Raw genomic sequence first — 56125 nt, 5'->3', positions numbered from 1 at the left:
GCGGGCCCGCAGCGGCGCCGCCGGGAGTACTTCGTAATAGCGCACCTCCAGCGCGCTCAACGGTGCCGGGCTGTCCAGCGGCAGCAAGGCGTTGCGCCGGTATAGCAGCGATTGCAGAAAGCGCTGCAACGGCTTCAGCAGGCTTTGCTCGTCGCGAAACGGCATGCTCTGCCGCCACAGCGCGTTGTGTTCGTCGAGCAGGGTCAGTTCGGCCTGACCACTGTTTTCGTGGCGCCGGTAGAACACCTGGATGCACTCGGGGCGGCCGAGCGGCAGGATCAAGGCCAGGTCATCACCTTCCAGCGCGTTGCGGTCGAGGTGCAGCAGGCTATAACCCGGCTGCTCCTTGCCGAGGTGCTCGAGCAGCGCCGGCATGCCTGTGAGTGCCGTGTGGCTGACTTGCCCAGGGATCAGTTCGAGCAGGTGGTATTGCTGCTTGATTTGCAGCAGGTAACGGTTGTGCTGGGTGCCCGCGAAGTTATCCAGGGTGTCGCGAAACAGCTCCTCGACCCGCTCGGCGATGGTCGTGGCGCGGTTGCGGCAGAAGCAGCGCACCTGCAGGTTGGGTTTGCTGTCGCTGGCCGGCAGGCTGTTGAGAAAATCGCGCAGGCAGTCGAGCAGTGCATGGGGGCCGTCATAGCGGCTGACCAGCAGTTCGTTCCAGCTGTTCAGGCTGACCTGATCGATGGTCAGAATCAGGTTCTCGCGCACCCCGGAATAGCCTAAGGCATCGGTCCGCTCGGTGGTCATGTGCACATTCATCTGGCTGTGCTGCTTGAGCGGATCGATGCCGACATTGACCAGCAGCAGCACTGCGCCGGGTACGCGGGCGCGCAGCAACGCGCTTTCTTCGATTGCTGGCAGCGGCAGCGGCACAGTCTGCTGCAGGCTGGTGAGCAGATTGGACAGCTCGAACTCGCTCAGGTCGCTGTCGCCAGGGTGCAGCGACAGTCGCGTGCTGCTGTCGATCACGCCATTGCGGTGGCACCAGGCGAGCAATTCAACCAGTTCGCGGGCGCGCTTGAGCGGGGCGAAGTCCGCGCACTCCTGGGCGCCGAGGCTACCGCCAAACAGGGCCCACTGCTTGCCCTCGCTGGCCTCGGTTCTTGGCACCTGCATCAGGGTCAGGGTGTCTTCGCCCAAGTCCGGGGCGATGCCCGGGTTGATGAATTCGATCTTGCCGGCCTTGCGCTCGAAGGCGGCATACAGGCGCCGACCCAGCACGCCGAGGTCGCGGCTGTTGAGTGAGCTGCCAGCCTGGGCGTCGCGGGCGAACTGGGAGAGGAAGCGGTAGCTGTAGGTCAGTTCGTTGACCAGCGCGCGGCGCTCGGCGCTGACCTGGCGCACCTTCCACTGGCTGCGGCTGTCGAGCATCGCCAGTTGCCGGCTGTCCCAGTTCCAGTCGCTGGTCAGGCGCTCGAGTAGCAGGCGTTGCCAACTTTTGTGGCGGTCGCGCGGCGGCCGGCTGAGTTTTTTATTGATCTTCAGGTACAGGCAGCGACGGATCAGCTCCAACCGCTCGATTTCGCCGCGCCCGCTGAGGTATTCCTCCAGGCGGCGGTAAACCACGATGTAAGGGTCGAGTTCGTCGAGGTCGAGTCGATTGCAGAAGACCGCTTGCTTGAAGCGCAGCGCCAGGCATTGCACCTTGGGGTGTTCGCTGGCGTAAACCTCGGTGAGCAGCAGCTTGAGCACCGACTTGTACGGCGACTCGATGCCTTTGGACAGCTGCCACATGCCCGCGCCGATGAATTCGCTCGGTGGAATCTGCGCCAGGTGACCAAGGTCGAGCACTTCCTCGGCGCGGATGAAGCGCTTGCTCAGCAGGATGCCGATGTAGTCGTGGTAGCGCTGCTCCTCATACACCGGCACCAGCCACCAGAGCGGGGTGCGCCCGGCCAGCCAGATCGCCGTGCGGTAGAACTCGTCGAGTAACAGGTAGTGCTGAGTGGTGCCGCAGTCGTCCGAGGTCAGTTGCGCCTCGCGGTCGCCGACGGTAAAGCGCACCGGGTCGATCAGGAAGAAATGCGCTTCGGCGCCCTGGGTCGCGGCCCAGGCTTCCAGTTGCTCGCACTTCTTGCGCAGTTCGGCGATTTCCTGGGCGCTGAGGTCGGGCGCGTGACAGACCCACAGGTCCATGTCGCTTTGCTCGGCCTGGGCCACGGTGCCCAGGCTGCCCATCAGGAACAGCCCGTGGAGTGGCAGTGCGCTGTTGCCGCGGCGTGCCTTGTAGGCGAAGGAGCGGGTCAGTCTTTGCGCTTCGGCGAGCAGATCGTCGTCAGGCTCGAAGCCGCTCAGTCCGGCCGGTGTCAGTCCGGACACATAGCCCGGCAGCAACGGATGATTGACGTGAAACAACAGCGGCAGCAACTTCAGGACCAGCTGCTGGCGGGTCGACAGTGCCTGCATGGCGCGCTGCAGGCGGCCGTCATTAACCTTGAGAAAGCGTGCACGCAGTTGAGCCAGCACCTTGCGGTCGATACCGTCATCGATATCCGGGCGAATTTCCTGGGTACGGCTCATGCGCGGGCTCGGCGGGCAATGTGCCACGACGGCCAGTCAGTCGTGGCGAGGTGCAGATAGGAGCGCCATAGCGCCCACGCCATTGCCCGCTTGCGCAGGCCGCGTGGGCCGTGCCGGCGGGTCAGGCGGTTTCTTTTACATTGAGAATGGTCAGCAAGACTTGTGCGTGTTCGGCCGCCTCCAGCCCCAGGCTGGTCAGGTAACCGCCATCGTCCTGGGTGACCAGGCCTTTGGTGTGCAGGCGTTTGGCCGCAGCAATCGCTTGCGGGGCGGCAACATGGTGAACCTTGAGGCCTTCCTGGGTGTTGCCCAGGTTAAACAGGGCGAGAAGATCCAGTTCGGCAACCAGCTCAGGGGTAAAGGACATAAGTGCTCCAGGCTCTTGTAAACAGGGGCCGGGCACTGCTGGTGCCCGGCTGGTTGAGTCCCGCGTGAATGAAGCGAGGCGCGGGTGTGTGCAGTGTAGCGAGACGCGAGATTGTCCGCAGGACTAAGCGACTAGCGTCAGGACGTTTCGTTCGGTAATTGCGGCAGTACACGCAGGGCTTGCTCGTAAGCCGCGCCATCGAATGGCCGATCCTCGTCGAGCATGGCCTTGATCTCATGGGCCAGCACCATCGCCATCAGTTGCAGGATTTCCCCACGCTCGTAGCCGACCAGGCTCAGCTTGTTCAAGGTTGCCAAGGCGGCAGGCGGTTCTGCGGCCTCGATCTGATTCTCGATGGCCTGGATCAGCGCTTCTTCGGCAAAGGCCTCGTCTTCGTTTTCGTCGTGTTCGCTCATGCTTGGCTTATCCGTGGACTGAGCGTGCAGTGTGCCAGCGTGACAGCGCCTACGCCATTCACTGACTCGATTCGGCTGGCTGGCTGGCGTACCCGGGGTTATAACTTTAGCTATCCATCCGCTGGCCTGGAGCCTGTCACTATGTTCAAACTATACGGATTTGCCGTTAGCAATTACTTCAATATGGTCAAGCTGGCCTTGCTGGAGAAGGGGCTGGAGTTCGAGGTCGTGACCCTTTACGGCAACCAGAGCGACGAATTTCTCAGTATCAGTCCGCGTGGCAAGGTGCCGGTGCTGGGGGTCGAGCAGGGCTTCATCAACGAGACCAGTGCGATCCTCGAGTATCTGGAAGATGGCGCTGCAGGCAAGGCGTTGCTGCCCCGCGAGCCATTCGCCCGTGCCCAGGTGCGCACGCTGATGAAGGAGATCGAGCTGTATATCGAGTTGCCCGCGCGGATTGGTTACCCAGAAGCCTTCTTCGGTGCGGAGATTTCCTCTGTTTTAAAAAACAAGTGCAAGGCCGAGCTGTTGGCCGGTATCGACACGCTCAAGCGTCACGCCAGCTTTACCCCATATGTGGCGGGCGACAGCTTCAGCCTCGCCGACATCTACTTCCTCTACAGCATCGACCTGGCGTGTGGGGTGGCGAAGAAACTGTTTGGTATCGATCTGCTGGCCGACTTCGCAGAGGCCCACGAGCTGCTCGTGCTGCTCAACCAGAACCCGCACGTCAAACGCATCGCCGCGGATAAAGAGGCGGGGATGGCGGGGTTTATTGCGATGGCTCAGGCCAAGGCCAAAGGCTGAATGTACGCGCAACCTGCAATTGCCGACCCACTGCGCTGAATTGACGCAGTGACTGGCGCGCCCTCCTGCATTTAGGAGGGCTTCTGCACTTTCCCCTCCGCCCTGGGATTGTTGCTAGGGCGAATCCAGGTGGGTCACAGTCGCGTGCTAATGGCTAAAACTGTGGGGCGTGACGCGGTCAGCGACAGCTTTCGCCACTCGCACAATCAGAGTTTCAACTACAGCCTGCCTTACGGGTGGTGGAGCTTTACCTACAGCTACAGCCAGAGTTACTACCGCACCCTAAGTCAGGACAATGGCTTCGCCTTCGACCTGGGCGGTGACAGCAAGAGCCACGGCCTGCGCGCCGCGACAGCCTGAGAAAAACCGCGGTCAACTTCGGCGTCAGCCATCTGCGCGCGCGATTTTATCCTCGGCGATCTGATCGACGTCTCCAGCCAGCGCTTGTCCGAGGCGCAACTGGGCTTCAACCACGGCCGGCGTATTGGCAGCGCCTTCGACGCGCAGCGCAGTGGTGATCCGCACGGCGGCGAGCCGGTCGCCCACTACAACAAGTACAGCCTGACCCTGAGTTACCTGCAGCCCTTCCCGCTATGGGGCGAGTCGCTGAGTTTCGTCAGCCTGCTCGGCGGCCAGAGGAGCGAGAGCGGGCGGGGTTAGGTCTTGTCTTTTGCTTTTTCCAGGAAGACCTGACCCCTGTGTCTTCGTTCATGGCTGGCTTATCCGTGGACCGAGTGTGCAGTGTGCCAGCGCCTAGTCGGCATGCAGCGGTTCTGCTGCCATCGCTTTGCGCAAACGCCGCGCAAACGCCGCGCCCGCGCCGCTCGGGCAGCTGTGTCGGGCGCTCAGAACCTTCCCGGCCAGGTTCGGTTTGCTCTACGCAGTGGCAGGCCGGGCGATAACGACGAGCGTGACGTGAGGCGCAGTATTGATCGGTGTCAATATGCCACTACACGATGTGCGGTATTGGTAAGACCGCTAGGACCACCCTCCAGCTAATTAGGATTTATGGCTATGGCCGTGCATGGCCTGTTCCCTTGTGGCCTGAAGAATCGTGAAAAAGTCCTCGACTACGGCGGCCGTCTCCAGGTGCCAGTCGCCGACGTTGTGCCATGTCCAAAATGGAGCCATTTGGCTCACTAAACTCCCCCTGGTTTGTGTGGCTCCCGTTCACAGCCTTTGAGCGCCATTTGCGGCGAGACGCAAAAAAGGAGAACTGTTGACCCTGACGTTAGAACGTTTTTATGGAGGGAGTCGCCATGCCAACTGAAGTGGCCGAGGTACGCCCGAAACGAGCATCGCAGAGCCGTTGGCCACGGTTCAATGTCAACCAAAAAATGGTGATCAATTTTTTGGTGATATTGCTGGTCGCTGTCGCCAATGTGATCGTGGTGCAAACGATGCTGCGCGACCTCAAAGGGGTGGCGGAGACGGTTGGTCAAGCCGGCAAATTACGCGTGCTGAGTCAGAAAATCGCCTTTGAAACCAGCCTGGTGTTACGCCTGGAAGGGCACAGGCAAGAGCAGGCCGTCGCTACTATTGACGCCTTCGAAATGCATTTGAGTGGCCTGGAGCTGGGCGGCAACGTATTTGGCCATAACGCCATGACCTTATCGACACAGATAACCCCGTTGGTGGCGTCGGTCCGGCCGAAGTGGCACTCCTATCGCAGTCACATCGAATCTCTTCTCGAAATGCGTACCCCCCCTGGAGAGGTGACCGCCGAGCTGGCTCGCGTCCACACCGAGGCGGGGCAACTGCTGAAAATTGCAGAGGCGATTGTTCAGGCGTTGACCATTGAGGCGCAGCAAACACAAGAACGCGGCCTGCAGGTGGTCTACGCGCTGGTGGTGGTGGATGTATTGGTGCTGTTTGGCATTTTCCTGCTTGCCCGCAAGCAGGTTGTCCACCCGCTGCGCGACTTGACCAGGTGCAGCCGGAGGTTCGGTGCGGGGGATTACGGCGTGCGCTCGAATTTTCGCGGCACTGACGAAATAGGTGAGTTGGCCGCTGTCTTCAATTTCAGTGCGCTGCAGATTGAAGAATTGGTTACCAGTATCGACCTCGATCGGCAACGCTTACAGCGGGCAGAGTCGATCTTTCGGGGGCTCGCGGAAAACTCGGTGGTGGGCGTGTACATCGTCCAGGAGCACAGGTTTCAATATGTCAATTTGAAAATGGCCGAGATGTTTTCCTATACCCAAGGCGAGATGATCGCGTCGCTGGGCGTTCTCGACATCGCCAGCGATGCCGATCGCAACCTGGTTGAATCGAATATTCAGAAACGCCTGTTCGGCGAAGCCCGTGCGGTTAACTACGAAATGCAAGGCCGGAAAAAGGATGGCGCAACCTTCGATGTAGAGGTGTTTGGCTCAAAGATGGACGTCGACGGTAAGACCGCCACGATCGGCATCATGCTCGATATTACCGAGCGCAAGCGGGACGAGCGCGCGTTGAAGGTGTTAAGCGCTTGCAATCAGGCGCTGATTCGCGCCACCGATGAGTCTGCGTTACTGACCGAAATTTGCGGCATTGTGCAGCAGCTAAGCGGGCATCCCTTTGTCTGGGTCGGTTATGCCGATGATGAGGCGAGCAAGTTGGTGCGACCCGCGGCCAAAAGGGAGGCGGTGGACGGGGCGCTGCCCTTCACGGCCGGTGAGTTAAGTTGGGATGATTCGGCGCGTGGCAGTGGCGTTACCGGAACCGCCATCAGGACGGGGCGCACCGCCGTTATAAAATATGGGCAAAGCAATATGCAGTATCCGCCGTGGCGTGATTTTTTGATCAAGCATGGCATCCAGTCGGGCATGGCGTTGCCGCTCATAACAGAACGTAAAGTTATTGGTGCACTGACCATCTATGCGCAGGATGCTGCGGCCTTTACCGCCAGTGAAATCAGGATAGTGGAGGAGCTGGCCGGCAGTTTGGCTTACGGCATTACCGCGTTGCGGGCTAATTGCGCACGCCAGGGCTATGCGCAACAACTCATGCATCAGGCCACTCACGACGTGCTGACTGGCTTGGCCAACAGGAGCTTGCTGAGTGACCGTATCAAGCAGGCAATCGCCTCGGCAGAGCGTAGCGGGCGGGCGGCAGCCTTGTTGTTGCTCGACCTCGATGGTTTCAAAGTGATTAACGACAGCCTGGGTCATCCGGCCGGTGATGCATTGTTGCAGGCAGTCGCCGAGCGGCTGTGTTCCCTGGTGCGCAAAGCCGACACGGTGGCGCGTATGGGCGGCGACGAGTTTGTCATCGTGCTTCCCGGTCTGGTGAAAGTGGCGGATGCCAGTCTTGTCGCGGGAAAAATTCTGAGTGCGCTTGCCAGCCCCTTTGTGATCGACCGCCAGGAGTTGCATATCGGGGTCAGCATCGGTATCAGCCTCTATCCTCAGGACGGTACGCGCGAGGAGGTGTTGCTTAAAAATGTCGACTTGGCCATGTACCGGGCCAAGTTTGAAGGACGCAATCAGTTCCACTTCTATACGGAAGAACTAAATATCCATAGCCGGGAACGGCTAGCGCTGGCGTCCGACCTGCGTTTTGCTCTGGAGCGTGATGAGCTGCTGTTGCATTACCAGCCGCAAGTGGATCTGCCCAGTGGTGAAATCGTTGGCGTCGAGGCCCTGCTGCGCTGGCAACACCCCGCGCGGGGGCTTCTTTCGCCCGCGCAGTTCATCCCCATCGCCGAGGAGAGTGGACTCATTATTCCCATTGGCGCCTGGGTGATTAAGGCCGCCTGCGCCCAGCAGCAGGCCTGGCGGGTGGCAGGATTACCCCCGGTCAAGGTCGCGGTGAATATTTCCGCGCATCAGTTCCGCCGCCACGATCTGCTCGCCGTGGTGACAGAGGCGTTGCAAGAAACCGCTATGGAAGCCCGTTATCTGGAGTTGGAACTCACCGAAACCGCGATCATGCAGGAGCCGGAAAAGGCCATCCCCGTGCTCTTGGAGTTAAAGGCGCTGGGCCTGCACCTCGCCCTGGATGATTTCGGCATGGGTTATTCCTCGCTCAACTACCTGCGCCAGTTTCCGCTGGACAATCTGAAAATCGATCGATCGTTCGTCAGTGATCTGACGTCGAGTTCGCACGGCGTGACCATTGTCAAAACCATTATCTCGTTGGCCCACAGCCTGAATCTGAAGGTCATTGCCGAAGGCGCGGAGACCAAGGCGCAGTTGGATCTGTTGCACGCATACGGCTGCGACGAAGTGCAGGGTTTCTATTTCAGCAAGCCTCTGCCAGCCGATGAGCTGGCGTGCTTGTTCGGTTCATGGGGCCATGCTTGAGCCCAGGCCGGCAGGGAAATAAATAATAACGCCGCAACAGGGCTCGGAGTCTGAGGTTTTCCCTCAAATCCTCTCGAGATCCTGGGCCTGCTGATGCACCTCTCGACGCAGGGCGCGCTCTATCTCGCTGAGGCAGGCGGGTTCTTCTTCCTGTCCATAGCGGTGCAAATATTCCACGCCTGATTGCCAAAGCGATAGCGCGTTTGCGCTCAATGCTGTTGCTTTGACAGCGTTGTTCATAGCCTGCCAGTCGGGCCTTTAAACCAAGCAAAAAACAGGTGGTTAGCCAGGGCGGCAATCAATAAAAGGATTCCGATACGCTTGGCGCAGCGACTACAGTGCAGATTTAGGCCAAAGCCTAAATGCTCACTTTTGACGTCTCGGAAGCCTTCTTCGATTTGCATGCGGCGCTTGTAAACGGCGACGACTTTTGCCGCAGCCCATTGCTCCGCAGGTAGGTTGCTGGCCGGCAGCCTGGGTTCGCGCTCACGATGCGGCATTCTGCCGACTGCGCTTATCTTCAGCGATTTTCCCGGTAATGCGTCGGTATTTGCGGCCTAGAGCCGGTTCGCGGAGCAGGTAGAGCTGCGTGAAAGATGGCGCATTGCGCGTCATCTGGTAAGTACCAAGGCTCTTGGGCGAGGCACTGGCCTGTTCGTACAAGGTCTTGATCGGCTGCCAGGGTTGTTCATCAAAGCGGCACAAGTCGCGATTACCAACCCGGCCGACGTAGTACCAGCCTTGCGCTTCAACCGCCTTGAACCAGGGCCGCCGAAAACCTGAGTCAGCCACCAGAATAAGGACGCAGTCAGGGGGCAACATCAGCGCCAAGGCGTCGAGCAATTACCCCTGATATTTCGGGCAGCTCTCGCGCTCATGCCCGCGCTCGTAAATGACGAAGGAGCGTCCGGCCAGAGGCACCGCAGCCCGCAACAAGAAGAAGCAACCGGGAGCGTCCACCGGCGACCAATCAATCAGCACCAAGAGATGCTTCAGCGTGCCGAGCAAGGCACGCAGCATCATCAGGTAGAACAGTGGCTTCTCCGCGTGCAGATGCGGGTTCGCCAAGAGTCGATCAGCACGCTTGATCGCGTGTCGAGGCTGACCATTGCCAGGCATAAAACGTCCCACTGCGGTCAAGGTTAAGCGCCGGCCTGCGAGCAGTGCGCTTACGGCGCACATCAGCGCATTTAAACGTTTGGCGTGAACACTCGGCAGCGCTCGCGCGAAGGCTTTATGTGAAATCGGACAGCTTGCATGGGGGCTTGGGTCTTTGTTTTGTTTGGCGACAACCAAGGTGCCCACCCATGCAAGCCAAATAAAGCACTAACCGTTTGAAATTTATAGAAACTTTGAGGGGAAGCCTCAGGCTCTGTCCCCTATTTCTGCCCCGTCGGCGAAACCACCAACGACATCGAGTTCGGCCATGCCTTCACGCGCAGTGGTTCGTGTCCGCTCAGCGTGCTGGACGAAAATGATCAGATCTCACGCCTGGAGTTCACCGTGAATGACTAGAACTGTGAGGTGGGTCACTTAATGAGCGACTGATGGCTAGAGGCCATATGTTTTAATTTGCGCCGGATTTCCTGGCGGCGCTTATGTACGCCAAGGAAATACTCACTCTCAGTTGCTTAGGCATGACGATCGGGTCGGCCTCATCCCATAAGGAGATTCATCAATGAAGGGAATTCGCTGCGCTTTAATGAGCCTGCCGTTGCTCGCACTACTTCTGATGACCGGTTGTGCATCAGTGCAGCCGCCGGTACCTATGGACTCGGCGTTCTGGAGTGAAAACCAGGAGAGCATTGGCGTGATGGTGGCCGAGCTGCCAGTACCTACCGTTGTCTTATCTGGTAATCAGGGGTTGCTGGACTACGCAATCAATAGCGGGATGGCGACAGGGTTGCGCAATAAGGTCGAGACTTGGGATGCCAGTGCGCTGAATGAATTGTCGCCTCTGGTGGTCGAGCAGTTGAGCAGCAGAGGTTATAAGGTAAAGCTGATTCAGGCATCGATTGATACCGGTGAAATGATTCAACTGAAAGGGGGTAAGTTGGGCTTCTCTCCAGTTGACCTGCGTCCGCTGAAAGAACAGTACAAGGTGGACAAACTGGTGCTGTTTATCGTCACTGCAACGGGCACCGTACGGACCTATTACAGTGTGGTGCCGACCAGCGACCCTATCGTTCAAGTTGGAGTGAATAGCTATGTCGTCGATTTGGATGACAATCGTTTGCTCTTCTATCAGGGGCACTTGACCACTCGTGCTACTGAGGGGCATTGGGATGAAGGCCCTGAGTATCCAACCCTGACCAATACCTTCTATCAAGCACTGGATGCTGCGCAGCAAACCGTGCTGGTCCCATTCACTAGTCAACAAGTTTCGGTTAAACAGCCTTGAAGTTTCGCTGTTTTTGGCTGTTGATTCTGCCGTGTATTGCCGCTTGTACTGCTAATACCCTACACCCGCAAATAGAGGGTGATATAGCCAAACGCCTCCAGGCCGATGGGTATTCGCTTAGTGTGCTTGAGGGAGATAAGCGCCTGTTGCGTGGCGAGAGCTCACGTGACGGTGGCGTTTTTATTAAGAATGGCCAGCAAACGGGGCTAGCTCTTTACAGCGCATCGCAGGGGGCGGGAGCCGTCGGTTCGGGAGCTGCGTCGGCGGGGATCATAATTGGTTCGTTGGTAGCCTCGCAGCTCACTAAGTCGAATGCCGAGAGTGAACAGCAAGATGAGGCGGAGCAGCGCGTTGCGCCGTTGCGCCAAGCGCTTAATGCTCAGCCAATTCAGCACTGGTATGCAGACGCTTATCAGCACGCTTTACATAAGGGGGGCGCCGCTGCCCGTGAGACTGGGGTGATGGCCTTGAGTCTGGCTCCGCAGGCCTTGCTGGCCCAAGACCTACAGAGTGTGCGGTTGATCACCGAAGCGCGTCTGACACTAGGGCGGGCGACTGTCTATCAGGGGCGAATTGAAGTGATTAGCAGGCCGCTGGTCTGTACAGACGACTGCCTAGATATTTGGAGTCATGCTGACGGTCAAAGGTACAAAGCGGCCCTAAAAAGCAATATAGAGGAAACCACTCGCGTGCTTTTGCTCGACTGGCAGAGCCAGCACTTCGCAGAAACGAATACCACAGAGCAGACTTTACGCTATCAGATTGGACAGAGTCGTTATGTGGAACGCGGAAGGTTAGTCGACACCTCGGGTGATCGACATGTGTTTCTCGGCCTGCGAGGTTGGCTCAAATCGGTGCCGTTAACGGAGTATCACTAGCCGGCTCAAAACTACGAAGTTTAAGAGGCCGGAGTGATTTCCTTTTAACACCTGGCGTCTTGGCAAGTTTTTAGTGCCGCCCGCCACAAAAGAAAAAGGGGACAGATTTATTTTCCCTAATCTTAGCTAGTCTACAAGCTCCACGGATGGAGGATTACTTATGCCTAGGATGGGCCGCGTCGTTTTACCGAACTTCCCGCACCATGTTGTGCAGCGTGGTCATAACCGGCAGTTGGTGTTTGCCGCTGCTGAGGATTATCAGCGTTATCTCGCCGACCTTCGTGAACTCAAGGATGTATTTGGCGTGAAGGTCTATGCCTACTGCCTGATGACCAATCATGTTCATCTGTTGTTAGCGCCGGGCGACGCGGTTGCAGGGTTGGGGTAGTTGATGAAGGCGCTGGCGGCCCGGGCTACGCGCTACCGTAATCGGCTGGAGGGGCGCTCTGGGACGCTGTGGGAAAGCCGTTACAAGTCCAGTGTGGTGCAGTCGGATACCTATCTGCTTGCCTGTTGCCGTTATATCGAACTGAACCCCGTGCGCGCTCGCATGGTGGCAGACGCAGCGGATTATCCGTGGTCCAGCTATCGCGGTCGTATTGAGGATGGGGCTGTAGATTAATTTTCTAAACTTTAAATATAACTTGAGGTTGTTCATGTTAGTGCGTTCTCTGCTGGCGGTAGTACTGGTTTCGTTGGCCGGTTGTTCAACGGTTAAACCAAAAGAGTTAACTGGTACTGAGGCTGATCAGCTTCAGGGTAAGACATTGGGCTATTCACGCTATAGCGAGTTGCCCGATTTTATTGCACAAACAGCGGTTAATGTGCAGTTTGGTTTGTTAGGTGTGGCTGCGGCTGTATCCAATGGCAACAGTATGATTCGCGATAACAAAATTGAAGACCCGGCGCTGGGTATGGCGAAGCAGCTAGCGGATGAACTGGCGGCTGCGCAGAAGATGACAATTGTTCATGCTCCTACTGCCGTTGAGTCGGCTGACTTGGATGCGGTTGTCGCCGCATATCCACAGTTTGACTACATTCTGGATGTGCGCACCCGTGGGTGGAGCAGTATTTATTACGTTTCCGATTTTAACAATTATAAAGTGGCTTATAGTGTGTATGCGCGGTTGATAGATCGTAAGACAAAGAGGGTATTGGCTGAGAAGGCTTGTTCATATACACCAATTTATGAAGATACCAATAAAGCACCGTCTTATCATGAGCTTGAGCAAGGTGTTGGGCTACGTTCTCAGTTGGTTCAGTCTGTTGATTATTGCTCGGATGATTTTCGTAAAATTATGGGTTTGAATTTACCCGCAGCCCTAGCTAAGACTTCAAAATAGAGCCGCGTGACCAGGATAAGCTGCGCTGATAAGCAAACCCCCTTTTTGCTGTCCTCTTTTTGCTTATTACCTATTAACGGAGAAACATGCACATGCCACGTAAAACAGCTGTGCTTCACGGAAGAAAAGGGGACAGATTTATTTTTTAGGCTTGCTGGCGGTCGATGAATAAATCTGTCCTCTTTCCCATTTCCACTGTGTCGTCGATATGCGTAGGGCTACGGATAGAGCGGCGAGGGCAGGGTAGACCAAGGGCAGGTCACGGAAAATATATCTGTCCCATTTTTAGTCCCAAAAAAAACCCGCTCATTGAGCGGGTTTTTTTATCGGTAAAGATCAGCTCTTGGTGCTGTCGAGAAATGCTTGGTAGTGGGCGGCAGTTTCGTCTGGACGTTCGAGCATCGGCACGTGGCCACAGTCCTTCATGACAACTACGGTCGATTGCTTGAGCAGCGGTTGCATGACCGCAATGCTGGAGATGTCCAATACACGGTCTTGGTCGCCCCACAGCAGTAAGGTCGGTGCTTGGATCTTGCTCAACTCAGGCTCTAGCGGGATATAACGATCGCGCAGGCTGCTGAAGATTTTTTCGTTCAACGGTCGGTTGGCGATAGATTTTTCGGCAAAGTGTTGCTTGAGTGCGTCGGGGATGATCGGTTGCTTAACAAATACAAAGTTCAGCATGTTGTTGAAGTCCGCGGCGTTATTTACCAGCAGCGGGTTGGCTTCGCCGCGCTCAATGCGCTGGAACATTTCACTTTTGATTGGTGAGGTGATTCCTGCGTTATCCAGTAAGGCCACGCTTAATACTTGTTCTGGGTAACGAGCGGCATATAGGGCCGCAATATGGCCGCCCATTGAGTTGCCAATTAGGTGCAGTTTGTTCAGCCCCAGTTGTTTGCTGAATGCCGCGAGGCGTTCAGTTTGTGTGCCGACGTCATAACTGACGTCGAGCTTGCTGCTGTCGCCAAACCCCGGTAGGTCGAGGGCAATCACGTGATACGTGCTGGTTAGCGGTTTGGCGAAACGCAGCCAATTGTCTTTGTCAGCGCCAAAGCCGTGGATCATCAGAATGGTTTCTGCGTCTTTGGGGCCGCCTTCGTAATAATGCACATCGAATTCGCCCACCTGCACCTGCTTAACGCTTAGTCCGGCCAATTGCCGCTCGGTGAACTGCACGGTAGCCAGTAGGGTAGTAGGAGATAGGTAGAGGGTTGCGCCGACAGTGCTGAGTATTAGGGCGAGCGCGATGAGCAGTTTTTTCATGGTGGACCTTATAGCGATTGGGTTTTGATAAGTCGATTAAGCGAGCATGAGGCCTTGTTCAAGCGTACCGAGGGAGCAATTTTCCCGTCAAGTGATTGGTTGAGAGGGTTTATGTGCGCGGGTTTTGGTATCGCTGTTTTACTGGCGGGTTTCGTTTATTTACCCGTCAGCGCTTTGGCCGCAGCACCCTGCGGGCTTTTAATCGCCACGGGTGATATGCAATCACCGCCTTTATGCCAGCAACGATTTGAATCTATTGGCTGAGTCGAATCGTGACTACAGTTTCTATTCAAAAATGAAGAAAAAGAGCGGCTCGTTTGGCAGTAGCAGCAAAAAAGCACGCTGGATGAAAGCGAAGTCATCAGCGCAGTGGGTTCGAGCATTGTCGCCGGCAATACTGTGCTGGTCGCCGGGCATGACCTGAAGGAAAAAAGGGGACAGATTTATTTTCCCTTGGTAATTGTGGAAATAACTAAAGGGGTCGGAGTGATTTATTTTTAACCAATTGTCAACTTGGCGGCCCCTTTGCCAGACTGCCCATAACTAAAGGGGTCAGAGTGATGTCTTATAGTTACCTGAATTCATAGAATAAGTGCAACGTTTGAGACGACAGGCAGAGAGCCAGCCACCGGTAGAATCCAGGCTCTCACACCGAAGGATTCAAGCGCAGATGACTACGCCTTACCGGCAGCTGACTCAGGGCCAACGTTACCAGATTGAGGCCGGTTTAATCGCCGGCAAAAACCAGGTCAGCCTTGCTAAACAGCTTGGCGTGCATCCCGCGACCATCAGCCGAGAGATCCGCCGCAACAGCTCAGAAAACCGCTACGCAGCTGTTTCAGCGACCCAGAAAAGTGATGCGCGCCGTGCCCAAGCACACAAGTACTGCAAGCCCGTTGCCTGGTTCCGTCACTACCTGCCGATCTGGCTTCAGCACGGGATGAGCCCAGAACAAATTGCTCATCGTTTAAAGCAAGAGCGGCCTGATGACACTGCGAGTCATGAGTGGATTTACCAATTCATCGCCATCGACAAGCGCCGTGGCGGTGATTTGTATACGCACCTTCGCCACCGTCGGAAATGCTACCGAAAGCGCTACGGAAGCCACGACCGGCGCGGACAACTACGAAATCGCGTGTCGATCAGTGAGCGGCCTGCTGAGGTCGAAACACGTGAACGGCTAGGCGATTGGGAGGGTGATACGGTGCACGGACTCGGCGGCAATATCGTGACGTTGGTTGATCGTAAAAGCGGCTACCTGAGCGCGTATCCGGTCAAGCGCAGAACACGGAGACAGGTGACGCGAGCGATCAACCTGCTGCTTAAGGGTCATGTGGCAAACACGTTGACGCTGGACAATGGCCGGGAGTTTGCCGGTCATGAATGCATCGCCCGCAAGAGCCAATGCGCGGTCTATTTTGCTGACCCGTATTCGTCTTGGCAGCGCGGCAGCAATGAAAATGCGAATGGCCTGTTGCGGCAGTATTTTCCCAAGGGCAGCGACTTTAGCAAGCTGACTGTGGAGGCCGTTAATCAGGCGGTAATGAAGATCAATTTACGACCACGCAAACGCTTGGCCTGGAAGACACCATACGAAGTACAAGCAGGGGTAAGCGTTGCACTTATGCGTTGAATTCAGGTTAAGCTAAGCTGTTGAACGTGTTGATTGGCAAAAGGAGCTTGCCATGCCTCGTAAACAGCGGATGTATTTGCCGGGCGTGCCGGCGCATGTGGTGCCGCGTGGAAACAATCGCGACGCCTGCTTTTTCCACGAAGACGACTACCGGTTCTATCTTGCGGTGTTGGCCGAGGGGCTGAAGCGCTACCGGGTGGCGTTGCATGCTTATGTGCTGATGACGCCAGCAGACGAGACAGGCATTTCACGGGTGATGCAGCACGTCGGGCGGATGTATGTCCTCTACATCAATCGCACCTATCAACGTACCGGCACCTTGTGGGAAGGGCGGCACAAGGCAAGCCTGGTCAATGCCGCCGAGTATTTGCTGAGCTGCTACCGCTATATCGAACTGAACCCAGTGCGCGCGGGTTTGGTGGCTGCGCCCGAGGCGTATCCCTGGTCGAGCTATCGCTGGCATGGCTGGGGGAGGCAGATGCTCTGGTGGCCGATCATGCGCTCTATCAGCAGTTGGGCCGAGACGACGCGAGCAGGCAGCATGCCTATCGACAGCTGTTCTCGGGGCATTTGCCGTCCCCGACGCTACATGTCATGCGCGAGGCGTTGACTCATAACTACCCGTTGGGCAACAACCGTTTTCGGGACTCGGTTGAGAGGCAGCTTGGGCGGGTGGTGGGCCAGTGCAGTCGAGGCCGGCCAGTGGTTGACAACAAATCACTCCAACCCCTTTAGACCAAAGCCTAAATGCTCACTTTTGACGACAAGACCGGCGTGCAGCCGGTCTTGTGCGTGTTGCTGAGAGCAGTTTGTTACTGCGCTGCCAGCTGGGTTGGCGTGGGTTGTGGCGCGCGCGGGCCGTGGAGGATGCCGTTGGGCGTGTTTGCCGTCAGCAGGCGCTGGCTGGTGATGCCGGCGACTTCATGGCCGCGGTCGCTGAGGGTGTTGATGATCTGGTTGACGGCAGCGGTAATCAGCATGCCGACCAGGCCGCCGCCGCTGTTGTTCTGATTTTCCGCGGTGCTGGCCCGTGCGTTGCCTGCCCAGAGCAGTTGACCGGTGCGCAGGTCGATGAGTTTGGCGTTGGCGGTCACCGCCACTTCGCTGGTCACCACTTTGTAGCTGCTGCCGTATTCGCTGACCTCGATGTACAGGGCCGCATCGGCGCCAAAGATTTCGTGCAGTTTGGCCGGCGGGGCCATGTGCATTTCGTCGGCATTCATCAAGCCATTCTGTTTGAACGTTTCGTCCACCAGCGCCACTGGCAAGACGTAGTAGCCCGCCTCGGCGAGGGGCAGGGTCACGTGCGAGAGCAGGCTGTAGCTGGCTTTGATGTCCGGCGACTTGTTGATCGGCGGCAGCACCACGATGGACGCTGGCTTGCTCTGCTTGAACGCGGTGTAGTCGTAGGGTGTGGGGGTGGCGCAGCCGCTGATCAGGCCAGCCAACAGCAGCAGTGCAAGGGCTTTGCAGGGATTAAAGCGCATCATGACCTCTTATCTCTCAGCGTTGCGCAGCAGAAAGTCCATGTAGGCAGCGGACTCGGGGAATAGGGTTTTCTCTGTTTCGAACTGCTGGCGGACCTGGTCGGCTTTACCGATCTCGGCGTACAGCATGCCGAGGTGGGCATGAAAGCCGGGAGGGGGCGTGGCGTCCTGGGCGCGTGCTTCCTGCAGGCTGGCTTCCAGGGCGGCTATCTGCTGCTGCGGGCCGCTCTCGTGCTTGAAGTGTTCGTAGACCTGTTCCTGGTAGCCGGCCCAGTGGTACAGCGGCTTGGGTTGGCTGACGCAGCCACCCAGGAGTGTGGCCGAGGCCAGGGCGAGCAATGCGCCGTACTTCTTCATCTCGTTAGTCATCTGGGTTGTCTTCCTTGAATTATTGCGCCGGGCGCCAGGTGCCCGTGTCGACACCGCCAACCAGGTTGTTGACTGCTTCACGTATTGCCAGGTCGAGCACTTTGCCGTTGAGCGTGGAGTCGTAACTGGCGGTGCCGCCGAAGCCGATGATTTCGCGGTTCGACAGGCTGAACTCGCCGGCGCCTTGCACCGAGAAAACCACTTCGGAGGTGTGCACGTTGACGATATTCAGGTTGACCTTGGCATAGGCAATTTGCGATTTGGCGCGCCCGAGGATGCCGAACAGTTGATGGTCGCCGATTTCCTTGCGGCCGAACTCGGTGACGTCGCCGGTCACCACGAAATCGGCGCCGCGCAGTTGCTGGCTCTTCTTCGCAATCACGCTTTCCTGTTGAATTTCCGCGAGGTTGTCGCGATCCAGCACGCTGAAGCGGTTGGACTGCTGCAGGTGGGTGATGAGGATGGTCTTGGCTTGGCCGCCGAGACGATCGACGCCATCGGAGAACAGGCCGCGCATGTAGCTGGAGCGGTTGTCGAACTTACCCACGGCAATCGGATTGCGCGGGCCGTGATAAACGCTTTGGGCCGAAGTCACCTTGGCGACTTCGAGGCTGCGCGATTGTTCGGTCGCGCAGCCGTTTAACAGGCTGATCAGACCAAGCAGGCTGACGGCAAGTAGCGTTGTTCTCATGTGAGTGTTCTCGTTGGATGGGTTTGGCGATGGGTGTAACGAGTTGAGTGGCGCTACCGGGCAGTCCCTTGGGCGCGCGCAGGCAGCGAATAGAGAGGAGTGGGGCGTACTGAAGTGAAAGTCTTTGGTGCATCCATGACCATTGCGTCCTTTGTTGGCACGCCGTCCAGGTAAGCGGCGGCCGAGTACATCCGAGTGAGGGCACGATCGGCTGCTGCGGCTATGTGGCCGGCGCACGACCGAGCACCTATCGTTTTGGCTGGCGGAGTCTACAAAAACCAAGGATGGGTGGCCAGTGGCCAGTGGCCATTCGCTGTGCAGTCGTGCCAGTTGTGACGTGGGTCACCTGTGCGGCGTGCACGGTGTTTGGCCGACTCGAGCTAAAGGGCGCGGAGTGATTGGTTTTTAACCAACAGGCAGCTTGGCAAGCCTTGAATATCGACGTGCCAAGACAATCAAATAACGCCGAGCCGTCTAACTGGTATCAGTAGGCGTGAGCAAAACCCAGTCACACCCAAACCTCAACCATAGGCCTGCAGCAGCCAGAGCGCCGCCATGCCCACCGCCAGGGTCAGCAGGACCTGGCGGGTGCGCCAGGCGACGAACGCGGCCAGGGCGCCGGCCAGCAGGCGCTCGTTGCCCAGGGACAGGTCGATCGCACCGTTGGCGTTGACCAGGGCCGGTAGCACCAGCGCCGCCATCACGGCGGCCGGCACGAAGCGCAGGGCGCGTTGCAGGTACGGCGGCGGGCTGGCCCGCCCGAGCATCTGGATGAACGACAGGCGCAGGGCGAAGGTGCCGATGCCGATGGCGAAAATGATCAGCCAGGCGGTGCTGCTGGACATCGTCAGTCCTCCCTGGTTGGCGAGTGGGTCTGCATGGGAGCGGGTTTGGGCGGCTGCAGGGCTTCGACCAGCAGGCCGGCGCCGATGCCGCTGGCGGCCGCCAGAAACAGACCCAAGTTGTAGGGCAGGCCGGCGGCCGCGACGGCCACTATGCCGCCGGTAATGGCGGCGGCCAGGGTCGCCCGGTCGATGATTGAGGGGATCAACAGCACCAGGAAAGACAGCGGAATGGTGAAGTCCAGCGACCAGTTCGCGGGCACTCCGGCGCCGAGAAAGATCCCGGCGGCGCAGGCCGCCACCCAGGTCAGCCACATCGGCAACGCCGTCCCCAGGTAATACAGGTGTTTGGCCGAGCCCTGGGGGTTGAGGGTGTAGCGGGTGATGCTCAGCGCATAGGCCTGATCGGTGAGCAGGTAGGCCATGGGCCAGCGCCAGCGCCAGGTCAGGCCCTGGAAGTGGGGCGCAATCGAGGCGCTGTACATGGTGAAGCGCAGGTTGATGACCAATGCTGTGAGGATCACTACCAGCGGTAGGGTGCCAATGCTCATCAGCTGGGCGGCCACCAGTTGCGCCGAGCCGGCGAAGACGATGACCGACATGACCAGCGCGGCGCCGGGCGACAACCCTGCGTCGATCGCGGCGATACCGGCGATCATGCCGAACGGAATCATCCCGGGAAGCAGTGGCGCGACCGCCTTGGCCCCGGCGCTGAAGGCCGGGTGTGTTGCAAAGGCCATGGAGTCTCCTGACTGTGCCTGTCTGTGAGTGCTTGCCGGGGCAGGTATCGACGCCCCCGTGATCCGAGACGCTAGGTGCAGCCAGGCCGCCGGGACCAGCTTAATGCGCCTGTTGCGGCGTGGGTGTTCCGTTCACGACCCTGAAATGTATCAGCCAAGCCAGTAATCGCACCTCTTAGATCGACTGTGCTGCCCGATTAAACCCTGGCTGTATTGGCGGCTAAATGCCGGCGAAAGTGGTTATAGAGGCTTACTCGTGTGCCCTGGAGTCAGCGGCATGTCGGCGAAAGATTTGCGTCTTGCCCTGGTGGTGATCGTGGCCTGGGGCCTGAATTTCGTGGTCTTCAAGGTCGGCTTGGACGCTGTGCCACCGATGCTGCTCGGGCGCCGCGTTTCAGCCTGTCCTCGATTCGGGCGATCGTTTACCTGGCCTGTGCCGCGACCGTGCTCGCCGGTTCGCTGCTCAGCCTGGGCAGTGCTTTCGCCGCCGAGGCGTTGGTGGTGGTCTCGGGGATCGATACCGAAGGCGCAGTGCTCGGGCATTTAATCGCCCAGGCGCTGGAGCGGGAAGGGGGGCCGCTGACCGAGCGGATCCAGTCGGGTGGTACTCGCAGCGTGCGTGCCCTGCCCATCCTCCGGGGAGATCGATATCTACCCGGAGGATGGGCAGGGCTGAACTCATAAAGGGGCACGCACGTAGGCAGGATTAGAGTAGATAAGGTCGGACTCGGGCAAATGCCGCCACTGGCTTCAGGTCAGCGCGGTCATCACGCCTCGGCGGTACGCCGGTCTGTCTTTGAGTCGCTGGTACCAGTCGGCCAGATGCGGGAGCTCGGGACGCTCGATCGACATTTCGAACCAGGCATAGGCAATCGACCCCAGCGGGATATCGCCCATGGCGAAGGTCTCACCGGAGAGATAGGGACGATTGGCCAGCACCTTCTCGGGGATCGCCAACAGCTCGGCACAGCGCTCGAGGGCATCAGCCATCAGTCGGTGGTCGCGTTGCTCGGGCGGTGTGCGCAAGGTACCGACGAACACATCGCTGAAAGGATCGATCAGGCAGGAGGAAACCCAGTCCATCCATTGCTCGCTTTGAGCACGCTGCACGGCAGACTCCGGGTAGAGACTACCAGGCGCATAGCGGGCTGCCAGATAGCGCACGATGGCGTTGGACTCCCAGAGCACCAGGTCGTCGTCCTCGATCATCGGGATCAGGCCATTGGGATTCTTCGCCCGATACTCAGCGTCACTCACCAGACCAAAGGCACCGCCAGCATTAATCGACTGATAGGCCACGCCGGCCTCTTCCGCGCACCACAGTACCTTGCGCACGTTGTTCGAATTCGGTCTGCCCCAAATTTTCAGCATCTGTTGTTGCTCCTTGATCAAGCGGTACTGGCATTCGTGCTGTGCTCAGCACAAGCCGCAAAACTAGGCACCCTACCACTGGAAAAAGGGGGCGCCCATTAGCCGACCCTATATCCAGAGCCAAAGCTACGCGGCCTGACTTTTTTAACAAAGTGCTCCCTTTTTCCCCTTTTTCCCCTTTTCCCACACCAAGGTTACCAGCGCAGCAGGGTCAGCCCGCCAGTGCCGATCAGTAGCAGACTGGCGGCGCTTACGGCCAGTGGCCAAGGCGGCGCCACCGTTTGGTTGCGCCTCCTCTTCGCCATGCCGACGAAGCGCGGCACCACCTTCCGGCTCAGCCCGGCGGCAAACAAGGCGGTCGCCCGCCCGGCGCTGCCGGAACCTGGCCAGAGCAGGCACAGCAGGTGTGCCGAAAACCCGCACGCCAGCAGGCCGAAGGTGATGAGGCGAGGTTGCGGGTCGAGCTGGTAGCCGGCGAGGGCAAAGCCGAAGAGCAGTTCATGGGCGTGGCCGGCGGCGCTGGCCAGGTCCGGCAGGTCCGGCAAATAACCGAGCAGGCCGAGCACGGAAAGCGCGAGCAACAGCGCCGCATAGACGGCGGCGGGGAAGACTCAGGCACTGGCGCAGGCAGGCGGCCTGGCAGCGTTCATCGGCGTCTGGTATTAGGGTGGGCAGGCCAAGCGTGGCCCGCCCGCCTGGGCTCAGCGGTTAGCCAGCAGCGCCTGGCCGCGCTTGACCGCCGCGCGCACCTGGTTCGGTGCGGTGCCGCCGATGTGGTCGCGGGCATTCACCGAGCCTTCCAGGGTCAGTACCGCAAACACATCCTGTTCGATCTGATCGCTGAACTGGCGCAGTTCGTCCAGGCTCATTTCGGCCAGATCCTTACCGCTGTTGACGCCGTACTTCACCGCATGGCCGACGATCTCATGGCAGTCGCGGAACGGCAGACCCTTGCGCACCAGGTAGTCGGCCAGATCGGTGGCGGTGGAGAAGCCGCGCAGTGCCGCCTCACGCATGATTGCGTGCTTGGGTTTGATCGCCGGGATCATGTCGGCAAAGGCGCGCAGCGAGTCGCGCAGAGTGTCGGCGGCGTCGAACAGCGGTTCCTTGTCTTCCTGGTTGTCCTTGTTGTAGGCCAGTGGCTGGCCCTTCATCAGGGTCAGCAGGCCCATCAGCGCGCCGAACACCCGGCCAGTCTTGCCGCGCACCAGTTCGGGTACGTCGGGGTTTTTCTTTTGCGGCATGATCGAGCTGCCGGTGCAGAAACGATCCGGCAGGTCGATGAACTGGAACTGCGCAGACGTCCACAGCACCAGCTCTTCGGAGAAGCGCGACAGGTGCATCATCGCGATCGCGGCGGCGGCGCAGAACTCAATGGCGAAGTCGCGATCGGAAACGCCGTCCAGCGAGTTGCCGCCGACGGCGTCGAAGCCGAGTAGCTGGGCCGTGACTTCGCGCTGGATCGGGTAGGTGGTGCCGGCCAGTGCGGCGCTGCCCAGGGGCATGCGATTGGTGCGCTTGCGGCAATCGAGCAGGCGCTCGTAATCGCGGCTGAGCATTTCGAACCAGGCCAGCAGGTGATGACCAAAGGTCACCGGCTGGGCGGTTTGCAGGTGGGTGAAGCCAGGCATGATGGCCTCGGCTTCGCGCTCGGCTTGCTCCAGCAGGCCCTGCTGCAGGCGGCTGATTTCGGCGAGGATCAGATCGATCTCGTCGCGCAGCCACAGGCGGATATCGGTGGCGACCTGGTCGTTACGGCTGCGCCCGGTGTGCAGCTTCTTGCCGGTCACGCCGATGCGGTCGGTGAGGCGCGCTTCGATGTTCATGTGCACGTCTTCCAGATCGACGCGCCAGTCGAACTGGCCGGCTTCGATTTCGAGCTGGATTTGGGTCAGGCCATCGATGATGCTGTCGCGTTCGGCATCCGTCAGTACGCCGACCTTGGCCAGCATGGTCGCATGGGCGATCGAGCCCATGATGTCGTGGCGATACAGGCGCTTGTCGAATTCGACGGAGGCGGTGAAACGGGCGACGAAAGCGTCGACGGGCTCGCTGAAGCGGCCGCCCCAGGATTGATTGGTTTTTTCAGTGCTCATGGGCTTCGCTCGGCTAATGCGCTAAAACAGGCGGGCCGCAGGTGGCGGCCGGCATGGCGGAAAAAGTCCGCCGATAATAACAGGCTGGCGGGCAAAATCGCCGGGTCGGTTTGTCGGCCGCTGCGTACGGCGACAGCTTGGGCAGTGATGCGTGGCTCACAGTTTGCCGAGCCAGGCCGTATTTAAGCGGTTTATTTTGCCCGACTGGAGCCGGCTCGCTTGCCGCCCGGTCGAGCCACGGGGAAACTGCGCCGATGGATACTCAATGGTTGAACAATAAAAACCCACCGGCGCCCATCGACGACTTCTTCGTCCCGGAGCTGTGCGAGCCGGAAGCGCTGCTGAGCATGGTCTTGCTGGCCGAGTTGCTGGTGCTGGTACTGGTGCTGGCCGAGCCGATGTTGCCGGGCTTCGACTGGGTGCGCCTGGCGCTGACCTCGCTGTTCGTGCAGTGGATCCTGTTGCTTTCGGCGGCCCTGCTGTGTCGTCTGCGGCCCCTGCTGGCGCGCTGGCGTGCGGCTTTGGCGGGCGTGCTGTGCTGTCTGATCGTGGTCGGGCTGACGCTCGCCTGCACCGCAGTGGCCGATTATTACGACCTCGGCGGGCCGCTGCCACATGCTGGCGAGGTCAACCTTTACCTGCGTCACGCCCTGATCAGCATGATCATGTCTGCACTGCTGCTACGCTATTTCTATCTGCAGAGCCAATGGCGAAAGCAGGAACAGGCTGAGTTGCGCGCGCGCATCGAGTCCTTGCAAGCGCGGATTCGGCCACACTTTCTGTTCAACAGCTTGAACAGTATCGCCAGCCTAGTGGTGATCGACCCGCTCAAGGCCGAGCAGGCCGTGCTGGATCTGTCCGACCTGTTTCGCGCCAGCCTGGCCAACCCCGGCAGCCTGGTGCCCTGGAGTGAAGAGTTGGAACTGGCCAAGCGATATTTGTCGATTGAGCACTATCGCCTCGGCGAACGACTACAGTTGCAATGGGAGGTGGTCGATGTGCCTAACGATTTGCCGATTCCGCAGCTGACGCTGCAGCCTTTGCTGGAGAACGCCTTGATCTATGGAATCCAGCCACGCATCGAGGGTGGCTTGGTGCGTGTCGAGGCGAGCTATACCGATGGGGTGTTCCAGTTATGCGTCAGCAACCCTTATGAGGCACAACACGAGCAGCCGGCTTCGCGTGGGACACGCCAGGCGCTGGGTAATATCGATGCGCGTCTTGCGGCACTTTTCGGGCCGCGGGCCAGTCTCAGCGTGGAGCGCCGTGACGGCCGCCACTTCACCTGTCTACGCTATCCTTGTGCGAGACTTACGCAGGAAGCCCGTGTCCTATGAATGTCCTGATCGTCGATGATGAACCCCTGGCCCGCGAGCGCCTCAGCCGTATGGTCGGCGAGCTCGATGGCTACCGTGTCCTCGAGCCGTCTGCGAGCAATGGCGAAGAGGCCCTGACCCTGATCGACAGCCTGAAGCCGGATGTCGTGTTACTGGATATCCGCATGCCGGGCTTGGATGGCTTGCAGGTTGCCGCCAAGCTTTGCGAGCGTGAAGCGCCGCCCGCAGTGATTTTCTGTACGGCCCATGACGAATTCGCCCTGGAGGCGTTCAAGGTCAGTGCGGTGGGCTACCTGGTCAAACCGGTGCGCGCGGAACATCTCAGTGAGGCGCTGAAAAAGGCCGAGCGGCCAAACCGGGTGCAACTCGCTGCCCTGACTCGTCCCGCTGCGGAGAGCGGCGTCGGCCCGCGCAGCCATATCAGTGCGCGCACCCGTAAAGGCATCGAGTTGATTCCGCTCGATGAGGTGATCTTCTTCATCGCTGATCATAAATACGTGACCCTGCGCCATGCTGGCGGCGAAGTGCTGCTGGACGAGCCGCTCAAGGCGCTGGAAGACGAGTTTGGTGATCGCTTCGTGCGCATCCATCGCAATGCCCTGGTCGCCCGTGAACGCATCGAACGCTTGCAGCGCACCCCGATCGGGCACTTTCAGCTATTCCTCAAAGGTCTTAATGGCGACGCGCTGATCGTCAGCCGCCGGCATGTGGCCGGGGTGCGCAAGCTGATGAACAGTTTGTAGGGTTTGTAGGGTTTGTAGGGTTTGTAGGGTTTGTAGGCGAGTGGGTCGGGAAGGGCATGAGGAGTGGGGCGCATGCTCTGCATTCCACACGCCGTCCCCCACCCGCTGTGCGGCCCCTGTTATTATTCCAGGCAGTTCGTTTTCTGGAATTGCCCATGTCCCGCGAAATTCGTATCGCCACCCGTAAAAGCGCCCTGGCCCTGTGGCAGGCCGAACACGTCAAGGCCCGCCTGGAGTTGGCTCACCCTGGTCTAAAAGTCAGCTTGGTGCCGATGGTCAGTCGTGGCGACAAGTTGCTCGATGCGCCGCTGGCGAAAATCGGTGGCAAGGGCTTGTTCGTCAAAGAACTGGAAACCGCTCTGCTCGAGAATGAGGCCGACATCGCCGTGCATTCGATGAAGGATGTGCCCATGGACTTCCCCGCTGGCCTGGGCCTGTTCTGTATCTGCGAGCGCGAGGACCCGCGCGATGCCTTCGTCTCCAACAGTTTCGACAGCCTGGATGCCCTGCCAGCCGGCAGCGTGGTCGGGACCTCCAGTTTGCGTCGCCAGGCGCAGATACTGGCCCGGCGACCCGACCTGAAAATCCAGTTTCTGCGTGGCAACGTCAATACCCGCCTGGCCAAGCTGGATGCGGGTGAGTACGACGCCATTATCCTCGCCGCCGCTGGCCTGATTCGTCTGGGCTTTGCCGCGCGTATTCGCGCCTCCATCAGTGTCGAAGACAGCTTGCCGGCGGGCGGGCAGGGTGCGGTCGGGATCGAATGCCGCCGCGCCGATACCGAGATCCATGCCTTGCTGGCAGTATTGAACCATCACGAGACGGCCTTGCGCGTCACCGCCGAGCGGGCACTGAACAAGCGGCTCAATGGTGGCTGCCAGGTGCCGATCGCCTGCTATGCGGTACTTGAAAGCGAGCAATTGTGGTTGCGCGGCCTGGTTGGTCAGCCCGATGGTGGCGTGCTGCTGTGTGCAGAAAGTCGCGCGCCGGCGGCGCAGGCCGAGCAACTCGGTGTGCACGTCGCCGAGGCGCTGCTGGCGCAGGGTGCCGCGGAGATTTTGCAGGCTGTCTACGCTGAGGCCGATGCCGAGTGAGCAACTGGCGCCTGCTGTTGACCCGTCCGGCCGAGGAGTGCGCGGCCCTGGCCGCGACTCTGGCCGAACAGGGGATCTACAGCAGCAGCCTGCCGCTGCTGGCGATCGAGGCCCTGGCCGAGACGCCGGAGCAGCGCGCGACCATCCTCGAGCTTGATCGCTACTGCGCGGTGATTGTGGTGAGCAAACCGGCGGCGCGGCTTGGCCTGGAGTTGCTCGACCGTTACCGGGCGCAACCGCCGACCGAGCAGCCCTGGTTCAGTGTCGGTGCAGCCACCGCCGAAATCCTCGAGCACTATGGTCTGACCGTGCATTTCCCCGCGCATGGCGATGACAGCGAGGCTTTGCTCGCGCTGCCGCAGTTGCAGCAGGCGCTGGCTGCGGCGCTCACTCCTCGCGTGCTGATTCTGCGCGGCGAGGGCGGCCGGGAGCTTCTCGCCGAGCGCTTGCGCGACCAGGGCGTGGCGGTCGACTATCTGTCACTGTACCGTCGATTGTTGCCGCACTATCCGTCAGCGGCACTTGCCGAACGGGTGCAGGCGGAACGCTTGAATGGCCTGGTGGTCAGCAGTGGGCAGGGCTTTAGCCACCTGCTTGAGTTGGCGGGCGCGCACTGGCCATCGCTGGCTCGACTACCCTTGTTCGTACCTAGCCCGCGTGTGGCTGAGCAGGCGCGTGTTGCTGGCGCCGAAAGTATTGTGGACTGCCGTGGCGCGAATGCCGTGGCGTTGTTGGCGGCGTTGCAGGCGCAACCTGCCCCGACCTCTGATGCAAAGGATGGATACGTGAGCGAAGCGACTAGCCCGAAAAAACAAGAGCAGCCAGTAGCGGAGGAGCCTGCTGTTACACCGCCAGCCCCTGCGGAAAAATCACCCTCACGCGGCAATAGCCTGGCCTTGCTAGCACTGTTGTTGGGCGCGGTGGGAGTGGCGGTGGGTGGCTGGAGCTTATGGCAATTGCGCAATCTGGAGGTGCGCGACCAGCAGCAGCTCAGTCAATTGGCGGAGGCGCGCAGTCAGACCGAAGTCTTGGCCCAGCGCACCCAGGGACTGGATGCTCGCCTGCAGCAATTGCCCGATGCCGATGAACTGGATGCTCGCCGCCGTCTGGTCGCGCAGTTGCAAGGCGATCAGCAGCTGCTCAATCAGCGCCTAGAGACGGTCCTCGGCGCCAGCCGCCAGGATTGGCGTCTGGCTGAGGCCGAGCATTTGTTACGCCTTGCCAGTCTGCGCCTGTCGGCCTTGCAGGATATCGACAGTGCCGAAGCCTTGGTGCAGGGCGCCGACGAGATTCTCCGCGGGCAGGACGATCCTGCCGCTTTCGCGGCGCGCGAGCAATTGGCCAAGAGCCTCGAGGCATTGCGCGCAACCGTCAATCCCGATCGCACCGGGTTGTTCCTTCAGCTGGCGGCGTTGCGTGAGCAGGTGGCGCAGTTGCATGCGCTGAACCCAACCTTCGTCAGTTCCGGTGGGGTGCTCAGTGATCTGGCCGCCGAGGGTGATGGCAGCAGTTGGTGGGCGGAGTGGCTTGAGACCCTGTCGCAGTATTTCCGCATCGACTTCAACGCCGATCAGAATATTCGGCCGTTGCTCGCCGGGCAGAGTCTGACGCAGGTGCGCCTGGCCCTCAGCCTGGCCCTGGAGCAGGCGCAGTGGGCGGCGCTGCACGGGCAGACCCCGGTATATCGGCAGTCGCTGGTGCAGGCGCGCGAGGTGCTGGATGCGCATTTCGATCTGGACAATCCCAGTAGTCGTGCCTTGCGTGCACGCATCGAGGAGTTGCTCGAGCAACCGGTCGAGGTGGTCGCGCCGGACCTGAGTGATTCGCTCAACGCAGTGCAGGCCTATATCCAGCGCAAGCAGACAGCCCGGGCGCAGCTCGAGCGTGACGCGCCGGCAGAAGCGCTGCCGAACGTGGAGGAGGCTCGCCCATGAAGCGTGTTTATCTGCTGCTCGTCGTGCTGGCGGTCGCTGCGGGGCTGGCGTTGCTCGCCCTGGCAGTAGCCGAGCACAAGGGCTACGTGTTGTTCGCCTACCAGGGCTTTCGCTACGAGTCGAGCTTGTGGGCTTTCCTGGCGTTGGTCACGTTAGTCTGGCTATCGCTCTATCTGCTGCGTTTGATGCTGCGCCTGGTGGTCACCTCGGGCGGGCTGGTCAATCCCTGGTCGCGTCTGCATGGCCGTCGCCGCGTGCGTCTGGCCCGCGAGCAGGGTTTTCTCGATCTGGCCGAAGGTCGTTGGGCGTCGGCCTTGCGCCATTTGCGCCGAGCCGCCGCAGGCGAGGAGCAACCCCTGGCCTATTACCTGGGTGCCGCTCGTGCCGCGCATCAACTGGGGCAGGCGGAAGACAGTGATCAGTTGCTGGAGCAGGCGCTCACGCGGCAGCCGCAAGCCGAGCTGGCCATCGCCCTGACCCATGCCGAATTGCAATTGGCGCGCGGTCAAGCCGATGCGGCGCTGGAGACCTTGCAGGTGATGAGCGAGCGCCATCCCCACCACCAACTGGTACTGAGTCAGCTGCAGCAGCTGTATGTGCAGCGTGGCGATTGGTCGGCGTTGCTCGGCTTGTTGCCGGAGTTGCGCAAGGACAAGGTTCTCGCTGATGCTCAGTTGGCCGAGCTCGAGCGGCAGGCCTGGAGTGGCCGGCTGGCGGATGCCGGTCGGATTGACGAAGGCGGCGGACAGGATGCTTTGGCGACGCTGGCGCAAGCCTGGCAGCAACTGTCAGCGGCGCACCGCCAGGAACCGGAGTTGCTGGCTGTCTATGCCGAGCGTTTGCGTGTGCTGGGCGCTGAGTCCGAAGCCGAAGAATTACTGCATACGGCGCTCAAGCGCAGCTATGACAGTCGCCTGGTGCGACTCTATGGCTTGCTGCGCGGGCGCGACCCTGCGCGCCAGTTGCAAGCGGCCGAGGGTTGGTTGAAGCAGCACCCGAGTGATGCAGGCTTGTTGCTGACACTGGGTCGGCTGTGTTTGCAGTGCCAGTTATGGGGCAAGGCCAAAGAATATTTCGAGACTAGCCTGGTGTTTCAGCGCCACCCGGAAACCTGTGCGGAATTGGCACGCCTGCTGGCCCGGCTGGGCGAAACCGAGCAGAGCAATTGTTTGTTTCAGGAAGGGCTGGGGCTACTCGATCAACGCCTGAACAGCCTGCCTTTACCTGCGCCAGTTGCCAGCTGATAGGCGGATTTTCCCAGGTGTTGGCGGGGGCAGGGACGCATCGCCACCGATAGTGTGTCGATCCGCTTGATGTCGATCATGGGATGGGCCTGATTATTCAACCCATGCTGTGCAAGTTGGTCTGCATATGTTGTAGTGCAAGCAAGCGTCGTGTGGGGTTTGGCTGAGTTTCTCCAGGCCAGCCGCCACGCGGGACACCGATTAAACGCTCGTATGAAATTTTCTCGACCAAGCGCCTTGATGACGCAGGTTCGCGAGCATAATCTGGCTCGCAAGTACCGCCGGAAAGCTGCCGTTTCCGGTCGCTTTTCCAAGACCATCTGCCGATTGACAAAAAACCGTCTCGGATCGGACGTATAACAGAAATACCGATAAGGGAAGTGAGGCCATCATGCTCGATAGTTGTCAGAACGCCCAGGAACGTTGGGGTGGTGTTCACCTGCTGATCGATCGCTGGTTGCAGGAGCGCCAGGAATTGGTGAGTGCCTTTACGGCCATCAGCAATTCCCCACAAGCACCCATTACCAATGCGCAAGCCTTGCAGAGGTTCTGCGAAATTCTGGTCGACTACGTGTCCGCCGGGCATTTCGAGGTCTATGAACAGCTGACCAATGAAGCCAAGGCCTTTGGCGATCAGCGTGGCCTCGACCTGGCCAAGCAGATCTACCCACGTATCGAAGTGATCACCGAGGTCGCTCTGACGTTCAACGACCGCTGCGACAATGGCGATTGCCACGATAGCGTGTCTCTGGGCGAAGAACTCCAGCGCTTGGGGCCGTTGCTGCATGAGCGGTTCGAGCTGGAAGACTGCCTGATCGAAGTGCTGCATAACGCGCATCAGCAGCTGGCTTCGGTCCCGGCTCCCGTACTCTAGCAGGCGACTTTCAATCGCCTGCCAGTAGGGCCTCGGTCGATGCCGTCGAGCCACGTCGGCTCGACCATCAGGTGCCAGCTTGCCCCTCTTGAGCAAGCGGGGCTTGGTCTTTGCTTTGGCGGGGATGCGGTTTCCGCCGCCCTGGTTGGCGCGAGTGTTTGTCCTGTCGCAGCCAGCTGCCTGTCAATCCCCTCAAGCAGTCGCTTGGTGCGTTCGATCTTTCGGGCTCACTGGCTTAAGTCGCTCTCCCAGATCCAGATCCTAGGCCGAAGCCGCGCAGCGTGAACGCCAGCGGGGAGATGTGATTGGGCTGCGTTCCTCGGCGCCTGCCTACAATTTCGAGCCAATTACTATTCTCCGACAGGCTGCTAGTATGACTGGCATCTACATCCGCCCGGAGGCGTGCCATGTCGGCCAAAAAGAACACCAAGAAGAAATCGGTAAGTACCCCGCTGCACCTGCTCCATCAACTCTCCAGCAGCTTGCTCGAACATCTTGAGGATGCGTGTTCGCGAGCGCTGATCGAAGCTGAAAAGCTGCTCGGCAAGCTGGAGAAGCAGCGCGGCAAGGCCCAGGAAAAGCTGCATAACGCCCGCGTCAGGTTGCAGGATGCGGCGGTGGCGGGCAAGGCCAAGGCGCAGGCCAAGGCCAAGGATGCGGTGGCCGAGCTGGAAGATTTGCTCGATACCCTCAAGGACCGGCAGAGCGAGACCCGCAATTATATCGTCGGTCTCAAGCGCGACGCGCAGGAAAGCCTGAAGCTCGCCCAGGGGGTAGGCAAGGTCAAGGAGGCTGCCAGCAAGGCCCTCGGCCGCAATGAAGCCAAGCCAGTGCTCGTCAAGCCAGCAGCCAAGCCGGTCGCTGCCAAAACGCCGGTAGCCAAGGCCACTGCCAGGCCGGCGGCGAGCAAAGCGCCTGCCAAGGCTGTTAGCAAGCCTGTGGCTAAGCCCGCGGCTAAGCCCGCGGCTAAGCCTGCAGTCAAAGCTGTCGCCAAGCCGGTTGCCAGTAAAGCCGCGGCAAGCAAACCAGCAGGCGCCGCTGCCAAGCCGGCCGGCAAGACACCGCTTAAGCCCGCGGCGAAGCCAGTAGCTGCTCCTGCGGCCGCCAAGCCAGTTGCCAAGGCACCGGCCAAGCCGGCAGCCAAGAAGCCGCTTGCCACCAGCACGGCTAAGCCTGTGGCAGCCAAGCCGGCCGCCAAGCCCGTGGCAAGCAAAGCGGCGAGTAAGCCAGTGGCGAAGCCTGCGGTTAAAGCTGCAGTCAAGCCCGCGGCGAAAAAGCCAGCGGTCGCTAAACCCACGGCGGCAACCCCGGTTGTCAGCTCGCCGGCAGAGCCCGTTGCAGCCACTGCCGTGCCTGCGGGCAGCACCCCGCCTAAAGCGTCCTAAACTTGTCGGGCTGCGGCGTGCAGCAGCTGCAGCGCGTCACGGTCGGCTGCCGTGGTCGCAAAGGCCAGCGAGTGCAGCCAGTCATGTATGTCTTCGGCAGTATCGCCTGGCCAGTCATGGCCGCATGACGCCAGGCGTTGCAGCAGTTCGCGTTCGGCCGCCAGTTCAAGCTGTTTGATCTGCTCGCGCAGCGCCGCCAGTGCGCTGTCGTGGTGAGCGGCTGCGCGCCATTGCTGGCGGACGTGCCTGAGCGCACTGACCACCTCGCGCTGCCAGGGCTGGGCTATGGCGCGCAGGCCGTCGGCTCGTTCGGCGCTGCAGGCCACACCACGGCAGCCGAGCCAGGCGCCGCAGAGCAGCAGGCAGATATCACTCCCCTGAGCCTGCAGGTGCAGGCAGGCGGTCTCGACGCCAGGGCGGCGATAGAGGTCTTCGGCGAAACGCCACAGGTCAGGATGCATAGTGCTTTCCGGGTATGCCGCGGGCGACTCTGGTAGACTCCGCCGCCATTATGATTCGACTCCAGAACCTCACTTTACAGCGTGGCCCGCAGCGTCTGCTAGAAGACGCCGAGCTGACCCTGCATCCCGGCCAAAAAGCCGGCCTGATCGGTGCCAATGGCGCCGGCAAATCCAGCCTGTTCGCCTTGTTTCGCGGCGAGCTCAGCGCGGACGCGGGCGACTGCCTGATCCCCGCCGACTGGCGCATTGCCCATATGCGTCAGGAGATCGACGCGGTCGAGCGCCAGGCGGTGGACTATGTGCTCGATGGCGATGTACAACTGCGCCGGGTGCAGGCCGACCTGGTCGTGGCTGAGGCGGCGCACGATGGCGTCGCAATTGCACGGCTGCATACCGAGCTGGATAACCTCGATGGTTATGCCGCCGATGCGCGTGCGCGCAAATTGCTCGCCGGCCTGGGTTTCGAAAGTGCGCAGATGGACCGCCGCGTCGGTGATTTCTCCGGTGGCTGGCGCATGCGCCTGAACCTGGCCCAGGCGCTGATGTGCCCATCCGACCTGTTGCTGCTCGACGAGCCGACCAACCACCTGGACCTGGATGCGATCCTCTGGCTGGAAGGCTGGTTGCAGAGTTATCCAGGCACCCTGCTGTTGATTTCCCACGACCGCGACTTTCTCGATGCGGTGGTCGATCACATTGCGCACGTCGAGCAGCGCAAGTTGACCCTCTACCGCGGTGGATACTCGGCCTTCGAACGCGCCCGCGCCGAGCGCCTGGCTCAGCAGCAGCAGGCGTTCGAGAAGCAGCAGGCGCAGCGCGCGCACATGGAAAAGTACATCGCCCGCTTCAAGGCCCAGGCAACCAAGGCGCGCCAGGCGCAGAGCCGGATCAAGGCGCTGGAGCGCATGGAAGAGTTGTCCGCCGCGCATGTCGACTCGCCCTTCGACTTCACCTTTCGCGAGGCCAGCAAGATTTCCAGCCCGCTGCTGGACCTGAGCGAAGGCCGTCTCGGTTATGGCGACAAGGTGGTGCTCGAACAGGTCAAACTGCAGTTGGCGCCGGGTGCGCGCCTGGGTTTGCTCGGACCCAACGGGGCCGGTAAATCGACCCTGATCAAGAATCTGGCGGGCGAGTTGCAACCCATCAGCGGCCGCTTGCAGCTTGGCGAGAACCTGGTGGTGGGCTATTTTGCCCAGCATCAGCTCGACGCCCTCGACGATAAGGCCAGCCCGCTCCTGCATTTCCAGCGCCTGGCACCCACCGAGCGCGAGCAGACGCTGCGCGATTTCCTCGGCGGTTTCGATTTCCGCGGCCCGCGCTGCGACGAACCCGTGCTGAATTTTTCCGGGGGCGAAAAAGCGCGCCTGGCCCTGGCCCTGATCGCCTGGGGCAAGCCCAACCTGTTGCTGCTCGATGAGCCAACTAACCACCTCGATCTGGAAATGCGCCTGGCGCTGACCATGGCCCTGCAGGAGTTCGCCGGCGCCGTGGTGGTGGTCTCGCACGATCGGCACTTGCTGAAAAGCACCACCGACGAATTCTTCCTGGTCGCCGATGGCCGGGTGCAGCCGTTCGACGGTGATCTCGAGGACTACGCACGCTGGTTGGTGGATTACCGTGTGCGCCAGGCGCCAGCCAGCAACACTGAAAGCAATCTGGATAAAACCGACAAGCGCGCCCAGCGCCAGGCCGCTGCGGCGCTACGCCAGCAGCTGGCGCCGCTCAAGCGTGAGGCCGACAAGCTGGAGAAGGAGCTCGGCCAACTGCATGAGCGCCTGGCTGCCGTGGAAGCCAGCCTGGGCGACAGCGCGATCTACGAAGCGGCCAGCAAGAATCAGTTGCGTGAGGCGCTGGCCGAGCAAGCCAAGCTGAAAGGCCATGAAGCCGACCTGGAAGAGCGCTGGATGGACGCGCTGGAAACCCTTGAGACCTTGCAGGCTGAATTGGCAGCGGCCAGTTGAGCAGGCGTGATCGCCATCGGCAGCGGTGGCCCGCGGTGTCGCGGACCTAAGCAATTGCCAGGCAGGCTAACGAGTGAGTGGAGGTGAAGGCATGAGCATGGAATGGGACCAATATGCCGATCACTGGGACAGTAACCCGGATGTGCTCAGCTACGCCAAGAGCGCCTTTGCCACGCTCGCCGAGGTCATCGAGCTAGGCGGTTTGCGCGTGCTGGATTTCGGCTGTGGCACGGGGCTCTTGACCGCACGCATGGCGCGGCTGGCGCGCGAAGTGGTGGCGCTGGACGCTTCCGCCAAGATGATCGCGGTACTCGATGGCAAGCAGCTGCCGAACGTTACCCCGGTGGCGGGGCTGTTGAGCGAGGAGTGGCTAACGGACAGTCGGCCCTTGGCGCGGCCGTTCGATCTGATCGTGGCGTCGTCCGTTTGTGCTTTTCTGCCTGACTATGAGCGGACCCTGTCGTTGCTGGCAACGCTGCTGGTGCCGGGAGGTACCCTTGTGCAGTGGGATTGGCTGGTAACGGACGCCGGGGCCGGCTATGGCTTTACCGAGGCGCGGGTGAAAAAGGCTTATGAGCAGAGCGGGTTGTTGCTGCAGTCCCTCGGTCAGGCGTTTTTGCTGGCGAGCGCTGAGGGAAAGATGCCGGTGCTGATGGCCGTGGCGAAGGCGCCCGGCAAGGCTTCGCGCTGAAGCCAGGTAGCGGTGATCTACGCCCGCCTCGAAAGCGCCGACCTTTCACTCGACATGCCGTGCGCCCCTGGCGTGACGGAACACTTTCAACCCCTGGCAATCACGAGACTTAACGCATTATGGAATGGCTCGCCAACCCTGAACTCTGGATCGCTTTTCTGACCCTGACAGCCCTGGAAATCGTCCTCGGCATCGACAACATCATCTTTATTTCGATCCTGGTCAGCCGCCTGCCCAAGGCCCAGCAACCCAAGGCGCGCTTCTTCGGCCTGGCCCTGGCTATGGTTACGCGGATTCTGCTGCTGCTGTCGATCAGTTGGGTGATGCGCCTGACCACGGATCTGTTCCACGTCTTCGGCGAGGGTTTCTCCGGGCGCGACCTGATCCTGTTCTTCGGCGGCCTGTTCCTGCTGTTCAAGAGCACGGCGGAGATCTACCACGGCCTGGAGGGCGAAGAGGATGACCAGCAGGCCGGTGGCAAGGCCTATGGTGTCATGGGCATCATCGTGCAGATCGCGATCATCGATATCATCTTCTCGCTGGACTCGGTGATCACCGCGGTCGGCCTGGTCGACAACGTGCCGGTGATGATTGCCGCCATTGTTATCTCGGTGATCGTGATGATGCTCTCGGCCAGCACCATCAGCGACTTCATCGACAAGCATCCGAGCTTGAAGATGCTTGCGTTGTCGTTCCTGATCGTGGTCGGTACCGTCTTGATCGCCGAAGCCTTCGGGGTGCATGTGCCCAAGGGTTACGTCTACTTCGCCATGGCCTTCTCGCTGTCGGTCGAGGCCGTCAATATCCGCATGCGCGGTGCGCGTGCCCGCAAGAAGGGGCTGGAGCCGGTGCAGCTGCGCAAGGGTGCGCCGGACTAAGCGCCTGGCTGGGCATGGCCAGCGGACAGAGGTAGGCTAGCGAGCCTGCCGGTGTCCGCTGGCAGCCCTTTATCACTCTGTTCTGAGGTATTCGCCATGGCGCTCGAAACCTGGCTCGCGTTCTTCGTCGCCTGTTGGGTGATCAGTCTGTCGCCGGGGGCTGGGGCCATTGCCTCTATGTCCGCCGGGCTGCAATACGGCTTCTGGCGCGGTTACTGGAATGCCCTGGGGTTGCAGCTGGGCCTGGCGCTACAGATCGTCATCGTCGCCGCCGGCGTCGGCGCGATTCTCGCCGCATCGGAAGTTGCCTTCGGCCTGATCAAGTGGTTCGGCGTGGTCTATCTGGTGTACCTCGGTTATCGCCAGTGGCAAGCCTTGCCCAGCGATATGGCGGCGCAAACCGAGCGCCCGATAGGTCGGCCGCTGACTCTGGTCCTGCGCGGTTTTCTGGTGAACTTCAGCAATCCCAAGGCCATTGTCTTCATCCTGGCGGTGTTGCCGCAGTTTCTCAATCCGCAGGCGCCGTTGCTGATGCAGCACCTGCTGATGGGCGTGACCATGATCTGCGTCGACCTGGTCGTCATGGCCGGCTACACCGGGCTGGCGTCGCGAGTGCTGCGGGCATTGCGTTCGCCGCGGCAGCAGCGGGTGATGAACCGCAGTTTTGCCGTGATGTTCGTCGGTGCCGCAGCGCTGTTGGCCACGGTGCGCCGCGCTTCTAGCTGAATCTGGCACCAGTCAGATGAACCCTCAGCAGGGTATTGGTTGACCGCCCCAGGCCCAGAAAGTACCGGGCTGTGCGGGACCGTGGCGCTCGATCTGGCTCAGCAGGTGCGTGGCGATGGCGTTGGCCTGGAACGCCGCTAGCATGCCGGGCAATCGCCCATACCCAGGCTACATCCGCGCGCTACAACAGTTATTCGCTGAGGGCTTGGCCAATGCTTCGGCTGGCTCCGTAGGCCAGCGTTGCAGCGGCTCCTGCAGGCGACTCCATCGGCTCACTAGGGCACTCCAGTATTGCGGCAAATTGTCACGCACCATTGGAGGGTGGAGGCTTGAGGTAATTAGTTAGGCCGGTAACAATGCAACGCTATTCATTCGTATTTGTGACTAACTCCTATATGTTCTCTTCTTCTCGTTTACTGCGCGGGCTGCTCGTGCCCCTGCTGGCGCTCTGCAGCCTGAGTAGCATGGCCGACACCACTGCGGGCGCGGCCCAAGCTCTGCATTTGTTGGGCTACCTGGGCGCCGATTATCCGGCGACCGTGGCCAACGGGCAGGTGCTCGACGCCGCTGAATACCACGAGCAGTTGGAGTTTGTCGCCGTGCTGCAGGGCTTGATCGTCGCGTTGCCGGCCCGCCCAGAGCAGGCCGAGGTGGAGCAGGGCGTTGCCAACCTACGCCAAGGCATCGAACGGCGCGAAGAGGGGGACAAGGTCGCCGCTCAGGCCCGGCAATTGGCGGCGACCCTGGCCAAGGCCTATGCCATCAGTCAGACCCCGGCGATCACCCCTGACCCGGCCCGCGGCGCCCCGCTGTTCGCTCAGCACTGTAGCGTCTGTCATGGCGAGCAGGGCGCTGGTGATGGCCCGGCAGGGATTGGCCTGGAGCCACCACCGGCCAATCTGCGCGATCTGTCGCGGATGGATCGGCTGAGCCTATACGACCTCTATAGCACCATCGGCCTGGGCATCGACGGCACCGATATGGCGGCGTTCGCCGACCAGCTGGATGCGCGCGAGCGTTGGGACTTGGCCAGTTATATCGCCGGTTTCGGCGCCGAACAAACGCTGCAGACCCAGCCATTCAGTCTGGCCGTGCTGGCAGGCACCCCGCCTGCGGAAATCGCCCAGCAGCAGGGCGAGGAGGCTGCCGCGCAATTCCGCGCCCAGCGCGCCCAGCCACCGCCGCCGTCGCGTGGCCCGCTACAACTGATCGAGCATACCCGCACCACACTGGAGCAGAGTCTGGCGGCTTATCGGCGCAGCGAGCGGGAGCAGGCCTACGATCTGTCAGTCGGCGCCTACCTGGAAGGTTTCGAGCTGGTCGAAAGTGCCTTGAACAACCTCGACCCGTTGCAGCGCAAGGCCACCGAAAAGGCGCTGATGGCCTACCGGCAAGCGTTGCAGGATGGTCTCTCGGTAGCCCAGGCGGCGCAGCGCCTGGAGCTGGCCAAGGTCGAGTTGGGCAAGTCTGCCGCCTTGCTCGACGTGAGCGGCCTGTCGGACTCGCTGAGTTTCTTCTCCAGCCTGCTGATCCTGCTGCGCGAGGGCCTGGAGGTCATCCTGGTGCTGGCGGCGATCCTCGCCTTCCTGCGCAATACGGGACAACAGCAGGCAGTGCGCAGCGTGCACCTGGGCTGGGGGTTGGCGCTGCTGGCTGGGGTCGGCACCTGGGCGTTGGCGACTTACCTGATCGATGTCAGCGGCGCCCAGCGCGAGATGCTGGAAGGCATCACCGCCTTGTTCGCCAGTGTCATGGTGCTCTGGCTCGGCGTGTGGATGCATGACCGGCGTCATGCCGCGGCCTGGCAGGACTACATCAAGAGCAGCCTGGTCGGCGGTGGCGGGCGCTTCGGTTTCGCCGTGCTGGCGTTCTTCTCGGTGTACCGCGAACTGTTCGAGGTCATCCTGTTCTATGAAACCCTCTGGTTGCAGGCCGGCCCTCACGGCCACGGCATGGTCCTGGCCGGCGCTGCAGTGGCCCTGCTGCTGTTACTGGGCTTGGCCTGGGTGATCCTGCGCGGCTCGCGTAAATTGCCGCTGGCGACCTTCTTCAGCGTCAACGCGGTACTGCTCTGCGCCCTATCGGTGGTGTTTGCCGGGCATGGGATCGCCGCGCTGCAGGAGGCAGGGATGCTCGGCACACGACCGCTGGCGTTCTTCGAATTTGACTGGCTGGGCATCCATGCCGACGCTTATGGCCTGTCTGCCCAAGCGCTGGCACTGCTGGCTATCCTGGTGTTCTATGCTCGCAGCTGGCTTGGCGAGCGGCGGCGTGGGCAGGTTGGTACAGCCTGACGCGCAGCCCTGCTGAACGGCGGCAGTTCACTTGAACTGCCGGGTATGCCTGCAAACCTAGGGAGGTCGAGAGTCGATGCGCGTGTGGATAGATGCAGATGCCTGCCCGAAGGGGGCCAAGGATCAGGTGGTCAAGTTCGCCCTGAAGCGGCGTTTCGAGGTGTTGCTGGTGGCTGGCCAGGCGCAGATCAAACCGGCCTATGCCTGTGTACGCTTGATTGTGGTGCCCAGCGGACCTGATGCGGCCGACGATTACCTGGTCGAGCATGCCCAGCCAGGTGAGTTGGTCATCTGCAGCGACGTGCCGCTGGCCGATCGCCTGGTGAAGAAGGGTGTTGCGGCGCTCGATCCGCGCGGTCGCGAGTTCAACGAAAGCAATATGGGTGACAAGCTAGCGGTGCGTAACCTGTTTACCGAGCTACGCGAGCAGGGGCAGATCGGCGGTGGTCAGGGGCCTTACGGCGAGCGCGACAAGCAGGCCTTTGCCAATAGCCTGGATCGCATCCTGACCCGACTTTTGCGCAGCTGATTCAGCCGCACAGGTAGGTGCCGGTGCCTACCGCGATCAGGGTGCCGTCATCGCTGTGCAGTTCGCTGCGCACCACCGCGACTTTGTTGCCGGTACGCAGCAACACGGCGCTGGCGGTGAAGTGCTGGCCGCGACCGGGACGCAGGTAGTCGATGCGCAGGTCGATGGTGCCCAGCTTGGACAGTCGCACCATGCGCTCCTGGCTGGACAGGTGTTGATGCTTGTCGAACGCGCCGATCAGCGCCATGGCGCCACCGGTGACATCCAGTAGCGAGGAAATCACCCCGCCATGCAGGATGCCGTGGACAAAGTTGCCAATCAGCGCAGCCTGCATCGGCAAGTGCATGGTCACGCGCTGCGGACTCAGCTCGCCGAGCTGGATGCCCAGCATCTGGTTGAACGGAATGCGCTGGAAAAAGCCGCTCACCGCCTGATGCAGTTCTGGGTTGAGTTCTAGAGGTGGAGTGGTCATGGCGCCTGCCTTTGCGAGATGTTAACCACGCTGCAGCAGGTCGCCGTGCTTGGCCAGAGGCGCGGCGGGTGTGCCGCGCGCATTGGCGGTTTCGGCCTAGACGTGGGTCAGCTCGAGTACCCGGTCGACCAGCTTGTTAATACCCGAGGCCGCTTCACTGATCGACTGGGCGAGCATGTAGGCCGGCGTGGTGACCAGCTTGTTGGCGTGGTCTTCGACAACTTCGCTGACCTCGCACTCATGATGGACTGCGCCCATCTGCGTCAGGGCGGCGGCGGTTTCCTGGTCGTTGCCGATGGTGCAGGCCACGCCGCGGCCGAAGATCCTGGCCGCCAGGGCCGGGGCGATGCACATCATGCCGACCGGTTTGCCGGCCTTGACGAAGGCTTGGGCGGCGCTCAGCACGTCGGGCTGCACCGTGCAGTTGGCACCGCTGAGGACGAAGTCGGAGAGATTCTTGGCCACGCCAAAGCCTCCGGGCATGATCAGGGCGTCGAAATTGTCCACGTGCAGTTCGCGGACGTCCTTGATCTTGCCGCGGGCGATGCGGGCGGCCTCTACCAGGACGTTGCGCGTCTCGTCCATTTCATCGCCGCTGTAATGATCGACCACATGCAGTTGCTGCACGTTCGGCGCAAAACATTGCACTTCTGCACCGCGCTGGTCGAGGCGCAGCAGGGTGATCACGCTTTCATGGATCTCAGCGCCGTCGTAAACGCCGCAACCGGAAAGAATCACCGCTACTTTTCTGTTCATTGAGAACTCCTGGTCACTGGGCTGAGCCAAGGTGGCTATGCAGATTATGGCTGGTCTGCGGCCGACCCTCGACAAGTTGAACGAGGTGAATCGCTGTGTGGGTCGGGCGCATCATCATCGGCCTGGGTAGGTTCAGGTCGGTAGGGGGCGCGCGAAAGACGCGATACGCCGAGGTTAGGCTCCTGAAGGTAATCCTAGCCGCTGGGCTGTGGCAGCGATATGGGTCTGGGATGAATTACATCCGCTAGACCACCTCTCTGTGGGCGGGATGCTGCTGGGGGTTACCACCTGCTCCGCGCCCAGGTGATAGGCCGCCAGACCCAGGCCGGTAGACCAGATGGCCACGCCGATGGCGTCCAGCAGCAGGTAGCGTCGCCATGAGTAGCCGGACAGGCCGATAGCCAGCGGCATCACCGTGCGCATGCCGTAGATGAAGCGAAAGCCCAATACCCACAAATCCGGATGCCGGCGCAGGAGCAGCGATGCCTTGTCGCCCAGGCCCTGCAAGTGTGGCCGGCGGGCGAGAATGCGGCGGCCATGGCGGCGGCCGAGGAAATACCACAGTTGGTCGCTGGCGTAGGTGCCGCCGAATGCTCACAGCACCACCCCTTCGATGCTCAGGTAGCCGCGCAGAGCCAGATACGCCGCCAGTAGCCGCGACATCTCGCCTTCGAGAAAGGTGCCAAGCAGCACCGCGGGATAGCCAAATTGCTGCAGGAGGTTTTCGAGCATGGGGGCGGTCGAATGATCGGGCGCTCAGCCTACTCCCTTGCGCCACTCGGGAAAACGGCGCGCCGCTCGACGACTGTGGCATGGTGGACACAATATCTGCAGGCTACCGCGACGCATTGGCGCAGTTGTGCCTGCGCTCGTCATCATTTGGTCATAATGGTGGCTTATAACTGTCACGCTTGCCCGTTCCTACGGGCCATGGAGTCTGCTGTGAGCTTTACCCCTGCCAATCGCCTGTTTCCCGCCACCCGCCTGCGGCGCAACCGTAGCGATGATTTTTCCCGGCGCCTGGTGCGCGAGAATCGCTTGAGCGTCGACGACCTGATTTTGCCGGTGTTCGTGCTTGACGGTGACAACCGCCGCGAGGCGATCGCCTCGATGCCGGGTGTCGAGCGTCTGTCCATCGACCTGCTGCTGCAGGAAGCGGAGAAGTGGGTAGCCCTGGGCATTCCGGCGCTGGCGCTGTTCCCGGTGACGCCGCTGGAGAAAAAATCCCTGGACGGTAGCGAGGCGTGGAATCCCGAGGGCATTGCCCAGCGCGCGATCCGTGCTCTGCGGGCGCGCTTCCCGGAGCTGGGCATCATCAGCGACGTGGCCCTGGATCCCTTCACCACCCACGGCCAGGACGGCATCCTCGACGAAGACGGCTACGTGCAGAACGACGTCACCGTCGACGCCCTGGTCAAGCAGGCGTTGTCGCATGCCGAAGCCGGCGCCCAGGTGGTCGCGCCGTCGGACATGATGGACGGTCGGGTGCAGGCCATCCGCGAGACCCTGGAGCTGGCCGATTTTCCCAATGTGCGCATCATGGCCTACTCGGCCAAGTACGCCAGCGCCTACTATGGCCCGTTCCGTGATGCCGTGGGCTCGGCAGCCAACCTGGGCAAGGCCAACAAGGCCAGCTACCAGATGGACCCGGCCAACGGCGACGAGGCGCTGCACGAAGTCGCCGCCGACCTGGCGGAAGGCGCCGACATGGTGATGGTCAAGCCGGGCATGCCCTATCTGGACATTCTCTGGCGGGTCAAACAGGAATTCCGGGTGCCAACTTTTGTCTATCAAGTCAGTGGCGAGTACGCCATGCATATGGCTGCGATCCAGAATGGCTGGTTGAGCGAGGCGGTGATTCTCGAATCGCTGACCGCTTTCAAGCGTGCCGGTGCCGATGGCATCCTTACCTATTTCGCCGTTCGCGCGGCAGAACTGTTACAGCCGGGGCACTAGTCCCGCAGGACGATCCAATGACCACCGAAGGACTCACCCAGAGCGAATTGCAGACTGCCGAAGCGGTCGTCGCTGAACTGCCAGCGGAAATCCTGCCGCCGCTCGAAACGCCTGCGCCCACGCCGGCACCGCCCATGGTGGTGCCAAGCCTGGACGACAGCAGCCTGTATATCCACCGCGAGTTGTCGCAGCTGCAATTCAATATCCGCGTGCTGGAACAGGCGCTGGATGAGTCCCACCCGTTGCTGGAACGACTGAAGTTTCTGCTGATTTTCTCCAGCAACCTGGATGAGTTCTTCGAGATCCGTGTCGCCGGCTTGAAGAAGCAGATCAATTTCGCCCGCGAACAGGCCGCTGCCGATGGCTTGCAGCCGCATCAGGCGCTGGCGCGGATTTCCGAGCTGGCGCACGAACAGATCAGCCGCCAGTACGCGATTCTCAACGACACCCTGTTGCCAGCGCTGGAAAAGCACCAGGTGCGCTTTATCCGCCGGCGTCACTGGAACACCAAGTTGAAGGCCTGGGTGCGTCGCTACTTTCGCGACGAGATCGCGCCGATCATCACGCCAATCGGCCTGGACCCGACTCACCCGTTTCCCTTGCTGGTGAACAAGAGCCTGAACTTCATCGTCGAGCTGGAGGGCATCGACGCCTTCGGTCGCGATTCGGGCTTGGCGATCATCCCGGCGCCGCGCCTGCTGCCGCGGATCATCAAGGTGCCGGAGGATGTTGGCGGCCTCGGCGACAACTACGTATTCCTCTCCTCGATGATCCACGCGCATGCCGACGATTTGTTTCAGGGCATGAAGGTCAAGGGCTGCTACCAGTTCCGCCTGACCCGTAACGCCGACCTGTCGGTGGACACCGAAGACGTCGAGGACCTGGCTCGCGCCCTGCGCGGCGAGCTGTTCTCGCGGCGTTACGGCGATGCGGTGCGTCTTGAAGTGGTCGACACCTGCCCGCGGCCGCTGCTCGATTACCTGCTCAAGCAATTCAGCCTGAGCGAGAGTGAATTGTACCGGGTCAGTGGCCCGGTCAACCTGACCCGCCTGTTCAGCATCACCGGCCTGGCCAGTCACCCGGAGCTGCAATACCCGCCGTTCACCCCGGTAATCCCCAAGCTGCTGCAAAACAGCGACAACATCTTCAGCGTGATCAGCAAGCAGGACATTCTCCTGCTGCACCCGTTCGAGTCCTTCACGCCGGTGGTCGATCTGCTGCGCCAGGCGGCGAAAGACCCGCACGTGCTGGCGATCAAGCAGACCCTGTACCGCAGCGGCGCCAACTCGGAAATCGTCGATGCGCTGGTCGAGGCCGCGCGTAACGGCAAGGAAGTCACCGCGGTGATCGAGCTGCGCGCGCGCTTCGATGAGGAGTCCAACCTGGCCCTGGCCAGCCGCCTGCAGGCGGCCGGTGCGGTGGTGATTTATGGGGTGGTCGGTTTCAAGACCCACGCCAAGATGATGCTGATCCTGCGCCGCGAGAGTGGTGAGATTGTCCGCTACGCGCACATGGGGACCGGCAACTACCACGCCGGCAACGCCAAGCTGTATACCGACTACAGCCTGCTCACCGCCGATGTGGCGCTGGGCGAAGATGTGGCAAAAATGTTCAGCCAGCTGATCGGCATGGGCAAGACCCTGCGCATGAAGAAACTGCTGCATGCACCCTTCACCCTGAAGAAAACCCTGCTCGAGCTGATCGCCAAGGAAACCGCCGCGGCCAACGAGGGCAAGCCGGCGCACATCATCGCCAAGTTCAACTCGCTGACCGATGCGAAGATCATCCGCGCGCTGTACAAGGCCAGCCAGACCGGGGTGCGTATCGACCTGGTGGTGCGTGGCATGTGTTGCCTGCGTCCGGGTATTCCGGGTGTGTCGCACAATATCCACGTGCGTTCGATCATCGGCCGCTTCCTCGAGCACACGCGGGTGTTCTACTTTCTCAACGAAGGTGAGGAAAAGATTTACCTGTCCAGCGCCGACTGGATGGAGCGCAATCTGGATAAGCGCGTTGAGAGCTGTTTCCCGGTGGAAGGCAAGAAGCTGATCATGCGGGTGAAGAAGGAGCTGGAGGCTTACCTGGCCGATAACACCCAGAGCTGGGTGCTGCAGTCGGACGGACGCTACCTGCGTAGCAGCCCAACCGGCAACCAGAACCCGCGCAGCGCGCAGGCCGGGCTGCTGGAGAAATTGACGGTGCCGTTGGTCAGCGCACGCTGAGTTCGATACCGGTGCGTTTGAGCCACTCGGCTTCCTGAATGAAGTCCGCCTGGGTCAGCGGATTGCTCGCCAGCCAGTCCTTCGGGAAGCGAATCTCCAGGCTTTGCGCCGCTGCCCGCAGTTGCACCTGCGGCATCTCATGGGTGCCGCGGATGTGATGGAAGAGGATGGCGAAACGCAGCAGTACGCACAGGCGGATCAGCTTGATGCCTTCATCGCCAAACTCGCCAAGCTTGTCTTTAGGAATATTGCGCCGGTGACCGCGTACCAGCAGTGCGAGCATCTGCTGATCCATGCGTGAGAACCCGGCCAGGTCGGAGTGCTCGATCAGGTAGGCGCCGTGCTTGTGATACTGGTAGTGGGCAATGTCCAGGCCCAGTTCATGCACCCGCGCGGCCCAGATCAACAGTTCGCGGTGCCATTCGTCGCCCAGCTCCCAGCTGTCGGCCACTTGATCGAGCGCTTCCAGGGCCTTGTGCTCGACCCGGGCGGCTTGCTCCAGATCGACGTGGTAGCGCTCCATCAGCGCGCTCAGGGTGCGCTGGCGTACATCTTCGTGGTGATGGCGGCCGAGCAGGTCGTAGAGCACGCCTTCGCGCAGGGCGCCTTCGGAGTGCGACATGCGCTCGATCTCGCAGGCATCGAAAATCGCTTCGAGAATCGCCAGGCCGGCGGGGAATATCCCGCGGCGATCCGGTTTGATACCGCCGAGGTCGAGTTTTTCCACGTCGCCGAGCTTGAACACCTTGCGCTTGAGCCAGGCCAGACCTTCCGGGTTGATCTCGCCAGTGCCCAGTCCAGCGGCCTGGATCGCCAGGCCTATGGCCTTGATGGTGCCGGACGCGCCGACGGCTTCCTGCCAGCCGAGCCTGTGCAGGGCGTGCTCGATACCCATTATTTCCAGGCGTGCCGCGGTATAGGCCTGGGCGTAGCGGGCCGGGGTGATTTTGCCGTCCTTGAAGTAGCGCTGGGTGTAGCTCACGCAACCTATCTGCAGGCTCTCGCGCAGCAACGGCTCGAAGCGCTGGCCAATGATGAATTCGGTACTGCCGCCGCCGATATCGGTAACCAGGCGCTTGCCCGGGGTGTCGGCGATGCTATGGGACACGCCGAGGTAGATCAGTCGCGCTTCTTCGCGGCCGGAGATGACTTCGACCGGATGGCCGAGGATTTCCTCGGCGCGACGGATGAATTCGCCGCGGTTGTGCGCCTCGCGCAGGGCATTGGTGCCGACGATGCGCACCGCACCCTCCGGCAGGCTGGCAGTCAGTTGGGCGAAACGGCGCAGGCACTCGAGGCCGCGTTGCATGGCTTCCTCGTTGAGCAGGCGCCGCTCGTCGATGCCGGCGGCCAGCTGCACCTTGTCACCCAGGCGTTCGAGGATGCGCAGCTCACCGTGATCGGCCTTGGCCAACACCATGTGGAAGCTGTTGGAGCCCAGGTCGATGGCTGCAATCAAGGGAAATGACTCTGCAGGGGTATGCGGCATGATGGGGCTTTCTCAATGCGGTACGCCGCCATCGTGCCACGATAGGTGGGGCACGCCAACGCATACCGATGTCGCAGGTTGTTGTCTTGGGCTGGAGGGTCCGTTGTTTACGGCTGGAGTTGCGCGGTTCTTTGCCAAGGCCTATAGATAGTCTCAATGGCGTTCGCCTTCCTGTGTCGGGAAAGGCGGGCTATGATGGCGACCACTTTTTGCTTCCGAACACGGAGATTTTCCATGAGCGAATTCATCACCAATGTCAGCGACGCCAGTTTCGATCAGGATGTGATCCAGGCCGAAGGCCCGGTGCTGGTTGACTACTGGGCAGAGTGGTGCGGCCCGTGCAAGATGATTGCTCCGGTCCTGGACGAAATCGCCCAGACCTACCAAGGCAAGCTGAAAGTCTGCAAGCTGAACATCGACGAAAATCAGGACACCCCGCCGAAGTACGGCGTGCGTGGCATTCCGACGCTGATGCTGTTCAAGAACGGCAATGTCGAGGCCACCAAGGTTGGCGCGTTGTCGAAGTCGCAACTGGCGGCTTTCCTCGACAGCAACATCTGAGCCAGGTCGTGATGAAGAAGCCCCGCATATGGTGGGGCTTTTTTCTGTCTGAGTGCTGGACGTGCCGCTAAAACCGGTGTTACATTCGGCCTCGCTGTATTTCCTATGCAGCCCCCTGCAAGCCGTCGCCGACGGATTCCTACGCGAATACCTTCGATACACGCTGGCGATCCAATCGCCTTTTAGCGGCGCGGCCTCCCAAGCTGAATAGCTTATTTCCCCTCCTTCATGATTACGTCATTCCTATGAATCTGACCGAACTCAAGCAAAAGCCGATCACCGAACTGCTGGAACTCGCCGAACAACAGGGCCTGGAAAACATGGCCCGTTCGCGCAAGCAGGACGTGATTTTCTCGCTGTTGAAAAAACACGCTAAAAGCGGTGAGGAAATCTCCGGTGATGGCGTGCTGGAGATTCTCCAGGACGGTTTCGGCTTCCTCCGCTCCGCGGATGCCTCGTATCTCGCCGGCCCCGATGACATTTACGTGTCGCCGAGCCAGATCCGCCGCTTCAACCTGCGTACTGGCGATACCATCGTCGGCAAGATCCGCCCGCCGAAAGAAGGCGAGCGTTACTTCGCGCTGCTCAAGGTCGATACGATCAACTACGATCGCCCAGAGAACGCCAAGAACAAGATTCTGTTCGAGAACCTGACGCCGTTGTTCCCCACCAAGCGTCTGATCATGGAAGCCGGCAACGGCTCCACCGAGGACATCACCGGCCGGGTGATCGACCTCTGCGCGCCGATCGGCAAGGGCCAGCGCGGCCTGATCGTGGCGCCGCCGAAAGCCGGCAAGACCATCATGCTGCAGAACATCGCGGCGAACATCGCGCGCAACAATCCTGAGTGCCACCTGATCGTCTTGCTGATCGACGAGCGCCCGGAAGAAGTGACCGAAATGCAGCGCACCGTGCGCGGCGAAGTGGTCGCTTCCACCTTCGACGAGCCGCCAACCCGCCACGTGCAGGTTGCCGAGATGGTGATCGAGAAGGCCAAGCGCCTGGTCGAACACAAGAAAGATGTGGTCATCCTGCTCGACTCCATCACCCGTCTGGCGCGCGCCTACAACACCGTGATCCCGAGCTCCGGCAAGGTCCTCACCGGTGGTGTCGACGCCCACGCCCTGGAGAAGCCAAAGCGTTTCTTCGGCGCGGCGCGTAACATCGAGGAAGGCGGCTCGCTGACCATCATCGCCACCGCGCTGGTGGAAACCGGCTCGAAGATGGACGAGGTGATCTACGAGGAATTCAAAGGCACTGGCAACATGGAGCTGCCGTTGGATCGTCGTATCGCCGAGAAGCGCGTGTTCCCGGCGATCAACATCAACCGCTCGGGCACCCGCCGCGAAGAGTTGCTGACCGCCGAAGACGAATTGCAGCGCATGTGGATCCTGCGCAAGCTGCTGCACCCGATGGACGAAGTCGCCGCCATCGAGTTCCTCATCGACAAGCTGAAAGCGACCAAGACCAACGAAGAGTTCTTCCTGTCGATGCGTCGCAAGTAAGTCGCGCGAGTCTCGCAGAGGCCGGGGAAACCCGGCTTTTGTGTGTCTGCGCACTGCCAATCCTTCTGAATAACCCAGTTCGGCGCTAAACTTTGCGCCCCGACTGGTATGCCCGACACGAGGCTCCTGCATGCAGTATCGCGACCTGCGCGACTTTATCCGCGGACTGGAACAGCGCGGCGAACTCAAACGCATCCAGACGCCGGTTTCTCCCGTGCTGGAAATGACCGAAATCTGCGACCGCACCCTGCGCAAGGGCGGCCCGGCGCTGCTGTTCGAAAACCCCACGGGCTTCGACATGCCGGTACTCGGCAATCTGTTCGGCACGCCCAAGCGGGTGGCGCTGGGCATGGGCGCGGAAGAGGTCAGCGAGTTGCGCGAGATTGGCAAGTTGCTGGCGTTCCTGAAAGAACCCGAGCCGCCGAAAGGCCTGAAAGACGCCTGGTCGAAGCTGCCGATCTTCAGGAAGGTGCTGGCCATGGCGCCCAAGGTGCTGAAAGACGCGCCCTGCCAGGAAGTGATCGAGGAGGGCGACGACGTCGACCTCGGCAAGTTGCCGGTGCAGACCTGCTGGCCGGGCGATGTCGGTCCGCTGATCACCTGGGGCCTGACCATCACCAAGGGGCCGAACAAGGAACGGCAGAACCTCGGCATTTATCGCCAGCAGGTGATCGGCCGCAACAAGCTGATCATGCGCTGGCTCAGCCATCGCGGCGGTGCTCTGGATTTCCGTGACTGGTGCGAGAAGTACCCGGATCGGCCTTATCCGGTGGCCGTGGCCCTGGGCGCCGATCCGGCGACCATCCTCGGTGCGGTTACCCCGGTGCCGGATAGTCTGTCCGAATACGCCTTCGCCGGTTTGCTGCGCGGCCACCGCACCGAGTTGGTGAAGTGCCGGGGCAGTGAGTTGCAGGTGCCGGCCAGCGCCGAGATCGTCCTCGAAGGGGTGATTCATCCCGGCGAGATGGCCGATGAAGGTCCCTATGGCGACCACACCGGCTACTACAACGAGGTGGACCGCTTCCCGGTGTTCACCGTCGAGCGCATCACCCGCCGGCAGAAGCCGATCTACCACAGCACCTATACCGGCCGGCCGCCGGATGAACCGGCGATTCTCGGGGTGGCGCTGAACGAGGTGTTCGTGCCGATCCTGCAGAAGCAGTTCCCGGAAATCACCGACTTCTACCTGCCGCCCGAAGGTTGCTCGTACCGCATGGCGGTGGTGACCATCAAGAAACAGTACCCCGGCCACGCCAAGCGGGTAATGCTTGGCGTCTGGTCGTTTTTGCGACAGTTCATGTACACCAAGTTCGTCATAGTCACCGACGACGACATCAATGCGCGCGACTGGAATGATGTGATCTGGGCCATCACCACGCGCATGGATCCCAAGCGCGATACCGTGTTGATCGAAAACACCCCGATCGATTACCTGGATTTCGCCTCGCCGATCTCCGGCCTGGGTAGCAAAATGGGTCTGGACGCCACCCACAAATGGCCGGGTGAAACCAGCCGCGAATGGGGTCGGGCGATCGTTCAGGATGAGGCGGTCAAGCGCCGGGTCGACGATCTTTGGGCTCAGTTGGGGATCGACTGATGCGCCATGGCTGGATATCTGTGCGGCTGCGGCCGCGCTTACTGCAATGCGTGCGCAACCCGGGCCAGGCCGCGGGTGTGTGCTTTGGATTGAAAACGCTATGAAAGTTACCCTGCAACCCTCAGGTGCCGTACTCGAAGTCGAACGTGGCGAGCGCATTCTCGATGCGGCGCGCCGGCTCGGTTACGACTGCCCGCAGAGCTGTCGCAATGGCAACTGTCATATTTGTGCGGCCCTGTTGGTCAACGGTCGGGTGCGTCAGGCAGGCCAAACCCTTGAGCATGGCGAGGTGTTCGCCTGCCTGGCCGAGCCCGAGCAGGAGTGTGTGCTGCTCTGGGATGGCGTGCTGGCCCCAGGCGAACTGCCGGTGCGCGAGTTGAACTGCCAACTGATCGAATGCCACGACGCCGGTGGCGACGTGTTCCGGGTGCGCCTGCGTGCACCGGCCGGCAAGTTGCCGCGTTATCACGCCGGCCAGTATCTGCTGCTGCAGCGGGCGGAGGGCGAGTACGCCGCCTTTTCCCTGGCGTCGGCGCCGCAGTCCGGGCGTGAGCTGGAGTTGCATATTCTGGCGCGTGACCCGTCCAGTATCGCGGTCATCGAGCACCTGCGCACACAGGGCTTCGCCCGGATACAAGCACCGTTTGGCGACACCCATCTGGCCGAGTTGCCGGACGGTCCGTTGGTGTTGATCGCCGCCGGTACCGGCATGGCGCAGATGCGCAGCCTGATCGAGCACTGCCGCGCGGCCGGCTTCCCCCATCCCGTACACCTGTACTGGGGCGCGCGGCGGCCGGAAGATTTCTATGAGCTGCCCTGCTGGGTCGAGTGGCAGTCGTTACCGAACCTGTTTCTGCACCAGGTGGTCAGCGATCAGTGCGGCTGGCAGGGCCGTTGCGGGCTGTTGCACGAGGCGGTGCGCGAGGACTTCGCCGATCTCAAGCCATTGCATGTGTATGCCAGTGGCTCGCCGACCATGGTCTACGCGACCCTGGACGCGCTGGTCGAAGCCGGCATGGATGCCCGGCAGATGCGCGCCGACGTGTTCGCCTACGCGCCGCGTGCGTAGGGTGGCGCGCGCTTCACCGACCCCCCCCGTCAGGCTCGGTAGGGTGGATGAAAGAAAGAGCGTCATCCACCCTAAGGCTCAGCGTACCTGCACCACCACCTTGCCGACTGCCTTGCGCTGGCCGAGGGTGTCGATCGCTTGGGCGGCCTGCTCCAGCGGGAAGGTTTGCGAGACCAGCGGCTTGAGCTTGCCTTCGGCATGCCAGGCAAACAGCTGTTGGAAGTTGGCGGCGTTGTCCTGCGGCTGGCGCTGGGCGAAAGAGCCCCAGAACACCCCAACCACGGCGGCACCCTTGAGCAGGGCCAGGTTGACCGGCAGTTCGGGGATGCGCCCGCTGGCGAAGCCGACCACCAGCAGGCGGCCATTCCAGGCGATGCTGCGGATGGCCAGGTCGAACAGGTCGCCACCCACCGGATCGTAAATCACGTCGGCACCCTTGCCGCCGGTCAGGCGCTTGATTTCATCTTTCAGGTTGTTGTCGCTGTAGTTGATCAGTTCGTCGGCGCCAGCGGCCTTGGCCACGGCCAGCTTCTCTGCGCTGCTCGCCGCGGCAATCACCTTGGCGCCCATGGCCTTGCCGATTTCCACCGCCGCCAGACCGACGCCACCGGAGGCGCCGAGTACCAGCAGGGTTTCTCCCGGTTGCAGGTTGGCGCGTTGCTTGAGCGCGTACATCGAGGTGCCATAGGTCATGCCGAAGGCGGCGGCGCTGCTGAAGTCCATGTTCGGCGGGATCGGCATGACGTTGTAGCCCGCAACTGCGACCTGTTCGGCAAAGCTACCCCAGCCGGTCAGGGCCATCACCCGGTCGCCGACTTGCAGGTGACTGACCTTCCCGCCCACCGCCGCCACCACACCCGCGGCTTCGCCACCGGGGGAGAAGGGGAAGGGCGGCTTGAACTGGTATTTGCCCTCGATGATCAGGGTGTCGGGGAAGTTGACCCCGGCCGCGTGCACGTCGAGCAGGATTTCGTTGTTCTTCGCTTCGGGGCTGGCGATTTCTTCCAGTACCAGGGTTTCGGCGGGGCCGAAGGCTTTGCACAGCATGGCTTTCATCGGGCTTTTCCTCTGCGGATGATGGTTTTGCAGTGTAGAGGCGAGGGCCGTTCGGTCAACGAGCATGGTCGTGTCTGATGGCGCGGCATAAGTATGCGGGCTATTTCACGCGCGCCAGGGCTTGGGCTGCGGCCCAGCTATGGCTATGCTAGGCGGCCCTGTGGAGGAATACCCCCTGTGAAAGTCTGGATAGCACTGTTGTTGGCCCTGTCCCTGCCCGTGATGGCATTTGCCAAGGAAGCGGAGAAAGAGCCGGAAGAGGGCGCACCGCCGGCGGTTGCCTATGTCAGCCTGGTGCCGGCATTGGTGGGTAATTTCGGTGCAGGGCCCAAGCTCAAGTTTTTCAAGGCGGATATCGCGCTGCGGGTCAGCGGCGCTGCAGCCGAGACCAAGGTCAAACACCACGAGCCGCTGATTCGCAATCAGCTGGTGATGCTGTTTTCCCAGCAAACCGAGGCGAGCATCGGGGTGGCCGGCGGCAAAGAGGTGCTGCGTCAGGAAGCGCTCAAGCAGGTGCAGGATGTGCTCAATCAGGAAGAAGGCCAGCCCCTGGTGGACGACCTGTTGTTCAACAACCTGATCATCCAGTAACGCCAGCGCTCAAGGCGACAAAGTGGCCGCAGGTTTACGGCTGAAGGGGCATGAGGGATAGGCTGTGTTGGTCTCGCGGACCGACACCTTCCCTCACGTCTCGTCCTGCCAGACGCAGATGCGGTTGCGTCCCTCGTGCTTGGCGCGGTAAAGCGGCTGGTCGCAGTGTGCTGGCAGCAGCTCCGGCGACTCGCCGTTGCCTGGTTCGACAACCGCCAGGCCAATGCTCAGGGGCAGGCGCTCCAGCGGGTTGGCCGGGTGGGCGAGGTTCAGCGCTTCGAGTCGTCGTTGTACCCGTTAGGCGACATGCATGCCGCCCTCCAGTCCGGTATCGGCGAGGATGATGGCGAATTCCTCGCCGCCTTAGCGGCAGGCGCTGACGGTCTCGCGCTGCAGGCTCGTGTGCAGGATCTCGGAAACCTGGCGTAGTGCATCATCGCCAGCCAGATGGCCGAGTTGGTCGTTGTAGCTCTTGAAGTAATCGATATCCAGCATCAGCAGGGTCAGCGAGGCGCCCTGGCGGCGCAAGCGGCGCCACTCGCTGTTAAGTTCACTGTCGAAAAAAACGTCGGTTGTACAGGCCGGTCAAGCCGTCCTACTGCGACAGGCGTTGCAGCTGCGCTTCGAGTTGCAGGCGTTGGCTGTTGTCGCGAGTTACTCCAGTCAGGTATTCGTGATCGTTAATCCGAACCAGTTGTACGCTGATCTCCGCGGCCTGTTCGCTGCCGTCGCGTCTGCGCATCTTCTGCTGGAAGATGCTCGTCAGCTTATCGTGCTGGGCTTGGCGTACGCCCTCCAGCCAGTCGTGATCGCCCGGCAGCAGGTGTTCCGGATCCTGCTTGAGCCGTTTGCGGAACGCTTCTGCGCTGTAGCCCAGGCTGCTGTAGGTGGCCTGGTTCATATGCAGGATGTCGCGGTTCTGGTGGGCCGGGGTCAGGCGAAATTGCTGCGCCGCTTCGTTGCCCTGCAGGGGCTCGATCCAGCGCATCGCCAGGTCGGCACCGAGCCACTGGATCGCCTGGTAGCCCTTGACGCGCTCGAGTGAGAAGCGGCTGTCGAGCAGCCATTCATCCAGCGGTATGCGCCCGCGGTAATCCCACTGCAGGGCGATGCGGCGCAGGCCGGCGACCTGATCGTGCAGGTTGGCTTCCAGTTGCCGGGCAAGGTTGTGCGCCTGGTAGTCGACGCGTTCGGCGACACGCTCCTGCTGGGCGGTCAGCCGCCGCTGCCAGAGCAGCAGGCTGACCAGGCCCAGGCCCAGGAGCACTGCTGCCAGCGCCGCATGGGCTGGATCCGCGATGAGTCGTTGCTGTCATCGCGCAGCGCCGGTTCCCTGCGCCAGGGTTCGCTCAGCGCCGCGCGAGGATTGCCGCCCATTGTTCGGCACTGACCGGCATCACCGACAGACGGCTACCTCTGTGTACCAGGGGCAGTTCCAACAAGGCGCTTTGCGCCTTCAGTTCGGCCAGTGGAATGAGCCGGCTGAAGATTTCGACAAAGGTCACGTCGACCGCGCTCCAGGGATTTTTCTCACTACTGGCCTTGGCGTCGAAGTAATGGCTGTGCGGGTCCAGCGCCGTCGGGTCGGCATAGGCGAGGCTGCTGATGCGGGCGATACCGGCGATGCCCGGTTCGGGGCAGCTGGAGTGATAAAAGAACAGCTGCTCGCCAATCTGCATGCTGCGCAAAAAATTTCGTGCCTGATAATTGCGTACGCCATCCCAGCGGGCTTGGCCGAGGCGCTGCAGGTCGTGGATCGACAGTTCGTCAGGTTCCGATTTCATCAGCCAATTAGGCATGAACTTTGCTCCGTAAAGTCGGTCCTTGCTGCGAGCTGATGGTCGTGCGCGCAGCTGGCGACCGTTTGGCGCCAGAAATTGCTTGGTTGTGGCAGTAGGCAGACAATGCCGGCCATTGCGCCAGACACTTAGAGCGACCGATAAAAATAAAGCCGCCGGTCCACCGTGCGCAGCATGCCTCGAAGGGGGAGGCATCCAATGAAACGTAAACCAGATCTTTTGTGGGTATTAGTCGTCCTGTTCAGCCTGGGCGTGGTTACTACGGGTTACACCCAGAGCCAATGGGAGCGCCAGGGTGATGTGCCCGTGAGTGTCACCCAACAACCTTGATCCGCCATGCGCCGCAGGGATCGCGGTGCCATCAACGTCGCTCAGTACCACGCCTTATCCGTCACCGTCGCCTTGAGCGGCACATCCCAGCTGGCCAGCGCCAGCCGATCTACCTGCTGACATTCATGCGCCAGGCCCAATAAGGTCGGCTTGTGCCATTTTTTGCGCACTGCGCGATACGCCAGGCTGCGATCGTAAAAGCCGCCGCCCATGCCGATGCGTCCGCCGTGGCGGTCGAAGCCGACCAGCGGTAGCAACACCAGATCCAGTGCCCATACCTTGCGTTGCTGCGCGCGATTGTGGCGGGGCTCGGGGATGCGGAAACGATTGGGTTTCAGGGTTTCGTGCGGACGCACGCGCTGAAACACCATTTTGCTGCGCGGCCAGGCGTTGAGTACCGGCAGGTAGGTGGCTTTGCCTCGGCGTTGAGCGGCGCGTAACAGCGGTCTGGGGTCGATTTCGCCATCGTTGGGCAGGTACAGGGCGATGTGTCTGGCGCGCCGAAACAACGGGTGTTGCACCAGCTGCCGATACAGTTGACGGGCGGCTCGGTGTTGCGCTTGAGGGCTGAGGGCGCGGCGTTTTTGCCGCAGTAGGCGGCGTAATTTCGGGCGGGACAGGTCGACTGAATCGAGCATGATCAGGCGAGGCACCTGTGGCCGGCAGAGGGCCGCAGGTGTGAAAGAAAGACTCCCCGACGTGCCGCTGTCGGCTTAGCCCTTGAACCCGAAAGTTCAAGGTGGAGGTTGCAGGAGGCGTTAAGGCTTTCCGTCAGGCGGACATGCACACCGGCCCCAACATGCAACCCCCGGGTTTGTGCGTATCGGCTCAGGGACATCACCAACTGGCGCACACTCCAGGGAGCAGCGGCAAGTATACCTGAAACCACTGCGCCGTAATTAGCGAGCTTGGCCATTGTCATCGTCATCATTGGCCAGGGCATGGTCGACGCGTGCGAGCAGGTCGCGCACATGGTCGCGGGTCGAGGTCGTTTGCTGGCCCAAGTTGTCCAGGTCGTCCTGCTGGTGCAGCAGATCGTGGGTGATGTTCAGTGC

Annotated in this window: 49 protein-coding genes, 1 other RNA gene and 7 pseudogenes (2 of these 57 cut by a window edge); 32 read left to right on the top strand and 25 right to left on the bottom strand. The window is 61.1% G+C overall.

Features of this window, described 5'->3' with window-relative positions:
- From B2D37_RS17165 to B2D37_RS17155, 3 genes are all read right to left on the bottom strand, one after another.
- Positions 1 to 2523, bottom strand: partial view of a class I adenylate cyclase gene (locus B2D37_RS17165; protein ID WP_079203824.1) — the 5' portion only. It extends 333 nt beyond the left edge of the window; 2523 of the gene's 2856 nt are visible here — the first part of the coding sequence; it begins with the start codon at positions 2521 to 2523; its stop codon lies beyond the left edge, outside the window.
- 121 nt (positions 2524 to 2644) lie between these two features.
- Positions 2645 to 2890, bottom strand: coding sequence for a TIGR02647 family protein (locus B2D37_RS17160; protein ID WP_079203823.1), 246 nt, complete (start codon positions 2888 to 2890; stop codon positions 2645 to 2647).
- Between the two features lie 137 nt (positions 2891 to 3027).
- The gene (locus B2D37_RS17155; protein ID WP_079203822.1) at positions 3028 to 3306 is read right to left on the bottom strand and encodes a hypothetical protein; all 279 of its coding nucleotides are present in this window, start codon (positions 3304 to 3306) and stop codon (positions 3028 to 3030) included.
- A 141-nt stretch (positions 3307 to 3447) separates the two neighbouring features.
- Between B2D37_RS17155 and B2D37_RS17150 the strand changes: the two genes are divergently transcribed.
- The 3 genes and pseudogenes from B2D37_RS17150 to B2D37_RS17140 all read left to right on the top strand — a co-directional run bounded on the left by B2D37_RS17150 (position 3448) and on the right by B2D37_RS17140 (position 8399).
- The gene (locus B2D37_RS17150) at positions 3448 to 4113 is read left to right on the top strand and encodes a glutathione S-transferase family protein (RefSeq protein ID WP_079203821.1); all 666 of its coding nucleotides are present in this window, start codon (positions 3448 to 3450) and stop codon (positions 4111 to 4113) included.
- Between the two features lie 150 nt (positions 4114 to 4263).
- Positions 4264 to 4773: pseudogene (locus tag B2D37_RS17145) on the top strand (ShlB/FhaC/HecB family hemolysin secretion/activation protein).
- 599 nt (positions 4774 to 5372) lie between these two features.
- On the top strand, positions 5373 to 8399 hold the full coding sequence (locus tag B2D37_RS17140; protein WP_177345241.1) for an EAL domain-containing protein: 3027 nt from the start codon (positions 5373 to 5375) through the stop codon (positions 8397 to 8399).
- Between the two features lie 63 nt (positions 8400 to 8462).
- Here B2D37_RS17140 and B2D37_RS17135 read toward each other — a convergent pair.
- A pseudogene (locus B2D37_RS17135) lies at positions 8463 to 9658 on the bottom strand (IS4 family transposase).
- A gap of 419 nt (positions 9659 to 10077) precedes the next feature.
- Between B2D37_RS17135 and B2D37_RS17130 the strand changes: the two are divergent.
- From B2D37_RS17130 to B2D37_RS17115, 4 genes and pseudogenes are all read left to right on the top strand, one after another.
- Positions 10078 to 10800 carry a hypothetical protein gene (locus B2D37_RS17130; RefSeq protein ID WP_154067113.1) on the top strand — a complete coding sequence of 241 codons (723 nt, stop codon included), beginning with the start codon at positions 10078 to 10080 and terminating at the stop codon, positions 10798 to 10800.
- Positions 10797 to 11678: a hypothetical protein gene (locus B2D37_RS17125; RefSeq protein WP_154067112.1), complete on the top strand. Its 882-nt coding sequence runs from the start codon at positions 10797 to 10799 to the stop codon at positions 11676 to 11678. Before B2D37_RS17130 ends, B2D37_RS17125 begins: the two co-directional genes overlap by 4 nt.
- A 160-nt stretch (positions 11679 to 11838) precedes the next feature.
- Positions 11839 to 12267: pseudogene (locus B2D37_RS17120) on the top strand (transposase); the annotation flags it as partial.
- A gap of 67 nt (positions 12268 to 12334) precedes the next feature.
- Positions 12335 to 13021 carry a hypothetical protein gene (locus tag B2D37_RS17115; RefSeq protein WP_079203817.1) on the top strand — a complete coding sequence of 229 codons (687 nt, stop codon included), beginning with the start codon at positions 12335 to 12337 and terminating at the stop codon, positions 13019 to 13021.
- A gap of 336 nt (positions 13022 to 13357) precedes the next feature.
- Here the strand turns inward: B2D37_RS17115 and B2D37_RS17110 are convergent, their stop codons facing one another.
- Entirely contained in the window at positions 13358 to 14287 is a 930-nt protein-coding gene (locus B2D37_RS17110; protein WP_079203816.1) for an alpha/beta fold hydrolase, read from the bottom strand.
- A 54-nt stretch (positions 14288 to 14341) separates the two neighbouring features.
- On the opposite strand from B2D37_RS17110, the gene B2D37_RS23205 reads away from it, so the two are divergent.
- The 3 genes from B2D37_RS23205 to B2D37_RS17100 all read left to right on the top strand — a co-directional run bounded on the left by B2D37_RS23205 (position 14342) and on the right by B2D37_RS17100 (position 16530).
- Positions 14342 to 14551 carry a hypothetical protein gene (locus B2D37_RS23205; RefSeq protein ID WP_154067111.1) on the top strand — a complete coding sequence of 70 codons (210 nt, stop codon included), beginning with the start codon at positions 14342 to 14344 and terminating at the stop codon, positions 14549 to 14551.
- Positions 14552 to 14957: 406 nt separating this feature from the next.
- Positions 14958 to 15920 (top strand): IS30 family transposase, encoded by a 963-nt coding sequence (locus B2D37_RS17105; RefSeq protein ID WP_079200922.1) that lies wholly within the window; start codon positions 14958 to 14960, stop codon positions 15918 to 15920.
- A 52-nt stretch (positions 15921 to 15972) separates the two neighbouring features.
- A complete protein-coding gene (locus tag B2D37_RS17100; protein ID WP_218190334.1) occupies positions 15973 to 16530 on the top strand; it encodes a transposase in 558 nt (185 codons plus the stop codon).
- A gap of 202 nt (positions 16531 to 16732) precedes the next feature.
- Here the strand turns inward: B2D37_RS17100 and B2D37_RS17095 are convergent, their stop codons facing one another.
- From B2D37_RS17095 to B2D37_RS17075, 5 genes are all read right to left on the bottom strand, one after another.
- Positions 16733 to 17407 carry a DUF799 domain-containing protein gene (locus tag B2D37_RS17095; RefSeq protein WP_079203815.1) on the bottom strand — a complete coding sequence of 225 codons (675 nt, stop codon included), beginning with the start codon at positions 17405 to 17407 and terminating at the stop codon, positions 16733 to 16735.
- Between the two features lie 9 nt (positions 17408 to 17416).
- On the bottom strand, positions 17417 to 17776 hold the full coding sequence (locus B2D37_RS17090) for a DUF4810 domain-containing protein (RefSeq protein WP_218190333.1): 360 nt from the start codon (positions 17774 to 17776) through the stop codon (positions 17417 to 17419).
- Positions 17777 to 17795: 19 nt separating this feature from the next.
- Positions 17796 to 18467, bottom strand: coding sequence for a CsgG/HfaB family protein (locus tag B2D37_RS17085; protein WP_079203814.1), 672 nt, complete (start codon positions 18465 to 18467; stop codon positions 17796 to 17798).
- 521 nt (positions 18468 to 18988) lie between these two features.
- Positions 18989 to 19312, bottom strand: a complete 324-nt coding sequence (locus B2D37_RS17080) for an AzlD domain-containing protein (protein ID WP_079203813.1) — start codon at positions 19310 to 19312, stop codon at positions 18989 to 18991.
- 2 nt (positions 19313 to 19314) lie between these two features.
- Positions 19315 to 20049, bottom strand: a complete 735-nt coding sequence (locus B2D37_RS17075) for an AzlC family ABC transporter permease (RefSeq protein ID WP_079203812.1) — start codon at positions 20047 to 20049, stop codon at positions 19315 to 19317.
- Positions 20050 to 20326: 277 nt separating this feature from the next.
- Here B2D37_RS17075 and B2D37_RS23815 point away from each other — a divergent pair.
- Positions 20327 to 20434: pseudogene (locus tag B2D37_RS23815) on the top strand (O-acetylserine/cysteine exporter); the annotation flags it as partial.
- Between the two features lie 365 nt (positions 20435 to 20799).
- On the opposite strand, the gene B2D37_RS17065 reads toward B2D37_RS23815, so the two are convergent.
- From B2D37_RS17065 to argH, 3 genes are all read right to left on the bottom strand, one after another.
- Complete coding sequence (locus B2D37_RS17065; RefSeq protein ID WP_079203810.1) at positions 20800 to 21420, bottom strand: glutathione S-transferase family protein; 621 nt, start codon at positions 21418 to 21420, stop codon at positions 20800 to 20802.
- 194 nt (positions 21421 to 21614) lie between these two features.
- Positions 21615 to 22001, bottom strand: coding sequence for a hypothetical protein (locus tag B2D37_RS17060; RefSeq protein ID WP_079203809.1), 387 nt, complete (start codon positions 21999 to 22001; stop codon positions 21615 to 21617).
- Positions 22002 to 22121: 120 nt separating this feature from the next.
- The gene (argH, locus tag B2D37_RS17055; protein ID WP_079203808.1) at positions 22122 to 23516 is read right to left on the bottom strand and encodes an argininosuccinate lyase; all 1395 of its coding nucleotides are present in this window, start codon (positions 23514 to 23516) and stop codon (positions 22122 to 22124) included.
- 254 nt (positions 23517 to 23770) lie between these two features.
- Here argH and B2D37_RS17050 point away from each other — a divergent pair, with 254 nt between their 5' ends.
- The 8 genes and pseudogenes from B2D37_RS17050 (at position 23771) to B2D37_RS17020 (ending at position 32127) form a co-directional block, all read left to right on the top strand.
- Positions 23771 to 24853: a sensor histidine kinase gene (locus B2D37_RS17050; protein WP_079203807.1), complete on the top strand. Its 1083-nt coding sequence runs from the start codon at positions 23771 to 23773 to the stop codon at positions 24851 to 24853.
- On the top strand, positions 24850 to 25596 hold the full coding sequence (locus B2D37_RS17045) for a LytTR family DNA-binding domain-containing protein (protein ID WP_079203806.1): 747 nt from the start codon (positions 24850 to 24852) through the stop codon (positions 25594 to 25596). The genes B2D37_RS17050 and B2D37_RS17045 overlap by 4 nt, the downstream gene beginning before the upstream one ends.
- Positions 25597 to 25751: 155 nt before the next feature.
- Positions 25752 to 26690 (top strand): hydroxymethylbilane synthase, encoded by a 939-nt coding sequence (gene hemC / locus B2D37_RS17040; protein ID WP_079203805.1) that lies wholly within the window; start codon positions 25752 to 25754, stop codon positions 26688 to 26690.
- Positions 26687 to 27442, top strand: a pseudogene (locus B2D37_RS23810) (uroporphyrinogen-III synthase); the annotation flags it as partial. The gene hemC and the pseudogene B2D37_RS23810, both read left to right, overlap by 4 nt.
- Before the next feature lie 33 nt (positions 27443 to 27475).
- Positions 27476 to 28624 (top strand): uroporphyrinogen-III C-methyltransferase, encoded by a 1149-nt coding sequence (locus tag B2D37_RS23805; RefSeq protein ID WP_256573207.1) that lies wholly within the window; start codon positions 27476 to 27478, stop codon positions 28622 to 28624.
- Positions 28621 to 29868 carry a heme biosynthesis HemY N-terminal domain-containing protein gene (locus B2D37_RS17030; RefSeq protein WP_079203803.1) on the top strand — a complete coding sequence of 416 codons (1248 nt, stop codon included), beginning with the start codon at positions 28621 to 28623 and terminating at the stop codon, positions 29866 to 29868. The genes B2D37_RS23805 and B2D37_RS17030 overlap by 4 nt, the downstream gene beginning before the upstream one ends.
- 391 nt (positions 29869 to 30259) lie before the next feature.
- On the top strand, positions 30260 to 30742 hold the full coding sequence (locus B2D37_RS17025) for an Rsd/AlgQ family anti-sigma factor (RefSeq protein WP_079203802.1): 483 nt from the start codon (positions 30260 to 30262) through the stop codon (positions 30740 to 30742).
- A 407-nt stretch (positions 30743 to 31149) separates the two neighbouring features.
- Positions 31150 to 32127, top strand: coding sequence for an AlgP family protein (locus B2D37_RS17020; RefSeq protein WP_079203801.1), 978 nt, complete (start codon positions 31150 to 31152; stop codon positions 32125 to 32127).
- On the opposite strand, the gene B2D37_RS17015 is transcribed toward B2D37_RS17020, so the two are convergent.
- Complete coding sequence (locus B2D37_RS17015; RefSeq protein WP_079203800.1) at positions 32124 to 32588, bottom strand: TIGR02444 family protein; 465 nt, start codon at positions 32586 to 32588, stop codon at positions 32124 to 32126. The genes B2D37_RS17020 and B2D37_RS17015 overlap by 4 nt on opposite strands.
- Before the next feature lie 50 nt (positions 32589 to 32638).
- On the opposite strand from B2D37_RS17015, the gene B2D37_RS17010 reads away from it, so the two are divergent.
- From B2D37_RS17010 to B2D37_RS16985, 6 genes are all read left to right on the top strand, one after another.
- Complete coding sequence (locus B2D37_RS17010; protein ID WP_079205014.1) at positions 32639 to 34549, top strand: ATP-binding cassette domain-containing protein; 1911 nt, start codon at positions 32639 to 32641, stop codon at positions 34547 to 34549.
- Between the two features lie 91 nt (positions 34550 to 34640).
- Positions 34641 to 35240 (top strand): class I SAM-dependent methyltransferase, encoded by a 600-nt coding sequence (locus B2D37_RS17005; RefSeq protein ID WP_079203799.1) that lies wholly within the window; start codon positions 34641 to 34643, stop codon positions 35238 to 35240.
- A 119-nt stretch (positions 35241 to 35359) separates the two neighbouring features.
- Complete coding sequence (locus B2D37_RS17000; protein ID WP_079203798.1) at positions 35360 to 36118, top strand: TerC family protein; 759 nt, start codon at positions 35360 to 35362, stop codon at positions 36116 to 36118.
- A gap of 96 nt (positions 36119 to 36214) precedes the next feature.
- Positions 36215 to 36844 (top strand): LysE family transporter, encoded by a 630-nt coding sequence (locus tag B2D37_RS16995; RefSeq protein WP_079203797.1) that lies wholly within the window; start codon positions 36215 to 36217, stop codon positions 36842 to 36844.
- Positions 36845 to 37239: 395 nt separating this feature from the next.
- Positions 37240 to 39138 (top strand): cytochrome c/FTR1 family iron permease, encoded by a 1899-nt coding sequence (locus B2D37_RS16990; protein ID WP_079205013.1) that lies wholly within the window; start codon positions 37240 to 37242, stop codon positions 39136 to 39138.
- 76 nt (positions 39139 to 39214) lie between these two features.
- Positions 39215 to 39667 (top strand): YaiI/YqxD family protein, encoded by a 453-nt coding sequence (locus B2D37_RS16985; protein WP_079203796.1) that lies wholly within the window; start codon positions 39215 to 39217, stop codon positions 39665 to 39667.
- Position 39668: 1 nt separating this feature from the next.
- On the opposite strand, the gene B2D37_RS16980 is transcribed toward B2D37_RS16985, so the two are convergent.
- From B2D37_RS16980 to B2D37_RS16970, 3 genes and pseudogenes are all read right to left on the bottom strand, one after another.
- Entirely contained in the window at positions 39669 to 40139 is a 471-nt protein-coding gene (locus B2D37_RS16980) for a thioesterase family protein (RefSeq protein WP_079203795.1), read from the bottom strand.
- Positions 40140 to 40235: 96 nt separating this feature from the next.
- Positions 40236 to 40895, bottom strand: coding sequence for an isoprenoid biosynthesis glyoxalase ElbB (gene elbB, locus B2D37_RS16975; RefSeq protein ID WP_079203794.1), 660 nt, complete (start codon positions 40893 to 40895; stop codon positions 40236 to 40238).
- 174 nt (positions 40896 to 41069) lie between these two features.
- Positions 41070 to 41627 (bottom strand): annotated as a pseudogene (locus tag B2D37_RS16970) (DedA family protein).
- Between the two features lie 210 nt (positions 41628 to 41837).
- On the opposite strand from B2D37_RS16970, the gene hemB reads away from it, so the two are divergent.
- Together hemB and ppk1 are read left to right on the top strand one after the other, a co-directional pair.
- Positions 41838 to 42851 (top strand): porphobilinogen synthase, encoded by a 1014-nt coding sequence (hemB, locus tag B2D37_RS16965; RefSeq protein ID WP_079203793.1) that lies wholly within the window; start codon positions 41838 to 41840, stop codon positions 42849 to 42851.
- A gap of 17 nt (positions 42852 to 42868) precedes the next feature.
- Complete coding sequence (gene ppk1 / locus B2D37_RS16960) at positions 42869 to 45073, top strand: polyphosphate kinase 1 (RefSeq protein WP_079203792.1); 2205 nt, start codon at positions 42869 to 42871, stop codon at positions 45071 to 45073.
- Here the strand turns inward: ppk1 and ppx are convergent.
- Positions 45060 to 46562 (bottom strand): exopolyphosphatase, encoded by a 1503-nt coding sequence (gene ppx, locus B2D37_RS16955; RefSeq protein ID WP_079203791.1) that lies wholly within the window; start codon positions 46560 to 46562, stop codon positions 45060 to 45062. The two genes, ppk1 and ppx, sit on opposite strands and share 14 nt — an antisense overlap.
- A gap of 234 nt (positions 46563 to 46796) precedes the next feature.
- On the opposite strand from ppx, the gene trxA reads away from it, so the two are divergent.
- The 4 genes from trxA to B2D37_RS16935 all read left to right on the top strand — a co-directional run bounded on the left by trxA (position 46797) and on the right by B2D37_RS16935 (position 51294).
- Positions 46797 to 47123, top strand: a complete 327-nt coding sequence (gene trxA, locus B2D37_RS16950; RefSeq protein WP_079203790.1) for a thioredoxin TrxA — start codon at positions 46797 to 46799, stop codon at positions 47121 to 47123.
- A gap of 245 nt (positions 47124 to 47368) precedes the next feature.
- A complete protein-coding gene (gene rho / locus B2D37_RS16945) occupies positions 47369 to 48628 on the top strand; it encodes a transcription termination factor Rho (RefSeq protein WP_079203789.1) in 1260 nt (419 codons plus the stop codon).
- Between the two features lie 130 nt (positions 48629 to 48758).
- Positions 48759 to 50225 (top strand): 4-hydroxy-3-polyprenylbenzoate decarboxylase, encoded by a 1467-nt coding sequence (ubiD, locus tag B2D37_RS16940; protein ID WP_079203788.1) that lies wholly within the window; start codon positions 48759 to 48761, stop codon positions 50223 to 50225.
- Positions 50226 to 50325: 100 nt separating this feature from the next.
- Positions 50326 to 51294 carry a CDP-6-deoxy-delta-3,4-glucoseen reductase gene (locus B2D37_RS16935; RefSeq protein ID WP_079203787.1) on the top strand — a complete coding sequence of 323 codons (969 nt, stop codon included), beginning with the start codon at positions 50326 to 50328 and terminating at the stop codon, positions 51292 to 51294.
- 78 nt (positions 51295 to 51372) lie between these two features.
- Here the strand turns inward: B2D37_RS16935 and B2D37_RS16930 are convergent, their stop codons facing one another.
- Complete coding sequence (locus B2D37_RS16930; RefSeq protein ID WP_079203786.1) at positions 51373 to 52350, bottom strand: NADPH:quinone oxidoreductase family protein; 978 nt, start codon at positions 52348 to 52350, stop codon at positions 51373 to 51375.
- A 177-nt stretch (positions 52351 to 52527) separates the two neighbouring features.
- Here B2D37_RS16930 and B2D37_RS16925 point away from each other — a divergent pair, with 177 nt between their 5' ends.
- Complete coding sequence (locus B2D37_RS16925) at positions 52528 to 52941, top strand: flagellar basal body-associated protein FliL (protein WP_079203785.1); 414 nt, start codon at positions 52528 to 52530, stop codon at positions 52939 to 52941.
- Positions 52942 to 53034: 93 nt separating this feature from the next.
- Here B2D37_RS16925 and B2D37_RS24235 read toward each other — a convergent pair.
- The 6 genes and pseudogenes from B2D37_RS24235 to B2D37_RS16900 all read right to left on the bottom strand — a co-directional run.
- A pseudogene (locus B2D37_RS24235) lies at positions 53035 to 53469 on the bottom strand (diguanylate cyclase).
- 67 nt (positions 53470 to 53536) lie between these two features.
- Positions 53537 to 54208 (bottom strand): PAS domain S-box protein, encoded by a 672-nt coding sequence (locus B2D37_RS24230; RefSeq protein WP_371915406.1) that lies wholly within the window; start codon positions 54206 to 54208, stop codon positions 53537 to 53539.
- Between the two features lie 82 nt (positions 54209 to 54290).
- Positions 54291 to 54740 (bottom strand): EVE domain-containing protein, encoded by a 450-nt coding sequence (locus B2D37_RS16915; protein WP_079203784.1) that lies wholly within the window; start codon positions 54738 to 54740, stop codon positions 54291 to 54293.
- A gap of 371 nt (positions 54741 to 55111) precedes the next feature.
- Complete coding sequence (locus tag B2D37_RS16910) at positions 55112 to 55708, bottom strand: 5-formyltetrahydrofolate cyclo-ligase (protein ID WP_079203783.1); 597 nt, start codon at positions 55706 to 55708, stop codon at positions 55112 to 55114.
- A 49-nt stretch (positions 55709 to 55757) separates the two neighbouring features.
- A non-coding RNA gene (gene ssrS, locus B2D37_RS16905) (6S RNA) lies at positions 55758 to 55936 on the bottom strand.
- Positions 55937 to 55969: 33 nt separating this feature from the next.
- Positions 55970 to 56125 carry the 3' portion of a cell division protein ZapA gene (locus B2D37_RS16900; RefSeq protein ID WP_079203782.1) on the bottom strand. Its footprint extends 174 nt past the window's final position, so 156 of the gene's 330 nt are visible here — the last part of the coding sequence; its start codon lies off the right edge, out of view; the stop codon is at positions 55970 to 55972.

The organism is Pseudomonas sp. CC6-YY-74, assembly GCF_002025205.1.
GTDB classification, from domain to species: Bacteria; Pseudomonadota; Gammaproteobacteria; order Pseudomonadales; family Pseudomonadaceae; genus Aquipseudomonas; species Aquipseudomonas paeninsulae.
Note: the sequence above shows the minus strand (reverse complement) of the source record. Positions and strands in the feature narration are given on the sequence as shown.

Excerpts from the sequence above, each read along its gene's own strand:
- B2D37_RS17160 (WP_079203823.1), bottom strand. The coding sequence starts at position 2,890 with ATGTCCTTTACCCCTGAGCTGGTTGCCGAACTGGATCTTCTCGCCCTG.
- rho (WP_079203789.1), top strand. The coding sequence starts at position 47,369 with ATGAATCTGACCGAACTCAAGCAAAAGCCGATCACCGAACTGCTGGAA.
- B2D37_RS17025 (WP_079203802.1), top strand. The coding sequence starts at position 30,260 with ATGCTCGATAGTTGTCAGAACGCCCAGGAACGTTGGGGTGGTGTTCAC.
- B2D37_RS17045 (WP_079203806.1), top strand. The coding sequence starts at position 24,850 with ATGAATGTCCTGATCGTCGATGATGAACCCCTGGCCCGCGAGCGCCTC.
- ppk1 (WP_079203792.1), top strand. The coding sequence starts at position 42,869 with ATGACCACCGAAGGACTCACCCAGAGCGAATTGCAGACTGCCGAAGCG.
- B2D37_RS16990 (WP_079205013.1), top strand. The coding sequence starts at position 37,240 with ATGTTCTCTTCTTCTCGTTTACTGCGCGGGCTGCTCGTGCCCCTGCTG.
- B2D37_RS16980 (WP_079203795.1), bottom strand. The coding sequence starts at position 40,139 with ATGACCACTCCACCTCTAGAACTCAACCCAGAACTGCATCAGGCGGTG.
- B2D37_RS17105 (WP_079200922.1), top strand. The coding sequence starts at position 14,958 with ATGACTACGCCTTACCGGCAGCTGACTCAGGGCCAACGTTACCAGATT.
- B2D37_RS17085 (WP_079203814.1), bottom strand. The coding sequence starts at position 18,467 with ATGAGAACAACGCTACTTGCCGTCAGCCTGCTTGGTCTGATCAGCCTG.
- trxA (WP_079203790.1), top strand. The coding sequence starts at position 46,797 with ATGAGCGAATTCATCACCAATGTCAGCGACGCCAGTTTCGATCAGGAT.
- B2D37_RS16930 (WP_079203786.1), bottom strand. The coding sequence starts at position 52,350 with ATGAAAGCCATGCTGTGCAAAGCCTTCGGCCCCGCCGAAACCCTGGTA.
- B2D37_RS17075 (WP_079203812.1), bottom strand. The coding sequence starts at position 20,049 with ATGGCCTTTGCAACACACCCGGCCTTCAGCGCCGGGGCCAAGGCGGTC.
- B2D37_RS17050 (WP_079203807.1), top strand. The coding sequence starts at position 23,771 with ATGGATACTCAATGGTTGAACAATAAAAACCCACCGGCGCCCATCGAC.
- B2D37_RS17020 (WP_079203801.1), top strand. The coding sequence starts at position 31,150 with ATGTCGGCCAAAAAGAACACCAAGAAGAAATCGGTAAGTACCCCGCTG.
- B2D37_RS17030 (WP_079203803.1), top strand. The coding sequence starts at position 28,621 with ATGAAGCGTGTTTATCTGCTGCTCGTCGTGCTGGCGGTCGCTGCGGGG.
- B2D37_RS17110 (WP_079203816.1), bottom strand. The coding sequence starts at position 14,287 with ATGAAAAAACTGCTCATCGCGCTCGCCCTAATACTCAGCACTGTCGGC.
- B2D37_RS17095 (WP_079203815.1), bottom strand. The coding sequence starts at position 17,407 with ATGCGCTTTAATCCCTGCAAAGCCCTTGCACTGCTGCTGTTGGCTGGC.
- B2D37_RS17155 (WP_079203822.1), bottom strand. The coding sequence starts at position 3,306 with ATGAGCGAACACGACGAAAACGAAGACGAGGCCTTTGCCGAAGAAGCG.
- B2D37_RS17015 (WP_079203800.1), bottom strand. The coding sequence starts at position 32,588 with ATGCATCCTGACCTGTGGCGTTTCGCCGAAGACCTCTATCGCCGCCCT.
- B2D37_RS17005 (WP_079203799.1), top strand. The coding sequence starts at position 34,641 with ATGAGCATGGAATGGGACCAATATGCCGATCACTGGGACAGTAACCCG.
- B2D37_RS17080 (WP_079203813.1), bottom strand. The coding sequence starts at position 19,312 with ATGTCCAGCAGCACCGCCTGGCTGATCATTTTCGCCATCGGCATCGGC.
- B2D37_RS17140 (WP_177345241.1), top strand. The coding sequence starts at position 5,373 with ATGCCAACTGAAGTGGCCGAGGTACGCCCGAAACGAGCATCGCAGAGC.
- B2D37_RS16995 (WP_079203797.1), top strand. The coding sequence starts at position 36,215 with ATGGCGCTCGAAACCTGGCTCGCGTTCTTCGTCGCCTGTTGGGTGATC.
- argH (WP_079203808.1), bottom strand. The coding sequence starts at position 23,516 with ATGAGCACTGAAAAAACCAATCAATCCTGGGGCGGCCGCTTCAGCGAG.
- B2D37_RS17010 (WP_079205014.1), top strand. The coding sequence starts at position 32,639 with ATGATTCGACTCCAGAACCTCACTTTACAGCGTGGCCCGCAGCGTCTG.
- ppx (WP_079203791.1), bottom strand. The coding sequence starts at position 46,562 with ATGCCGCATACCCCTGCAGAGTCATTTCCCTTGATTGCAGCCATCGAC.
- B2D37_RS16915 (WP_079203784.1), bottom strand. The coding sequence starts at position 54,740 with ATGCCTAATTGGCTGATGAAATCGGAACCTGACGAACTGTCGATCCAC.
- B2D37_RS17100 (WP_218190334.1), top strand. The coding sequence starts at position 15,973 with ATGCCTCGTAAACAGCGGATGTATTTGCCGGGCGTGCCGGCGCATGTG.
- elbB (WP_079203794.1), bottom strand. The coding sequence starts at position 40,895 with ATGAACAGAAAAGTAGCGGTGATTCTTTCCGGTTGCGGCGTTTACGAC.
- B2D37_RS17150 (WP_079203821.1), top strand. The coding sequence starts at position 3,448 with ATGTTCAAACTATACGGATTTGCCGTTAGCAATTACTTCAATATGGTC.
- B2D37_RS16910 (WP_079203783.1), bottom strand. The coding sequence starts at position 55,708 with ATGCTCGATTCAGTCGACCTGTCCCGCCCGAAATTACGCCGCCTACTG.
- B2D37_RS17090 (WP_218190333.1), bottom strand. The coding sequence starts at position 17,776 with ATGACTAACGAGATGAAGAAGTACGGCGCATTGCTCGCCCTGGCCTCG.
- B2D37_RS17000 (WP_079203798.1), top strand. The coding sequence starts at position 35,360 with ATGGAATGGCTCGCCAACCCTGAACTCTGGATCGCTTTTCTGACCCTG.
- B2D37_RS16985 (WP_079203796.1), top strand. The coding sequence starts at position 39,215 with ATGCGCGTGTGGATAGATGCAGATGCCTGCCCGAAGGGGGCCAAGGAT.
- ubiD (WP_079203788.1), top strand. The coding sequence starts at position 48,759 with ATGCAGTATCGCGACCTGCGCGACTTTATCCGCGGACTGGAACAGCGC.
- B2D37_RS16935 (WP_079203787.1), top strand. The coding sequence starts at position 50,326 with ATGAAAGTTACCCTGCAACCCTCAGGTGCCGTACTCGAAGTCGAACGT.
- B2D37_RS17115 (WP_079203817.1), top strand. The coding sequence starts at position 12,335 with ATGTTAGTGCGTTCTCTGCTGGCGGTAGTACTGGTTTCGTTGGCCGGT.
- hemC (WP_079203805.1), top strand. The coding sequence starts at position 25,752 with ATGTCCCGCGAAATTCGTATCGCCACCCGTAAAAGCGCCCTGGCCCTG.
- B2D37_RS17065 (WP_079203810.1), bottom strand. The coding sequence starts at position 21,420 with ATGCTGAAAATTTGGGGCAGACCGAATTCGAACAACGTGCGCAAGGTA.
- B2D37_RS17130 (WP_154067113.1), top strand. The coding sequence starts at position 10,078 with ATGAAGGGAATTCGCTGCGCTTTAATGAGCCTGCCGTTGCTCGCACTA.